Annotated in this window: 31 protein-coding genes and 1 pseudogene; 18 read left to right on the plus strand and 14 right to left on the minus strand. The window is 70.0% G+C overall.

Features of this window, described 5'->3' with window-relative positions; all coding sequences use genetic code 11:
- The first annotated feature begins 282 nt into the window (after nt 1-282).
- Together ACZ6B8_RS34380 and ACZ6B8_RS34385 are read left to right on the plus strand one after the other, a co-directional pair.
- The gene (locus tag ACZ6B8_RS34380) at nt 283-4,812 is read left to right on the plus strand and encodes a trypsin-like peptidase domain-containing protein (protein WP_471609699.1); all 4,530 of its coding nucleotides are present in this window, start codon (nt 283-285) and stop codon (nt 4,810-4,812) included.
- Between the two features lie 91 nt (nt 4,813-4,903).
- Nucleotides 4,904-5,863, plus strand: a complete 960-nt coding sequence (locus ACZ6B8_RS34385) for a bifunctional riboflavin kinase/FAD synthetase (protein WP_471086726.1) — start codon at nt 4,904-4,906, stop codon at nt 5,861-5,863.
- A 424-nt stretch (nt 5,864-6,287) separates the two neighbouring features.
- Here the strand turns inward: ACZ6B8_RS34385 and ACZ6B8_RS34390 are convergent, their stop codons facing one another.
- From ACZ6B8_RS34390 to eccE, 9 genes and pseudogenes are all read right to left on the minus strand, one after another.
- A complete protein-coding gene (locus tag ACZ6B8_RS34390) occupies nt 6,288-7,313 on the minus strand; it encodes an ABC transporter ATP-binding protein (RefSeq protein WP_471609700.1) in 1,026 nt (341 codons plus the stop codon).
- Nucleotides 7,314-7,386: 73 nt separating this feature from the next.
- Nucleotides 7,387-8,373, minus strand: a complete 987-nt coding sequence (locus tag ACZ6B8_RS34395; protein ID WP_471086834.1) for an ABC transporter ATP-binding protein — start codon at nt 8,371-8,373, stop codon at nt 7,387-7,389.
- A 68-nt stretch (nt 8,374-8,441) separates the two neighbouring features.
- Nucleotides 8,442-9,398: an ABC transporter permease gene (locus ACZ6B8_RS34400; protein WP_471086732.1), complete on the minus strand. Its 957-nt coding sequence runs from the start codon at nt 9,396-9,398 to the stop codon at nt 8,442-8,444.
- Nucleotides 9,395-10,489 carry an ABC transporter permease gene (locus ACZ6B8_RS34405; protein ID WP_471609701.1) on the minus strand — a complete coding sequence of 365 codons (1,095 nt, stop codon included), beginning with the start codon at nt 10,487-10,489 and terminating at the stop codon, nt 9,395-9,397. The genes ACZ6B8_RS34400 and ACZ6B8_RS34405 overlap by 4 nt, the downstream gene beginning before the upstream one ends.
- 3 nt (nt 10,490-10,492) lie before the next feature.
- Complete coding sequence (locus ACZ6B8_RS34410; protein ID WP_471609702.1) at nt 10,493-12,379, minus strand: ABC transporter substrate-binding protein; 1,887 nt, start codon at nt 12,377-12,379, stop codon at nt 10,493-10,495.
- A gap of 582 nt (nt 12,380-12,961) precedes the next feature.
- Entirely contained in the window at nt 12,962-14,602 is a 1,641-nt protein-coding gene (locus tag ACZ6B8_RS34415) for a MinD/ParA family ATP-binding protein (RefSeq protein ID WP_471609721.1), read from the minus strand.
- Nucleotides 14,603-16,609: 2,007 nt separating this feature from the next.
- Nucleotides 16,610-16,690 (minus strand): annotated as a pseudogene (locus ACZ6B8_RS34420) (SCO5717 family growth-regulating ATPase); the annotation flags it as partial.
- 295 nt (nt 16,691-16,985) lie between these two features.
- Nucleotides 16,986-17,753 carry a hypothetical protein gene (locus tag ACZ6B8_RS34425; RefSeq protein WP_471609722.1) on the minus strand — a complete coding sequence of 256 codons (768 nt, stop codon included), beginning with the start codon at nt 17,751-17,753 and terminating at the stop codon, nt 16,986-16,988.
- A gap of 20 nt (nt 17,754-17,773) precedes the next feature.
- Nucleotides 17,774-19,096 (minus strand): type VII secretion protein EccE, encoded by a 1,323-nt coding sequence (eccE, locus tag ACZ6B8_RS34430; protein ID WP_471609703.1) that lies wholly within the window; start codon nt 19,094-19,096, stop codon nt 17,774-17,776.
- A gap of 208 nt (nt 19,097-19,304) precedes the next feature.
- On the opposite strand from eccE, the gene eccB reads away from it, so the two are divergent.
- On the plus strand, nt 19,305-20,837 hold the full coding sequence (gene eccB, locus ACZ6B8_RS34435) for a type VII secretion protein EccB (RefSeq protein WP_471609704.1): 1,533 nt from the start codon (nt 19,305-19,307) through the stop codon (nt 20,835-20,837).
- Nucleotides 20,838-20,855: 18 nt separating this feature from the next.
- Entirely contained in the window at nt 20,856-22,166 is a 1,311-nt protein-coding gene (gene mycP, locus ACZ6B8_RS34440) for a type VII secretion-associated serine protease mycosin (protein WP_471609705.1), read from the plus strand.
- Between the two features lie 579 nt (nt 22,167-22,745).
- Here mycP and ACZ6B8_RS34445 read toward each other — a convergent pair.
- On the minus strand, nt 22,746-24,593 hold the full coding sequence (locus ACZ6B8_RS34445; protein ID WP_471086749.1) for an alpha/beta hydrolase: 1,848 nt from the start codon (nt 24,591-24,593) through the stop codon (nt 22,746-22,748).
- 983 nt (nt 24,594-25,576) lie between these two features.
- On the opposite strand from ACZ6B8_RS34445, the gene ACZ6B8_RS34450 reads away from it, so the two are divergent.
- The 4 genes from ACZ6B8_RS34450 (at nt 25,577) to ACZ6B8_RS34465 (ending at nt 29,632) form a co-directional block, all read left to right on the plus strand.
- Complete coding sequence (locus ACZ6B8_RS34450) at nt 25,577-25,978, plus strand: hypothetical protein (RefSeq protein ID WP_471086752.1); 402 nt, start codon at nt 25,577-25,579, stop codon at nt 25,976-25,978.
- 1,648 nt (nt 25,979-27,626) lie between these two features.
- A complete protein-coding gene (locus ACZ6B8_RS34455; protein ID WP_471609706.1) occupies nt 27,627-28,835 on the plus strand; it encodes a S8 family serine peptidase in 1,209 nt (402 codons plus the stop codon).
- Between the two features lie 77 nt (nt 28,836-28,912).
- Nucleotides 28,913-29,251: a WXG100 family type VII secretion target gene (locus ACZ6B8_RS34460; RefSeq protein ID WP_471086755.1), complete on the plus strand. Its 339-nt coding sequence runs from the start codon at nt 28,913-28,915 to the stop codon at nt 29,249-29,251.
- A gap of 78 nt (nt 29,252-29,329) precedes the next feature.
- Nucleotides 29,330-29,632 (plus strand): WXG100 family type VII secretion target, encoded by a 303-nt coding sequence (locus ACZ6B8_RS34465; RefSeq protein ID WP_471086758.1) that lies wholly within the window; start codon nt 29,330-29,332, stop codon nt 29,630-29,632.
- 96 nt (nt 29,633-29,728) lie between these two features.
- Here the strand turns inward: ACZ6B8_RS34465 and ACZ6B8_RS34470 are convergent, their stop codons facing one another.
- Together ACZ6B8_RS34470 and eccCa are read right to left on the minus strand one after the other, a co-directional pair.
- Nucleotides 29,729-30,034, minus strand: coding sequence for a DUF397 domain-containing protein (locus ACZ6B8_RS34470; RefSeq protein ID WP_471086761.1), 306 nt, complete (start codon nt 30,032-30,034; stop codon nt 29,729-29,731).
- Between the two features lie 155 nt (nt 30,035-30,189).
- The gene (gene eccCa / locus ACZ6B8_RS34475) at nt 30,190-34,176 is read right to left on the minus strand and encodes a type VII secretion protein EccCa (RefSeq protein WP_471609707.1); all 3,987 of its coding nucleotides are present in this window, start codon (nt 34,174-34,176) and stop codon (nt 30,190-30,192) included.
- 345 nt (nt 34,177-34,521) lie between these two features.
- Here eccCa and eccD point away from each other — a divergent pair, with 345 nt between their 5' ends.
- The 7 genes from eccD to ACZ6B8_RS34510 all read left to right on the plus strand — a co-directional run bounded on the left by eccD (nt 34,522) and on the right by ACZ6B8_RS34510 (nt 43,442).
- A complete protein-coding gene (gene eccD / locus ACZ6B8_RS34480) occupies nt 34,522-36,057 on the plus strand; it encodes a type VII secretion integral membrane protein EccD (protein ID WP_471609708.1) in 1,536 nt (511 codons plus the stop codon).
- Nucleotides 36,058-36,105: 48 nt separating this feature from the next.
- On the plus strand, nt 36,106-37,614 hold the full coding sequence (locus ACZ6B8_RS34485; RefSeq protein WP_471609709.1) for an outer membrane protein assembly factor BamB family protein: 1,509 nt from the start codon (nt 36,106-36,108) through the stop codon (nt 37,612-37,614).
- A 218-nt stretch (nt 37,615-37,832) separates the two neighbouring features.
- On the plus strand, nt 37,833-38,120 hold the full coding sequence (gene rpsO / locus ACZ6B8_RS34490; protein ID WP_030363216.1) for a 30S ribosomal protein S15: 288 nt from the start codon (nt 37,833-37,835) through the stop codon (nt 38,118-38,120).
- 434 nt (nt 38,121-38,554) lie between these two features.
- Nucleotides 38,555-40,771 carry a polyribonucleotide nucleotidyltransferase gene (locus tag ACZ6B8_RS34495; protein WP_471086773.1) on the plus strand — a complete coding sequence of 739 codons (2,217 nt, stop codon included), beginning with the start codon at nt 38,555-38,557 and terminating at the stop codon, nt 40,769-40,771.
- Nucleotides 40,768-42,147, plus strand: a complete 1,380-nt coding sequence (locus tag ACZ6B8_RS34500) for a M16 family metallopeptidase (protein WP_471086776.1) — start codon at nt 40,768-40,770, stop codon at nt 42,145-42,147. Before ACZ6B8_RS34495 ends, ACZ6B8_RS34500 begins: the two co-directional genes overlap by 4 nt.
- A 53-nt stretch (nt 42,148-42,200) precedes the next feature.
- Nucleotides 42,201-42,953, plus strand: a complete 753-nt coding sequence (gene dapB / locus ACZ6B8_RS34505) for a 4-hydroxy-tetrahydrodipicolinate reductase (RefSeq protein ID WP_471609710.1) — start codon at nt 42,201-42,203, stop codon at nt 42,951-42,953.
- Between the two features lie 36 nt (nt 42,954-42,989).
- Nucleotides 42,990-43,442, plus strand: a complete 453-nt coding sequence (locus ACZ6B8_RS34510; protein WP_358709559.1) for a tetratricopeptide repeat protein — start codon at nt 42,990-42,992, stop codon at nt 43,440-43,442.
- Nucleotides 43,443-43,455: 13 nt separating this feature from the next.
- Here ACZ6B8_RS34510 and ACZ6B8_RS34515 read toward each other — a convergent pair whose 3' ends face one another.
- The gene (locus ACZ6B8_RS34515; RefSeq protein ID WP_471609711.1) at nt 43,456-44,022 is read right to left on the minus strand and encodes a hypothetical protein; all 567 of its coding nucleotides are present in this window, start codon (nt 44,020-44,022) and stop codon (nt 43,456-43,458) included.
- A gap of 123 nt (nt 44,023-44,145) precedes the next feature.
- Nucleotides 44,146-44,385, minus strand: a complete 240-nt coding sequence (locus tag ACZ6B8_RS34520; protein ID WP_471086785.1) for a hypothetical protein — start codon at nt 44,383-44,385, stop codon at nt 44,146-44,148.
- 210 nt (nt 44,386-44,595) lie between these two features.
- Here ACZ6B8_RS34520 and thyX point away from each other — a divergent pair, with 210 nt between their 5' ends.
- The 3 genes from thyX (at nt 44,596) to ACZ6B8_RS34535 (ending at nt 48,259) form a co-directional block, all read left to right on the plus strand.
- Entirely contained in the window at nt 44,596-45,336 is a 741-nt protein-coding gene (thyX, locus tag ACZ6B8_RS34525; protein WP_471086788.1) for an FAD-dependent thymidylate synthase, read from the plus strand.
- 190 nt (nt 45,337-45,526) lie between these two features.
- Nucleotides 45,527-46,426, plus strand: a complete 900-nt coding sequence (dapA, locus tag ACZ6B8_RS34530; protein WP_471609712.1) for a 4-hydroxy-tetrahydrodipicolinate synthase — start codon at nt 45,527-45,529, stop codon at nt 46,424-46,426.
- A 147-nt stretch (nt 46,427-46,573) separates the two neighbouring features.
- A complete protein-coding gene (locus ACZ6B8_RS34535; RefSeq protein WP_471086794.1) occupies nt 46,574-48,259 on the plus strand; it encodes a ribonuclease J in 1,686 nt (561 codons plus the stop codon).
- The last annotated feature ends 294 nt before the right edge of the window (nt 48,260-48,553 follow it).

Below are 48,553 nucleotides of genomic sequence, written 5' to 3' on the forward strand. Positions count from 1 at the left end.
AAAGGAAAAGGATTTGGTCTTTTTGGGGGGACCGGGGGGGGGGGTCCGGGGGGGGTTTTTTTTGGGGGGGGGTGTTTGGGGGGGGGGGGAGACCCGGTCCCCCCCCCCCCACGATCCCCCCACTGAGAGATGTATCCACCGGCACACGCCGATTCACCCCTTCAGGCAGGCGCTCGGAGTGAACCGAGGGGTCGCAAGGGGGCGCGTTCACGCCTCGATCTTTCCCACTGATCACCCCCGACCTACGGTCGGAAGCACGGGGCATGGTGGGGAGGTTCGAGCATGGCGGGACGCGGCCCGCGGTCCGGGGGCGCGGGGGACACAGGGGGCCCGGGCGGCCCCTCGGTCCCGGCTCCCGTCCGGTCCGTGGTGCGGATGCACGATCTCGCCGGGCGCCCGCGGGGCGCGGGATTCGCCGCCGACGAGCACGGCACGATCATCACCAGCCACGAGACGGTCGACGGACTGGCCCGCGTCGTCCTGCACGCGCCGGGCGAGCGCACCTGTGTGGTGCACGCCGCCGACGTGGTGGCACTGCCCGGCGCCGGGCTCGCGCTGATCCGCACCGAGGGGCTGGGTCTGCGGCCGCTCCCCGTCACCGTGCGGGACTCCGTGCCGAGGGGTTCGTACGTGCGGATCGACGCGTGCGGCTGGCGGGAGGCGCGGGTCCTCGGCTCCGCGGCGGTGACGTACACGGCGACGGACCGCTTCCATCTCGTCGGCGCCGCCCTGGAGCTGGCCATCGGCACGGACGGCGCGGACGCGCTGCGGCTCGGGGGCGGGGCCGCGGGCGGGCCGGTGGTGGACGCCGCCTCCGGCGCCGTCGTGGCGGTCCTAGGGACGGCGCTGCTGCCCCAGAGCCCCGAGCCCGCACCCCCCGGCCAGGAGCCGTGCACCCACCGCCCCGCGGGCTACGCGACGACGCTGCGGGACGCGGCCGCCGCCGACCCGACGGGCCCGCTCGCCGACCTCCTCGCGCGCAACGCGGCGACCGTCCCCGCGTACGGCAGGGACCTCAACCTCGCGGGCGCGCTGCACCTGACGGCCACGTCGTCGGGGTGCGACGGTCCGCCGGCGCCGCTCCACGAACCGGTCGAACGGCCCGACAGCGCGGGCGAGTTCGCCGCCTTCACGCAGGGGCCCGCGCGGGTCCTCGGCCTGGTCGGCGACCCCGGAACCGGGCGCACCACGGAGCTGTCCGCGCTCGCCGGGCGGCGGGCCAGAGGTGCCGCGCCCGCGCCCACGCTGTGGCTGCGCGGCGCCGACCTGTGCGGCACGGACGGGTCCGTGGCCGACGCGGTGGAGCGGGCCCTGGACCGCGCCGGGCGGATCCTCGAAGCGGCCGGTGAGGCGCCCGGGGACGGCCTCGGGGACGTGTCGGCGGACCGGGTGGCACGGCTCGTACGGGACGCGGGGCGGCCACTGCTCCTGCTGCTCGACGGCCCCGAGGAGATGCCGCCCGCGCTCGCGCACCGCCTCGCGCGGTGGAGCGAGGGCACGGAGGGCTGGCTGCGGGAGACGGGGGCGCGGCTCGTGGTGGCGTGCCGGGCGGAGTACTGGGAGCAGGCCGGGGCGCACTTCACCGCGGGGTCGCTGCACGCCGCGGGGAACGGGGCCGGGCTGCCCGGGTGTGTACGTCTCGGCGGGCTGCCCGAGCCGCAGGCGCGCCGGGCCCGGGCGCGGTACGGCATCCCGGAGGGTGCGCCGGCCGACGCCGACGCCCGGCACCCGCTGGCGCTGCGGCTGCTCGGCGAGGTGCGGGCGGCGCTGCCGGACGCGCCGCCGCCGGGCACACCGGACCGGGAGGAGATCTTCGGGGCCCATCTGGACCTGCTCTGCCTGCGGATCGCGGTACGGCTCGCGGCGGCGAACGGGCTGCGCGGGAACGCGGTGCGCCGGCTCGCCGCCGTGGTGTCGGGGCAGGTCCACGAGGCGGCGCGGCGGTGTCTGGGACCCGGGCAGGGGGGACTGGACACGGCCGCGTTCGAAGAGGTCTTCCCATGGGGCGCACCGGCGGGCGAGCGGAGCGGCAGGGAGTTCCACGGGTGTACGGGGTGGGCGTCGGCGGTGCTCACGGAGGGCCTGCTCGTGCCGGCCGGGACGGGGTACCGCTTCGCGCACGAGGAGTCCGCTGACTGGCTGCAGGGGATGCATCTGGACGTGGACGGGGCGCTGACGTCCCTGGTCCACCGGCACCGTGCCGTGGCGCGGCCCGCGGAGGCGCCGGGCCGGAGCGACCCCGCGCCGACGGCGCCGCGCCCGCTTCCGGTGCCCCGGCACCGCATCGGCCCGGTGATCCAGGCCCTGCTGCTCCTGGGACGCCAGCGGGGCGCCGCGGAGCTGGCCTCGCGCCTGCTGGAGCTGACGGACGCGTTGGGGGAGTTCGCGGAGGACGGGGGCTCGGGGGCTGGGGCTGGTGAGGCGGGGGACGCCGCGTGGTGGGCCGCGCGGCTGCTGGGGGAGGTGCTGTTGCGGGTGCCCGACGCCTCGCCCTACCTCGCGGTGCTCGAACCCCTCGCCGAGCGGGGGGAGTTCGAGGTCTCGTTCTGGTTGCGGCTGCCGCTGGGGGAGGCCGACCGGTTCGGGCTGTTGCGGCGGCTCGTGGTGCGGGACGGGCCGCCGGGGGCGGAGGGCCGGTGCCTGGACGCGGTGGCGGAGTTGCTGGTCGCCGACCCCACTGCCGTACAACCGCACCTCGTGCGCTGGTTCGACGACGAGCGCCCGCTGGCGGCCGCGCCGCACGCCACGGTGGCCTCCGCGGCCCAGGCACTGCTCCACACGCATCGGCACCGCGCCATCGACCACCTCATCGAGGCGCTGATCGCGTGCGGGGACGCCGACGGCGGTGCCGACGAGGGCGCCTGCGGCGCGGTGTCGGGTGAGGGTGCCGGTGTCGTGGGGGACCGGAGGGGTGGTGGTGCCGAGGCGTCGGGGGCTGGTTCGGGCGCATCGGCAGTCGGCGCTGACGGCCGTGCCGGCGTCCCGGCGGAGCGAGCGGAGGCGGAGGCGGGGGCCGGTGCCCGTGCCTCGGCCGAGGGTGTGGGAGGTGGCGTCCGGGTGGGCCGTGTGGACGCCGGTGCCGGTGCCGGTGTGTTGAACGGCGGTGGGGAGGGTGGCTTCTCGGCGGGTCGCGTCGACGCCGGTGCCGGGGCCGGTGCCGGTGTCTTGGCCGAGGGTGGGGAAGGCGGCTTCCGGGCGGAGCGTGTGGACGCCGGTGCTGCTGTCTCGGCTGACGGTACGCAGGCCGTCCGTGCCGACACCCCGCCCGGTTCGTGCGGGGCGCGGGCGGAGGTCCTCGCGGATGCCCTGGCCGATCACGCCGAGCGCCGGCCGGGCCGCGGCAACCCGCTGCGCGACAGCGCCGGCGGCCGTGCCGAGGCCGTGGACGGCCCGGGCGCCCCCGCCGAAGCCGTGGCCGACCGTGCCGACGCGAGGACGGGCACCCCGGCCGACGCCCCATCAGACGCCCCGGGCGACCGCGCAGCTCTCCGTACCGGCTCCCCTGCCGCCGCCGCCCACACCGACGCCGTGAGCGGCCCAGGCGGCGTCCGCACCGACCGCTCGGGCGAAGCGGGCGAAGCCGCCGAAGCGGGCGACGCACGCGACTCCACCTGCGCGGACGCCCCGGTCGACCGCGCCGCCCCCCGTGCCGGGCGCGCCGATCCCCGTACCGGCCCCCTGACCGATCCCCCTACCCCCTCGCGCACCCGCATCGCCGTCCGCGCCGATGAACTGCTGGCCGCGCTCGTCGAGGAGGAGCCCTCCGCCGTCTGCCGGGCCGTTGCCCGGTGGGCCCGTGACGAGCGGGCCGCGCTGCGACGCGCGGCGGCCGTGCACGGGCCGCGGGTCGCCCTGTACGCCGCCGACGGGCCCGCCCGCGACCTCCTGCGCCACGCCGCCTTCGCGTTGCTCGCCGGGGCCGACGACGCCCTGCACGGCGCCGCCCTCGCGCTCCTCGTACACGATCCGCGGACCCGCTCCCGGCACCTGCCCCACGCCCTGTCGCGCTTCGCCGCCGGCGACCCCCTGCTGCCCGCGACCGCCCCGGCCGCCGCGCTGCCCACCCACCCCGAGCCCGTCCTCGACGCCTTCCGTGCCCGGCTGGTCGACGCGCCGGGGCCGGTGGCCGACGACGTCCTGTGTGCCCTCGCCGACGTGACCACGCCCGCCCTCGCCCACCGCGTGGCCACCCTCGTCCATGACCTCCTGGCGAGCCGTCCCGAGGCGGCCGGCCCGGCCGCCTCGTACATCGACCGGCGGCTCGACCACGGTCCCGCCGCACGTCCCGTCCTCTTCCCGCTGGTCACCGGGCTGCTGCACAGCCGTCCCGCGCGGGTGCGGGCCGCGCTCGCGCCCGTGCTCGCCGCGGCCGGCGCCCCCGCCTCGCGCGCCCTGCGGGGCGAACTGTTCGACGTACTGCTCGGCCAGGAGCGGGACCCGGCCGTCCTGGAGAGCGCCCTGCGGGCGGTGGCGCGCGCCGCGGGGGAGTACGGCGAGGACTGCACCCGCGCGCGGGTGCACCGCATCGGGCAGTCGCTCGTCCGCACCCCGGAGGGGGCCACCCGCTTCGACCGGTGCCTGGTCGAGGCGGCCCGCGACCGTCCCGGCTTCGCCGCGCGGGTCACCGGCTGGCTCGACACCGCCCCGGATGCCTGGGCCGCGTTGGTCGGCCCGAGCGCCGGCCGCACCATCGAGGGACTCGCGCAAGGGCTCGCGGGCGGCGTCCGCGTCCCCGCTCAGGCCCCGTGCGGCGGATCGGCCGGTGGATCCGCGGGGAGTGACCCCCGCCACTTGCTCCGGTGCGAGCCGTGACCCCTCGGCATGGCAGTCTTAGTCCTGCGCAATCGGCAAGGGGAACGTACAGACGTACGTGACGTATACGGGTTCGGCGAGGAGCAAAGAAGTGCAGCGCTGGCGTGGCTTGGAGGACATCCCCCAGGACTGGGGGCGCAGCGTCGTCACCATCGGTTCCTACGACGGCGTGCACCGCGGTCACCAGCTCATCATCGGCCGTGCGGTGGAGCGTGCCCGCGAGCTCGGCGTGCCCGCGGTCGTCGTCACGTTCGACCCGCACCCCAGCGAGGTCGTCCGCCCCGGCAGCCACCCGCCGCTGCTCGCCCCGCACCACCGGCGCGCCGAGCTGATGGCCGAGCTGGGTGTGGACGCGCTGCTGATCCTGCCCTTCACCACCGAGTTCTCCAAGCTGTCGCCCGCCGACTTCGTGGTCAAGGTCCTCGTCGACAAGCTGCACGCGCGCGTGGTCGTCGAGGGCCCCAACTTCCGCTTCGGCCACAAGGCCGCGGGCGACGTCGCCTTCCTGGCCGAGCAGGGGCGGACGTACGACTACGAGGTCGACGTCGTGGACCTGTACGTCCGCGGCGAGGCCGGCGGCGGTGAGCCCTTCTCGTCCACCCTGACGCGGCGTCTGATCGCCGAGGGCGACATGACGGGGGCGGCGGAGATCCTCGGGCGCCCGCACCGTGTCGAGGGCGTCGTCGTGCGGGGCGCGCAGCGGGGGCGTGAGCTGGGCTTTCCCACGGCCAACGTGGAGACGTTGCCGCACACCGCGATCCCCGCGGACGGCGTCTACGCGGGGTGGCTGCACGCCGACGGCGAGGCGATGCCGGCGGCGATCTCCGTGGGCACGAATCCGCAGTTCGACGGGACGGAGCGGACGGTCGAGGCGTACGCGATCGACCGCGTCGGGCTCGACCTGTACGGGCTGCATGTCGCCGTCGACTTCCTCGCCTTCGTGCGGGGGCAGGCGAAGTTCGACTCCGTCGACGCGCTGTTGGTCGCCATCGCGGATGACGTGAAGCGGTGTCGGGCGCTGGTCGACGGGGTGCGGCCCCCCGTCGGTTGAACGGTTCGGCCCACGCGCCGCGGGCTCTTCTCGCCGTTGGCGGCGGTGGGCCGGTGGGGGTTTGTCGCGCAGTTCCCCGCGCCCCTCAATCCACTGGGCCGCTCGCCGTTGGTGGCTGCGGGCCGGTGGGGCCTGGTCGCGCAGTTCCCCGCGCCCCTGAACCCGCTGGGCCGCTCGCCGCTGGCCGCTGCGGGGCCGGGACCTGGGGAGCGGGGCGCAGCCCCGGCTTCAGGGGCGCGGGGGAACTGCGCGAGCGGCCACGGCGTGCCCGCAGTCGCCGACGGACAGACGCCCCCACCCCTTTCGCGTCGTCGGGAAGCGGGCGCAGCCCCGGCTTCAGGGGCACGGGGAACTGCGCGAGCAACCACGGCGCGCCCGCAGTCGCCGACGGACCGATCCCCCTACTCCTAAGGCGCCCCGCCCGTCATGGCGCCCCGCCAGAGCCCGCCCAATGGCACGCCACCTGCGTCGCGTCGCCCCCCGCCAGGACCGGCAGGTCCTCCCCGCGGCAGCGGTCCGCCACGCCCGACCGTTCCGCCTCGCCTGAGGCCAGCACCTGGCAGCGCACATGGAAGCGGCAGCCGCCCGGGATGCGGGACGGGTCCGGGGGCTCGCCGGTGAGGACGACCGGGTCGCCGGGCGCCTCCGGCAGGACGGACAGCAGCGCCTGCGTGTAGGGGTGCTGAGGCGCCGTCAGGACCTCCTCCACCGTTCCCGTCTCCACGATCCGGCCCAGGTACATCACCGCCACCCGGTCCGCGATGTTCCACGCCAGGCCCAGGTCGTGCGTCACCACCAGCGCGGAGAGGCCCAGTTCGTCACGGAGCCGAAGGATCAGGGCCAGGATCTCGCCCCGTACCGACGCGTCCAGGGACGCCACCGGCTCGTCGGCGACGATGAGTTCGGGCTCCAGGACCAGCGCGCCCGCGATGACGACGCGCTGGCGCTGGCCGCCGGACAGCTCGTGCGGGTAGCGCAGGAAGAACCGCTCCGGCGGCCGCAGCCCGGCCCGCGAGAGCGCCCCCGCGACCGCCGCCCGCTCGTCACCCGCGTACCCGTGGATGCGCAGCCCCTCCGCCACCGCGTCGTACACCGTGTGCCGGGGATTGAGTGAGCCGCTCGGGTCCTGAAGGACCAGCTGCACCCGCTTGCGGTACGCCTTCAGGGCGCGCCCCGAGTAGTTCAGGGGCTCGCCGCCGAACGTGACCTTGCCCGATGTCGGCGGCACCAGTCCCAGCAGCGAACGGGCCAGCGTCGTCTTGCCGCACCCCGACTCGCCGACGAGGGCGACGATCTCGCCGCCCTTGATGTCGAGGTCGACGCCGTCCACCGCCCGTGCGGTCGGCGCGCCGCGACGGCCGGGGAAGGCGATGTGCAGGTCCGCGGCGGACAGCAGGGGCAGCGGCCCGCCGTCGGCCTCCGTACGGGTCGTGTCCGGTCGTGCGGTCATGCGCGGTTCCTCTTCACAGGGGGCCGGGGGCTCCGGAGGCGGCGGGGGCTCCGGGGGACCGGAGGGCTCGCGGTCACGGTGTGCGCTCCGCCGTCGGGGGCGCCGACGTGGGCTGTGCGGGCAGCGGCGCGCCCGCGTGGACGCATGCCGCACGGTGGTGCGGGCCCGCGTCCCGCAGGACCTGGTCCTCCGTGGCGCAGGAGTCCAGGGCCACCGGGCACCGCAGGTGGAACGTGCACCCCGACGGCAGGTCGGACGGGTCGGGCGGGTCGCCGGGCAGCCCGCGCGGGGCGAACCGCGACGCCGCGTCGCCGATGCGCGGGAAGGCGGCCGACAGCGCCCTGCCGTACGGGTGGCGGGCGTTCTCGTACACCTCGGTGGCCGGACCCTCCTCGACGACGCGGCCCGCGTACATCACCGCGAGCCGGTCGCAGGTGTCGGAGAGCACCGCGAGGTCATGGCTGATCATCATCAGGCCGAGATCCTGCTCGCCGACCAACTGCTCGATCAGCCGCAGGATCTGGGCCTGGATCATCACGTCGAGCGCGGTGGTCGGCTCGTCGGCGATGATCAGGCGGGGGTCGCAGGCCAGCGCCATCGCGATCATCACGCGCTGCCGCTGCCCGCCGGACAGTTCGTGCGGATACGCCTGCGCGCGGGCGGCGGGCAGCCCCACCTGTTCGAGGAGCTCGCCAGCCTTCTGCCGGGCGCCCGCCTGCGTCGCCTTCTTGTGCAGCAGGATCGGCTCGGCGATCTGGTCGCCGATGCGGTGCACGGCGTTCAGCGAGTGCATCGCGCCCTGGAAGACGATCGAGGCGCCCGCCCAGCGCACCGCGCGGACCTGGCCCCACTTCATGGTGAGGACGTCCTCGCCGTCGAGCAGGATCTCACCGGACACCTTGGTGCCGGCCGGCAGGAGCCGCAGCAGGGCCAGTGCCAGCGTGGACTTGCCGCAGCCTGACTCGCCGGCGACACCGAGCTTGTGGCCCGCGTCGACGTGCAGGTTCACGCCGCGCACGGCGGCGGCGCCGTTCGCGTACGTCACTTCGAGGTCCCGCACGTCGAGGAGGCGGTGCCGCTCGACGGCCGGCGCCCCGTCCTCGCGTACGTCGGTCTTCCGGGCGTCTTTCAACGGGTGGCCCCCAGCCTGGGGTTGAGCACGGATTCCACGGCGCGACCGCACAGCGTGAACGCCAGCGCCACGATGGCGATGGCCAGACCGGGCGGCGCGAGGTACCACCAGTGCCCGGCGCTGACCGCGCCCGCCTCGCGCGCGTCCTGCAGCAGGCCGCCCCACGAGACGCTGGTCGGGTCGCCGAGGCCCAGGAAGGCGAGCGTGGCCTCGGTGAGGATGGCGCCGGAGATGACCAGTGTGGTCTGCGCGAGGACCAGCGGCATGACGTTGGGCAGCACGTGCCGCGTCATGATGTGGCCGTGGCCGCCGCCGAGGGCCTGGGCCCGCTCGATGTACGGGCGGGACTCCACCGCGAGCGTCTGCGCGCGGACCAGCCGCGCCGTGGTCGGCCAGGTCGTCACGCCGATCGCCAGAATGATCGTCCAGATCGTGCCGGACATCACCGCGGCGAGCGCGATGGCGAGCACCAGCGTCGGCATCACCAGGAACCAGTCGGTGATCCGCATGATCACGGTGGCGTACCAGCCCTTGAAGTGCCCGGCGGTGATCCCGACGAGCGTGCCGATGGCCACCGAGAGCACGGCGGCGAGCAGCCCGACGGTCAGCGACATGCGCGCGCCCCACACCAGCAGGCCCAGCAGGTCGCGCCCGAACTGATCGGTGCCGAGCGGGAATCGCGCGCTCGGCGACTCCATCGGATCCCCCGGCGCGTCGGTCACGCTCTGCGCGTCGGAGCCGACGAGCAGCGGGGCGAGGACCGCGGCGAGGGCGATCACGACGAGCACGGCGAGGCCGACGAGTCCGGCGCGGTGCGTGCGGTACGCGCGCCAGAAGCGGACGGCGGAGTGCCGGCGCCGGGTCCAGGCCAGCGAGCGGGCGCTCTTGGCCTCCGGTGCGGCCGGCGGGGTGGCCGGGGTCGTCGGTGTGGTCGGTGCGGATTCGGTCGTCATCGGCCCACCCGGGGATCGAGCAGCGGATAGATCACGTCGGCCAGGGTGTTCATCAGGATCACCGCGACGGAGAAGACGAAGAACAGCCCCTGCACCAGCGGCAGATCGGGCACGCTCAGTGCCTGGTAGAACAGCCCGCCGAGGCCCGGCCAGGAGAAGACGGTCTCGACGAGGATCGCACCGGCGACCACCGTGCCGAGGTTGACGAACATCAGCGTCACGGTCGGCAGCAGGGCGTTGGGGACGGCGTGCCGCCGCCGTACCAGATCGTCCCGCAGCCCCTTGGCGCGCGCGGTCGTCAGATAGTCGCTGCCCATCTCGTCCAGGAGCGAGGAGCGCATGACGAGCAGGGTCTGCGCGTACCCGACGGCGACCAGGGTGATGACCGGGAGCACCATGTGGTGCGCGACGTCGAGGACGTACGCGAAGCCGGTCTCGCCCCCGGACTCCAGGCCACCGGTCGGGAACATCCCGGGAATCGGCCCGATGCCCACCGAGAAGGTGATGATCAGGAGCAGGCCGAGCCAGAACGACGGCACCGAGTACAGCGTCAGGGCGAGCCCGGTGTTGAAGCGGTCGCCGAGCTTGCCGTTGCGCCAGGCGGTACACGTGCCCAGCCAGATGCCGATGAGCGTGTAGAGGACGTACGCCGTTCCGGTGAGCAGCAGCGTCGCGGGCAGTGCGTCGGTGATCTTGTCCAGCACGGGGGCGTGGAACTGGTACGACGTGCCGAAGTCGCCGCTCAGGACCTTGCCGGTGTAGTCCCAGAACTGGGCCATGACCGGCTTGTCCAGGCCGAACTCCTTGCGCATCGCGGCCAGTTGCTCGGCCGAGACACGCTTGCCGCCCGTCATCTGCTTGACGGGGTCGCCGGGGATGAGCCGGAAGAGGAAGAAGCTGGTGACGAGCACGGCGAACAGCGACACGATCGCGCCGCCGAGCTTGCCCGCCACATAGAGGAGGTAGGCGCGGGTGTTGCGGGCGCGCGGCCCGCGGGCCGACGCCGGCCCGGCCTTCGCCGGGTCGCCGTCGGCCCCGGGGCCCAGCGGGCCCTCGGTGTCGAGCAGAGCGGGATTGCTGTCAGCGGTCATGCGTTACTCGCGGTCCTCTGCGGTCGAACGGCGGCGCAGGGCGAACAGGACTCCGCCGCCCACGAGCACCACCGCGGCAGCGGCGATACCGATGATGACACCGGTCGAGCTGCCGTCCTTGGAGGAACTCTTCCCATCCGCGGGGACGGCCGACCACCAGCTCCAGTATCCGTCCTGGCCGTAGATGTTCCCGGCGGCCGTCGGCATGGTGGTGATGGACTTGATCTGGTCGGTGCGGTAGGCCTCGACGGCGTTCGGATACGCCAGGACGTTCATGTAGCCCGAGTCGTACAGCCACGACTGCATCTGCTTGACGAGATCCGCCCGTTTGGCGGGGTCGTACTCGGCCAGCTGCTTGCCGTACAGCTCGTCGTACTTCTTGTCGCAGATGAAGTTGTCGGTGGCGGCGCTCTCCTTGGCCTTCACCGGCAGCGCGGCGCAGGTGTGGATGCCGAGCACGAAGTCGGGGTCGGGGTTGACGGACCAGCCGTCGAAGGCGAGGTCGTACTCACCGGCGTACCAGGGCACGGACACGTCGTCGAGGCAGTTGACCTTGAGCCCGATACCGAGGTCGGCCCACCACTCCTTCAGGTACTTGCCGACAGCCTTGTCGTTGGGGTCCGTGGCGTGGCAGAGGATGCGGAGGTTCAGCGGCTTGCCGTCCTTGCCGACGCGCTCGCCGTCCCCGTTCTTCTTGTAGCCGGCCTCGTCGAGGAGCCGCGCGGCCCGCTTCGGGTCGTACGTCATCGTCTGGTCGGCGGAGGGCTTCCAGGCATACGTGGAGAAGCGCGGCGGAATGTAGCCGGCGCCCTCGACGGCGTGTCCCTGGAACACCTTGTCGACCAGCGCCTCGCGGTCGACGGAGAGGAAGAGCGCCTGCCGGACCCGCTTGTCGAGCAGGGCCGGATTCCCGTCACCGAACTTCTTGCCGTCCCTGGTCCTGGCGCCCGGGTTGGTGGCGAGGGCGAAGAAGCGGCGCCCCGGCCCCTCGTTGACCTTGATGTCGTCCTCGTTCTTCAAGGACGCGGCCTGCGCGGGCGTGAGCGCGGGCTGCCCGGCGACGAACGACACCTCGCCCTTCCTCAGGGCGGAGACGGCGGCGTCCTGGTCCTTGTACGTCTTGAAGACGAGCTCGTCGAACTTGGCCGAACCGCGCCAGAAGCTCTTGTTCGCCTTCAACTTCACGAACTGGTCGACCTTGTAGTCCGTCAGGATGAACGGCCCGTTGCCGACGACGGGCATCTTGTCGTTGTTGAACTTCGAGATGTCGTCGACCTTCTCCCAGACGTGCTTGGGGACGATCGGCACGTCGAGCGCGGCCATCGTGGCCTGCGGCTCCTTCAGCTCGATGACCAGCTTGGTCGGGCTGGGCGCGGTCACCTTCTTGAAGTTGGTGACGAAGTTGGAGTTCGCGGTGGCGGTGCCCTCCTTGGACATCACCTTGTTGAACGTCCACGCCGCGTCCTCGGCGGTGGCGGGCTTCCCGTCCGACCACTTGGAGTTCTCCCGGATGGTGTACGTCCAGGTCAGCTTGTCGGCGGAGGGCTTCCAGGAGGTGGCGAAGCCGGGGATCGCCTTGTTGTCCTTGGCGTCGTAGTTCGTCAGGTACTCGTACGTCAGCCGGTGCAGGCTGGTGCTGAGCAGCCGCTGGGCGAGGAACGGGCTGAGCGAGTCGACGCTCTGCGCCACGGCGACGGTGAGGACCCTCTTGCCCCCGCCCTCCCTGGCGGACGCCTGGTCCGGCGCCGGATTGAGCGGCGTGGCGAGACCGGCGGTGAGGGTGAGGGCGGCGATACCACCGGCGAGAGCGAGCCTCAGGCGGCCGCGGGGACGGGACGGTACCGCTCTCTTCGGAACTGCTGCTCTGCCGTGCTGATCTTGTGTGTCCATGGGTCGGTGACCTCGCGTCATCGCTCGCACAGGGATGGCCGGTTGCACGCTGGTGGATCAAGGAACGTCAGCTGGTGGATGTGTGTTTACCAGCGCCAGTCTGCACGCGTCAACGGCGGGTGAACCCCATGTGGCCTGCGGAAATAACGAGTTGACCGTGATTTCATCCGCATTGGTCAAGACCAGTGAAGCGTGGCTGGTGAGGGGGTGACGGAGGAGGGAGGGGGGACTTGACCTGGTGGGACCGGGGCCGGGTGTGGGCGGGTGCCACCAGGTCCCGCCCTGCTGTGGGCGGGTGCTGCCTGGGAGGGTGCGGTGGCTTGTCACGCCCCGTTCCGCTGTGGGCGGGTGCTACCCAGGGGGGCGGTGCATGGTCGGTCCGGTTCCGTTCCGCTGTGGACGGGTGCTCCCTGGGAGGGGGCGGTGTTATGTCGGTCCGGATCCGTCCCGCTGTGGGCGGGCGTTCCGCGCGGCGGAACGGGTGGGCACAGCCCCCGGTGCCGGGAGCGTGGGCGGGGCGGACACGCCGGTGGGCCCACACCGGGAATCGGTGCGGGCCCACTGATGAGCTGACGGGAACTGTTACTGCTGCGGCGGCGGGGCCTGCTGGGGCCCACCCGGCTGGAACGGCGCCCCCGGCTGGAAGGGGGCCCCGGGCTGCACGGCCTGGTGCGCCTGCTCGGACTGCGGCTGAGCCGGAGGCTGAGGCTGAGCCTGAGGAGGCTGACCCTGAGCCTGCGGAGGCGCCTGCCACCCCTGCTGCGGGTAGGGCTGCTGCCCGTGCTGCGGCGGCTGTCCGGGCTGCCCCGGCTGTCCGGGCTGCGGAGCGTACGGCTGCGGCTGCGGCTGCGGCTGCGGCTGCCCGGGATAGGGCGCCTGCCCCGCCCCTTGAGCCGGCGGCACCTGCCCCCCGTACGGCTGACCCGGCTGCACCGGCTGTCCCTGCTGCCCCGGCATGGGCGGAGCCATGTGCGGCGGCGGATTCCCGTCCGACGTCCACAACCCCTGCTGCTGCTGAGCCCGCACAAAGTCCTCGGCGACCATCGCCGAGAGATTGAAGTACGCCTCCCGCACCTTCGGCCGCATCATGTCGAGATCGACCTCCGCACCGGCGGCGAGGTGCTCGTCGAACGGAACGACGACGACGCCCCGGCACCGCGTCTCGAAGTGCGACACGATGTCGTCGACCTTGATCATCTTCCCGGTCTCCCGCACACCGGAGATGACGGTGATGGACCGCGAGACGAGATCCGCGTACCCATGGGCCGACAGCCAGTCCAGCGTCGTCGACGCACTGCTCGCCCCGTCCACGGACGGCGTCGAAATGATGATCAGCTGGTCGGCGAGATCGAGCACACCCCGCATGGCGCTGTAGAGCAGCCCCGTACCGGAGTCGGTCAGGATGATCGGGTACTGCTTCCCGAGCACGTCGATCGCGCGCCGGTAGTCCTCGTCGTTGAACGTGGTCGACACCGCGGGGTCGACGTCGTTGGCGATGATCTCGAGCCCGGACGGCGCCTGCGACGTGAAGCGCCGGATGTCCATGTACGAGTGGATGTACGGGATCGCCTGGACGAGGTCACGAATGGTGGCCCCGGTCTCGCGCCGGACACGACGGCCGAGCGTACCGGCGTCGGGGTTGGCGTCGATGGCGAGGATCTTGTCCTGCCGCTCGGTGGCCAGCGTCGACCCCAGCGCGGTGGTGGTGGTCGTCTTGCCCACACCGCCCTTGAGGCTGATGACCGCGATGCGGTAGCAGGAGAGCACCGGAGTCCGGATCAGCTCCAACTTCCGCTGCCGCTCGGCCTCTTCCTTCTTGCCGCCGAGCTTGAACCGCGACCCGCCGCCCGCGGGCCGGCTGCTCTTGGCCTTGGGCTTGTTGTTGCGGAGCAGCCGGTCGGAGGAGAGCTCGACGGCGGCGGTGTAACCGAGCGGGGCGCCCGGGTTGGTCCGCTCCCGCTGATCGTGCCGGACGGCCTGCGGCCAGGCGGCACCGGTACGCGGGTCGACGGGCCCCGGCTGCGGGGCCTGCGGCTGGGGCTCGGGCGCGGGTTGGGGCTGGGACTGCGGCTGTGGCTGGGCGGGCTGCTGGGGGAACCCGTAGCCACCGGCCTGGACGGGCGGCTGACCCTGCACGGGCGGCTGGCCCTGCACGGGCGGCTGGCCCTGCACGGGCGTCTGCGGCTGGGGCGCCTGCGGCTGAGGCGCGGAAGGCTGAGGCATCGGAGCCGGTGCCTGGGGTGCCTGGGGCGCCTGGGGTGCCGGGGGCTGTGGAGCGGGGGCCTGGGCGGCAGGGTAGGGCGCGGCGGTCTGCGCCTGCTGCCCGTGAGCCTGCTGATCCGGCTGTTGCACCGGCTGAGCGGGGTGAACCGGCTGACCCGGCTGCGGCATCGGAGCCGACGGCTGCCCCTGAGGAGCGGGCGGCTGCTGCGGGAACCCGTACCCGGTGCCCTGGGCAGGCGGGTTGGGGACGACGGGAGCGGCCGGGGCCGGGGGCACGGGATGGGCGGCAGGAGCGGGCGCATGGGGAGCGAACGGCGCACCGGGCCCGGCGACAGGCGCGGGCGCGGCCCCGGCCTGCGGGAACCCGTACCCGCTCTGCGGACCCTCCGCAGCAGGAGCAACCGGCGCGGAAGGCGCAGGCCAAGTCCCCGGAGCCGGCTGCGGAGCCTGCGGCTGAACCGGCGCGGGGGAGGCGGGCGCGGGGCCGTCCGAGGGCTGAGCGGTCGGCGGAGCCTGTGTGGGCGCGGGCCACTGCGGCGCCGCGGCAGGCGCCGCGGGCTGGAAGGCGGGCGGCAACGGCGGCAGCGCACCCTGCGGCGCGGGCGGAGCCCACGAAGCCGGCACCGCGTCCTGCACGTCGTCATCGGCGGCGGGCGCGGAGTCCCGAGGAGCAGGAACGTCGGCCGAGGGCTCGGAGTCACCCACGCCCGTGCCCCGACCGGCGGCGGCCACGTCACCCTCGGCACGAGCACCACCGTCTGCAACGGCGTCTACGTCTACGTCTACGTCTGCATCCGCACCTGCGTCTGCGTCAGGTGCATCAGGGCGGCTCTCGGCATCCGAGGAGGCGGCGGCCCGCTCCTCGATCTCCCGCTTGAGAGCGCGAGCGGAGAACCGCATGGTGGCGCCACTCTCCAGATCACCCCCACCAAGGCTCTCGCCAACAGGCGAGATGGGCGATACGGACGAGGCAGAGGAGGCGGACGAGATGGGCGATACGGAGGAGACGGGAGCGTCAGAAGAGAGGGACGAGCCAGAGGAGCCACTCGCATCCTCAGCCCCGGCCTCGGCCCCAGCACCTTCATCCCCGCCACCGGCAGCGTCACGACCACGACCGTCATCGCTGCTGCCGTCATCACCGCCGTCGTCGATGCCGATGTCAGAACCAGCGCCACCGCCGTCCCGGCTCTCGACCAGGTCGTCGACCTCGTTCTTGGGAACGACACCGGTCACGTGAACGGACGCCGCAGGCCCGGCAAGAGCCCCACTCCAGTCGGCGGCCCCGCCACCGGCGGCAGCCGGAGGAACGGCGGACGGCAGAAGGGGAGAGCCCGGCCCCTGAGAACCGTCGGAGCTCTCATCGGCCGCCTCCTCCGGATCCGGAGCGGCAGGCTGGAACCCACTCCCGACCGGCAGCTTCGGCACCCCGCCGGGAACACCGGTGGAAGGCGTGGAGGGAGCCGGGGCGGTCGGAGGAGCAACCGGCATGGGCGGAGGCGGAGGAGCCGAGAAGGACGGCATGGCGGGCGGCTGAGAAGGGGAGGCCCCGGACGCGGGACCCACCGGCTCCCCATCGACGGGACCCGCGACAGCCGGACCTGAGACAGCCGGTCCCGGGACAGCCGGATCCGAGACAGGCGGAACGGAAAGGGACGGAACCGAAAGAGGCGGAACGGAAACGGGCGAGGTGGCCCCGGCGGGCGCAGAGCCGTCCGAAGCGTCCGTACCGTCCGAAGCATCCGTACCGGACGACGCATCCGTACCAGCCGAAGCACCCGTACCGGACGACGCATCCGTATCAGCCGAAGCATCCGCATCAACCGATGCACCCGAAACGGCCGAAGCATCCGAGGAGTCCGACGCACTCGGCGTGCTGGAAGTGCTGGAAGTGCTGGACGTACCCGACGTGCTGGAGCTACCGGAGGTGCTGGGCGCACCGGAGACATTCGACGCGTTCTGCGTATACCAGGCGGGCGGCGCGTAGTCGATGGTGAACTCGCCCGTCGTCTCGGCGGCGGACTCCGCGTCGGACTGATCATCGACGGGTGAGTCCCAGCCCCCGCGGATCTCGTCCCGATCGCTGTTCACAATGCCTCCTGATGTGGTCGAGCACCCTCGTGCCGTGGTGGGGGGCGACCGTTCCTGTCGTCCGATCCGCCTGGCTCTCCCCGTTGAGGGACGCGCACGAACCGCTCAAGGGTTCTGGCGTCGCGCCCTGTCCCAGCCTAATCACCAAAACCACCGGCACGGCAGGGCAGGCCACCCCACCGATGCTGTCCATTGCGTCACTCCCCGCCCCGGAGCGATCCACATACATCAAACCGTGACGGACAAATACCCCAACACCCGACAGGCTGCCCCGAATTGCCCACGCCCCGCGCGGTCAGTCCATCCGCCGAGCGGTACCCAACAATCCGGTCTCGGCATCGGTGGCCTGCGTCATCACGTACTGCCGGTCACGATCGGCGCACCACAACGTCACCCCGTCGGCGAGCGTCGGCAACGACCCGACGTCCCCACCGGGCAACCCGAGCGACCGCCCGATCTGAGCCGCCTCGTCCGGCGACACCCGCTGCACCCCCACGAGCCGCGCCTGCCGAATGAGCCTCGGCGCGACGGGACTCAGATAGGGCAGGACCGTGAGCACCGACTGCCAGGGCCCGGACGCGACCCGCCCCCGAGGCGGCCGCATCCCGCAGTCCCGCACCACGAGCACCGGACTCCCCGCCGAAGCTCCCAACGGCGGCACCCGCCCCACGTCATACACGGCCATCCCACTCGGCCCCACCCCGAGCGCCCGCACCAACTGCCCCCACGCCTCGGCCCGCCCGGTCTCCACAGCAACCCGCGCCCCGGTCGCGGCGGCGCGGAATGCGATGATTTGCGCTGTCCAGAGCCCGCCGATGAAGAGGATGTCGTACGGCGTGGGGCGGTTGAGCCCGAGCGTCGCGAGCCGTCCCTCGGCGTCCGCGCCGATCACGACCCCGTCGTCCCCTATCGGCAACGTGAGCGCGTCCACCTGGTCGACGGAGAGCGCGTGTCTGCCGTGGCGAGGCCCCCTCAGCCCGAACCCGCCGCGTACGGCGGAGGCGAACGAATCCCTGCCCTGATCGCCCGGGGTCCCCGCGACTGAGGGGATGGAGACGGACATTGAGGGGGTGGGGACGGACATCAGCGAGCACCTCCGAGCGGCAGTGTGGCCAGCATGCCCGGCAACTGTTCGCGATCCAGCCGCACCAACCCCGTACCGGCCTGCCGGGCGGACTGCTCCAAAGCCCTTCTCGCGGAGTCGAGTTCGGCGTCACCGCGCCCCGTCACCCGCACATGGCCGCGCAAGGCGATCTCCTGCCGCGCGCCGCGTGCCAGGGTAAGGCTGAACGTCGTGGTCAGGGCCGGAACCGCGGTGAGCAGCGCCACGAGCTGCGGCAGCGCGGGCCCGCCGGATCCCCCCAACTGCGGCCAGCGTTTGACCCAGTAGGTGGTGTGGCGCCGGTTGTCGCATCGCCACGCGCGCGGGGACTCCTCCGTCCTGCGCTCCGGGACCTCGGTTCGGTTGGCCTGAGCCGTCACCAGGGGGTTGGCGCAGGCCGAGGTCGCGACGGCGGAGGCCACTTCCTCCTCATTCAGTACACGCACGTGGAAACCGGCCCCCGTGAGCCGGCTCGAGAGGTGGTCGGCGGCGCGCACCACACACTTCTGAGCCCCGGCCAGGCCGCCACCGCGGGCCGTCACCGCCTCGGGGCACAGCTCCGGATCGAGCTTGAGGGCGACCCAGGTGATCCGTACCGCGGGCGCGCCGGTGGCGGCCTGGAGCGGCGCGTAATTGCCGACAGCCAGGGATTGTTGGGGGAGATGCAAGGCGGGCGCGGGCTGCGTGTGCAACACGATCTGCGCCGACTCGAGCCGGATACCGTCCACTTCGAGTGCGTCCCGGACCAGGCCCACCGGCAGCGGCTGCCTCGCGCGGTCGGCCCGCAAGGCCGTGACATCCGATTCCACCTGCAACACCGCGGTCACGAACGTCCCGTCGCCGACCATCCCCACCTCGCGACGATCCCGGCCGCTGTATGCGTACGTACGCAGGGCAGGGTCGCACTCGACCGCCGGAGCGAAGGACGGATCAGTGCCCGGCGGCATCGAGAACTCGGCGGCGTCGCGCCGACGCGCGCGCAACGCCCGTGTGATGCCCAGCCATTCATGCAAGGGACGACCACCGCGACGCGCGACGGCGAACAGCACCAACGCCGCGGAGACCGCGGCAGCCGGCCCGACGGCCAGGGGATCGACGACCCAGCCCACCACCGGCAGGGCGATGGCGACCTGCAGCAGGACCATCCGCTGAAGGCCCGGCGAGCCCAACTCGCCCGATGGGCCCCGCAGATGGAGGGTCACGGGTCCGGTCGCCCCTGACGTACCCGGAGCGCTGTTCACGGCCGTCCGCGCCGGCGTACGAGAACTGGACGTCGGCCTTCTGCCTGCCCGTGTACGGGTCATGGAACCCACCAGTCAAACCCCCGTAATCTCGTCCGAACCACCGTGACAGGCAGGTTGATGGAGACCCGATCACCTCACCCAGACCGCACGTGCGATTACTCAACAGGCATAGTAGGGGCCCGGAACGACAACGGAGAGCGCGGGCGTGGTCACACACGGCCCGCAAGAGCAGCAGCCACCAGTCGCCCACGGGGAGAACCAGACGCGCATGGCATCACGGCGGGACGAACTCAACGCGTACATCTTCGCGAAGCGCCGCACGCTGGCCGCATTCATCCAGCCCTCGCCCTCCGGCTCGGAGGAGGGGGCTCCACGCCCGCTGCGTGCGGTGGTCCCCGGCCTCATCGTCGCGGTGATCGTCCTGGCGGTCTTCGGCGCGTGGGGAATGTTCCGGCCCGCCGCCAAACCTGGGTGGGACAAGCCGAGGGAACACGTGATCATCGCGAGCGACTCGACGACCCGATACGTCGTCCTGGAGACCCGCGGCAAGCCCCAACTGCACCCGGTCCTCAACATGGCCTCGGCGAAGCTGCTCCTCGACGCGGGCAAGGGCGAGGTCATCAACGTCGACGAATCCGTGCTCGACAAGGGCACGATTCCGCACGGCGCCACCATCGGCATTCCCTACGCCCCCGACCGCCTCCCCTCGGCGTCCGAGGCGGGCTCCGCCAAGCGCTGGGCAGTCTGTGAGCGCCCCGTCGAGGGTGGCAACAGCATCCAGAAGGCGGCGTTCGTCTTCGGGGAGCGCGACCGGCACCGGGCCGAGGGCCGTGAACGTCTGCGGGGCGGCGAGCTGTTGTACGTCGTGGGCCCGGACAAGACCCGCTATGTGGTCGACGCCCACGGCGGTGCGTACCGCGTCTCGGAGAAGGAGGATCGCGAGCTCCTGCTGCGTGTCCTCGTGGGTTCCCGTCGCGAACCGCAGAAGGTGTCCAAACAGTGGCTCGACACCCTGCAGCCGCGAGGCGCGATCGCCTTCCCTGAGATCGACGGGGTCCCGGGCAGTGACGCGAAGGTGCCGGGCCTGCAGGACGAGGCCATCGGCAAGGTCGGCATGATCCTCAAGGCCACCGACGGCGAAGGCGCCCAGCAGTATGTGGTCCTCCGGGGGCGGATCGCCCCGATCTCGGACTTCATGGCCAAACTGCTTCTCAGCAGCCCCGACCTGGAGGCTCTGGAACAGGGCGGCAAGGCCCGGCAACTGAGTGCCGCGGCGTTCAGCCCCGACACGGAGGAGTTCGGAGCCGGGAACAAGTGGCCGCGGGAGAGGCCGAGGACCGCGAACGAGGCATCGTCCACGAGCGGCAGCCGCAACACCGTGTGCAACGTCCTGCGGGACGTCGATGCCGACAACGGCAGGACCACCCTCAGCACTTGGGCCGGCAACGACTTCCCGGCCCCGCTCCCCACGGGTTCGTCCAGCGCATACGTCACCCCGGGTTCGGGCCAGCTCTACCGGCAGTTCCTCGGCTCCGAGACCAAGGCCGGAAGCGTCTTCCTGGTCACCGACACGGGCCTGCGGTACGCGATGCAGTCCAACAGCGACAGCGCGACCGACGACGCGGGCATCGGCGCGTCCGCGAAACAGCGCAAACAGCAACAGCAGGAGGCACAACAGGCCCAGACGCGCCTCGGGTACGCGGACACGAAGGTGTCTCCGATTCCCGCGGCCTGGTCCCAGTTCCTGCCCACGGGGCCACGGCTCTCGACCGCGGCGGCACGCCAGCCGCAGGGCTCCTGAGGCATGGGAGGCGCCGACATGACGCATGCTCCCGGCACGCGTGCACGCCGTTCGAGTCGAGGTTCGAGTCGAGGTTCGAGTCGAGCGGCAGGCGTGGCCGCGGCCACCCTGATCCTGGCCGCCGTGGTGACGCCGACGCCTGCCCATGCCGTCCCCTCGTCGTCGGGGCAGTGCACGTTTCCGTCCAAGAAGTACGAGGGCCGCCCGTGGTCCCTGCAACGCGTGCTCCTAAACGAACTGTGGCATCAGTCCACGGGCAAGGGCGTACGCGTGGCGGTGATCGACACCGGGGTGGACACCAAGAACCCGCAGCTGAAGCCGGCGGTGGACGCGTCCCGGGGCCGCAACTTCCTCCCCGCCAAGAACGACAAGGGCGAGAAGATCGAGCGGGGCAAGGCGAACGGCACGACGGACACGGTCGGTCACGGCAGCCGCGTCGCCGGCATCATCGCGGCACGCCCCGCCAAGGGCACCGGCTTCGTGGGCCTCGCGCCGGACGCCACCATCATCCCGATCACGCAGAACGACGCGGAGGGACACGGCACGGCGGCGACACTCGCGAAGGCCATCGACCACGCGGTCGACGCCGGCGCGGACGTCATCAACATCTCCCAGGACACGGCCAACGCGGCAGAGCCCACACCGGAGTTGAGGCGGGCGGTGGACAGAGCACTCGGGCGCAACCGGGTCGTCGTCGCCTCAGCGGGGAACGATGGCATGGGAGGCAACATCAAGAAGACCTACCCCGCGTCCTACGAGGGCGTGCTCGCGGTGGCAGCCTCGGACCGCAACAACGAGCGGGCCGCCTTCTCCCAGTCCGGCGACTGGGTGGATGTGGCGGCGCCGGGCGTCGACATGATCTCCACGGTGCCTGGCGGCGGCCATTGCGCGGACAGCGGCACGAGTTTCGCGGCCCCGTACGTCGCGGGGCTGGCGGCCCTCATCAAGTCCAAGCACCGTGACTGGACGCCGAGGCAGATCACGGCACAGATCCAGCAGACGGCGGAACGCTCGGTCGATGGTCACGACCGCCTGGTCGGCTGGGGCGTGGCGGACCCGATCCGCGCGTTGACCGAGGACGACCGTCCCCTCGTATCCCCCACCCGGAGAGAAGGCGTGACCCGCGTCGAAGCCCCAACTCCCGCCGAGCTCCATATGGGCGAAACCGCCGAAGAACGAACAACCCGTATGGCCACTTACGCCGTTGTGTCGGTTGCCATCGTGGTGGCGAGTCTGGGGGGTGTGGGTATAGCCGCTAGGGACGTAAGGCGACGCCGCCGACGGACGCCGAGAGGCCAGGGTCGACGGTGGGCACGTTCGGACCCATGACGCCTCAGTGTGCGGGGCTGTTAGAAGACCAAAAATCTGACCGGACATTGGGGCGGGGGAGGGGGTAGACGCCCTTGTAACTTGGGCCGTCGGGCTTAGAGGTTGAGTCGGCGACTTCCGACTCCGTGACGCACGGCGTAGAAACCTCAAAGAATGCCTGACCTTGACCTCCGATCGTCAAACTGATTCCGAAGCCATCTGATGTTTTTGCGAAGATGGCCGGAAACTCTTTGCTCCTATTTACATCCGTGATGCGGTAGCCGTGACTTTCCCAGAAGCGCTCGACGACGCCCAAGAAGCTCCCCCGACGCTCCTCGGAAATGATCGTCATAATAGTGCGCCTACGTGACACATCACAGCTACCTGAGGTAGTCGGCCCATGGGCCCACTGGAGTTTTGGCTTTACGGCTGACAATGTGGCGTCGAGCATTGAGTCGGCATGCTCTGCAGCCTCTTGCATATTCATGGAATGTTTCTCTTTCCTGTTTGCGCTACCCTCTTGGCCATTGGAACTTCCGCATCCAGTGAAGCATAGGAAGCAAGCCGATACGGCTGCCACGGCAAGCCCGATCCGGTACTTCATCGGTAGTGCTCCACCTTGATCCCACTTGAATGACCTGATACGACTCGTGCCACATTGTCTGCGGACACGTGATCCTTCACCGGGTTGAAATAGTTTGAGTGGGCGGGGGTTGGACCGTCTCCGTCAATGAACGGGCGGGGGCCGTCATCGACGGCGAAACGCTTGGCACCGAAAGCTTCACTGGCTGGATCTTTTCCGAACCACAGGTCATCATCACCTTGATCGACCATGTCCCCAAATGCGTAAGAGCCCAGTGGTCCTCCGGCGAAAAATGCGCCTGCACCGACGGCGGCTTCTTTCTTCGATGGGAGATGTGACACCGGGTCGTTCTCCGCTGCCCCGACAAAAACATGGTTCTTTCCGACACCGAGGTCTTCGGCGTGTTCGACACCGACGCCGGGACTGCCCACGAGGACAATGTCATCAGCGCCGGGGATGCCGCCTGCTTCTTGCGTTGCAGCACCGACGGTCCGAGAACCGTACGAGTGTCCGATGGCGGTGAGGTGCGGATCATCATGGGTATTGGTTGCGTCCAGTCCGGACATGAACATGTTGTATGCGGGGGCCCCCTTCTCCGCCCGCTCTGAACTCATGACTGCGGCATTGTCTAAGAAATTGTCATTGTCGGGGAGTTGCGGAGCGTCGTACCCTAGCCAGACGATCGAAGCGCTAGAGGGGTCGTACCCCTGCGCACCAATAGCGGTATCGCGAGCGCGCCTCAGATCGTTCTTGGCGAAATCTGTGTCCAAAGCAGTGCCAAGCCCCGGGACGTAGGCGGATACGTTTCGTGCCATGTCGGGATTTCCATAACTGACGATTGCGCGTCCATTCCCTTCGTCTCCGATGCCAAGCAGGAACATCGGTGGTTGACTGCCCTCTTTGAGCTGTCGGTTGATCTCCTTTAGGCCGTCCAGCTGTGTGCGAGATTTTTCGTCGTCTTGTCCTTCTAGTTTACCGATTAGAAGTTGCAGATTCTCGCGGTTTGCCTCGTCCCGCACGTTTGACGGAATTCCATCGAGATTGCCGATTTCGTCAGGATAGACCGCCATGTACTCCTCGCGCTGCTCCTGAGTCAGCGTCTCCCACCACCTCTTGCGCTCGACGGGTGACTTGTCGTAAGGAATGTCATCGAATAGATACTTCGCTGCCCCTCTGACTGCATCAGCATCAGCGGCTGCATTAGTCCAGGTCTTACTATCAACTACCAAGCCGGGGCCAGCCTTGAGTTTTTGTATTGCCGAGCTGTATCGATCATCGATTTCCTGCGCGTCTCGGAGCGCGTGAGAAATTCGGTCGGCAATATCTTGGGCCTTCGCGGCATGAGGGTTTGGTTTGAGGAGCGCAGGTGCGCTCGGGCCAGTCCCAGGTTGAAATAGCCCTTTGCCGTTCGGGGAGTACAGCCCATTGTTGCCGGGCGTGAGCATGCCATTGTTTCCCACAGCCGTTCCACCGGGGTGCTTGTCGCCTGTCATTGGGTTCTCGCCGCCGGCAGGGTAGGTGATACTGCCGTCATCACCCACTGAATATGCTGCCGCTCCAGCATCGTCCAACGCATCCCGCAATTTTCGCTGAGGTGTACTCAATTCCTGTGAGAGGCCGTGCAGTGTTGAACGAACGAGGCCGGTTTCGGTCTGGATGTAGTGATAGTTCCTCTCAAGACGTTTGAGGCGACGGACAGCGGAAGTCGCTGATTCGCTCTCCTGCGTCTTGGAGAGGGCTCCCGACATTCTTGCTTCCACCTGTGCGCGCGCGGCATCCGCGTGTCGGGAAACGGCAGCCCAGCTATCTCCTGCACTGTCCAGCTCCGACAACTTCAGGTCTCTTAGTTTCTGCCAAGTCAACACGGGGGCTTACCTTTCCCTTCTCGGATCCGGCAGGTCAATCGCATCTCCCTTTTCGCCGACCGCGGCGTCAACCGCGCCCAACACCTTCGCGACCTTGCGAAGTTTGGGCTCCAGAGAATCGCATTCGTCCCGTACGGAGGCCAGCCGCTTCTCCCATGAGGTGAGAACGGTTTTCAAGGCGCTCGCGCTCGTCAGCCCTTCTGACGCTGCGGCGACGCCCTCGTGCCCGGAACGTAGATCCGTTTTGGCTCGGGCGGTACTGGTGCTAAGACTGTGGGCCGTTCCTGCGGCACGGCTCCAAGGGTTCTTCGTGTGCCTAAGGGTCCCGGCATCCGCATTGCTCCCACCTCCTGTAGCCGAGTCGGATGGAGCTTGGTTCAGCTCCATCGGTACTGACTGGCGCTCAGCCGCATCGGCTTTAAGCCTCTCCCACTCGTCCCACACCATGGACGGTCTCCCTCTCTCACGTGTCCCGTGCCTGGCTCTGTAACTAGTTGCCAGCCGCCCCTTCAGCTTCCAAACGCCGGTCAGGGTAACGGCAGTTGTCGGTCAGAAACTGAGTATCAGTACTCAGAGGCGTTGAGTAGCGAGCGTGTTGCGCGGGTGCCTCCGAGGGGCTGAAGCTGTGTCTGGCGTCAAGTCGCCACGAGAGGGCGAAGATGTTGCACGGTTGACGGTGGCTGCTCGCGGGGCCTCTGAGGACTAACCCATGCCCGGCTCGGGGGGGCATGGGTTGATCGGAAGTGCGGGCTCACCTCACTCTTGTCTGAATCACAACTGCTGGGACGAATGGGCCAGTTGGTGCGAGTACTCATTGTGACTAGAGTGACACATGCACGGTGAGTGTCTACTGAGTCATACCGCGATCACGAGAGGGTCGGGGCAGGCAGGTAACGGGGAGGGAAGGCCTAGTGCTTCCTACGGACGGGCACGGGGGTGCTGCGCCGTCGTCAGGCGCTGACGTCAAGCGCGGGTTGGAGGCTTTGAAGACGTTCCGGCAGCGCATCAACACGCTTCTCACAGAGTTCGAGGGATCGGCCGGCGGGTCGTCGAAGGTTGGCGCACAGAAGGTCTCACGCGCGTCCTTCAGCGGGCCGGGCGCCGCGTTTCCCGAGGCCGACGGGCTGTACTCGCAGTACGACCAGGTCCATGAGCGGCTGACCTCGCTCTCGAAGATGCTGGGTGATCAGATCGAGGCGATGGGCATCGCCGTGCACGGGGCGGACGTCGGCTTCGACAACATCGAGGACGACCTGAGGCAGCGTTTCTGGGCGATCCAGACCAGGGTTGGCCGCGAGGAGATGTCGGGCGACCGCGAACGCGGCGGCAAGCCCGGTGCGCAGGGCGGCCACGGCAGCGACAAGTCCGACGCGGGGTGGTCCTAGTGGGATTCGAAGGACATCGCCTCAACGACATGATCGACCTGGTCGATCAGGCCAGACCCGAGGACATGGAGAGCGCCGGCAAGGCACTGCAGGGGGCGCGAAACGCGATTGCCGCGGCTGCCAGGGAACTCGGCGCACACATCGACCGCGTCGACTGGGAGGGTGAAGCGGGCGAAGCGTTTCGTAAGTGGGGCAAGAATCTGGTCAAGGACACGCACAAGCTGTCGGACTTCGCTGCGGCGGCGAGCGTCCATATGGAGTCAGCCGGTGCGGGGTTGTCGTCCGTGCGTGCCTCCATGCCGCCTCGGGACAACCGTGCCGACCCGAAATCGGTGGAGGACATCCCCTCGCCGAAGCGGGTCGAGGGCAACGAGGAATACGGCGCCGCGGTCAAGGCGGAGAAGCACCGTCAAGAGGCGATCAACCAGATGAACCGGTTGGCGTCGTTCTATCTGGTGTCGCAGGAGGGGATGGCCGGCCAGGAGCCGCCCACGTTCTCGGCGATGCCTGACGTCGGGCTGCCGCCGATAGTTTGGGAAACCCCAGGAGAGGAAGGGGGCGTACCGGCGCCGTCTGCAGCGTCCGGAGGCGGCGCTCTGCCGCCCACGTCCTCGTACGAGTCGGACGGAGTAACCTCGGCCCCCGGCGACGGGAAGGGGTCGGGTGACTCAGGTTCGCCGAACCTGCCCACGCCGGCGCGCGGGGAATCGCCCACCGCCATGGCCTCGTCGGATCGACCTGTGGGTACGGAGATCGACAGCGTCGGCACCTTGCCTCAACGGGAGGTGAGTCCTCAGCCAGGACCTCACACTCCGACGTCCGGCCCAGCTTCCCATGACGTCACACCTCCGCTGGGCGCAGGACGATTCACCCCGACCACCAACGGCCCTGCTCTCCGAACACCTGGCCCCGGCGGAGACGTAAAGCGCCCGCTGCGGACGCCGGCACAGGCGCAAGGGCGTACAGGCACGGGAGGTGGGCCCAAAGGACTGCACGAAGGCCTTGGACGTGGCCCCTCCGCGGCGAACGGACGTCCGGGGCCGATGGCCCCAGGGCGAAGCGCCGGCAACCCCTCTGGGCCCGGTCAGCCGTCGCCGGGGCGCAGCGTCACCGGCGGGACTCCGCGGACGCTCGGTACCCCGGGATCGCGCCCGGGCGTCCCGCCCAACACGGGAGCGGGACAGACGCGGGGCGTCGTGGGAGGCAAACCTGCCCAGAGTCCCGTCTCTGGTGCGAACGGGCCCCGGGTGCCACGTGGTCCCGTGGTGGGCGCCGAGAGCTCGCGTGACTCCAGGGCGGCCGGTGGCGGAACTGCTCAGCGCGGAAGCTCCGGCGGAGGTGTTGTCGGAAGTCCGAAGGACCGAGGTACCAGATCGGGGGGCCGTGTCCGTGGATTTTCGACCGGTGGCGTCGGTCTCGTACGTGGTCCCATCGGTAACCGGCGAGGTCCCGGCCGAGATGAGGGCAATGAACGAGCTGAGTACGCGGTGGAGGACGAAGAGACGCATCTGCCCGCAGAACGGCGCCAAGTACCACCAGTGATCGACTGATTGTGAGCGAGGGCGTGCAGGGCATGGAGGCAGGGTTCAGCCGGCGAGACGCTTGGAGGGCGCCGCTCGTGAGTGGCCATGGGCGAAGAGCTGTCACGGTGGCCTCTGCGATCGCTGCGTTGGCCTTGGTGTCGGTGGGGCTGGCTCCGGCCGCGTCAGGCGCCGATGTCCAGTCGAAACAGTGGTACTTGGACGCGATGAGTGCTGAGCAACTGTGGAAGGTCAGCACTGGTGAAGGCGTCAAGGTTGCCGTCGTCGATTCAGGCGTAAGAGTGACTCCTTCCTTGAAGGGGCGCGTGCTGCCCGGCACGGACGTCACGGGTGTCGAGGGTGACGCCGAGGACGACTATGCGGGGCACGGCACGACCATGGCTGAGCTGATCGCGGGGTCCGGTCGGGGCGGGGGTCTCAAGGGTTTGGCACCTGGCGCCGAGATCATCCCCGTCCGCACCACGTCGGGGAAGGATCTGGGCAAGAAGACGGGTGACAGCCCCGCTGCCATCCGAGCCGCGGCCGACAGCGACGCACGGATCATCAATATGTCCTTCGGCAGCGACTTCCTGTCCCGGGCCGAGAGGGCCGCAGTGAAGTACGCCTCGTCGAAGGGTAAGTTGCTGTTCGCCGCTGTCGGCAATGACGCGACGACAAAGAACTTCGTCGGGTACCCGGCCGCATACCCCGAAGTCGTGGGCGTCTCCGCGGCAGATCGATCGGGGAAAGTCGCCAAATTCTCCGAGTTCGGCGAGTACGTCGACCTCGCCGCCCCCGGCCTCGACATCCCGCACTGGTGCGATGCCACCTTCCGCTCCTACTGCGACAAAGGAGGCGGCGGCACCAGTTCCGCCACCGCCATCGCCTCCGCCTCCGCCGCCCTCGTCTGGTCCAAGCATCCCGACTGGACCGCCAACCAGGTCCTCCGCGTCCTCATCGACACCGCGGGACGTGACTGGCCGAAGGACGAGCCCAGCGACTATCTCGGCTATGGGCTCATCCGGCCGGCCCGCAACGTGGTGAAGGGCGAGGGGAAGCCCGGGCCCCCGGACATCGACCCCATCACCCACAAGAAGACCCCCGGCGCCGGTTCGGGTGACGGAGGAGCCACCCCTACCGCCTCCGCCTCCGCCTCCCCGCGCCCCGCCGAACCCGCCAAAAGCGCGGCCACGGAAGACAAAGAGGCCCTCGCCGCCGAGCGGACCTCGGACGACGACGGCAGCAACACGCTGTGGCCGGTCCTGGGCGGCCTCGCCGCCGTCGTGGCGATCGGCGGCGGAGCGTTCGCCGCGATGCGGGCCCGACGCCGCGCCTGAACGCGGAACGGCGCGACCACTCGCCCCCATTTCACCGCTTCACGTTCCAACTGACATTTCATGAAGGGAGTTCAGCCGTGGCTGACGGCCAGAAGTTGAACAACGAGCAAGTGGCGCTGCTGAAGAAGGAGATCGTGGGCAAGTACGACTCGGTCCAGAAGCAGCTGAAGCGCCTCCAGGGCACGCTCGACATGATGGAGGGCAACTGGCGGGGCATCGGCGCGCATGCCTTCGACAAGAAGCAGACCGAGATCAACGAGCACATGAAGGCGGTCGGAAACATTCTGGTCGACTTCCTCGAGGGCATCAGCGGCAACGAGAAGCTCACGGACGGACTTGAGGACCAGGTCCGGTCGACCATGGACAGCATCGATGTCCAGTACGGCGGCAAGCACTCGGCGATCAGCAGCTACTGAAGCGCTGGAGCACTGAGGTCGTAGGGGGACGACCTCCCCACCTACAGACTCCCCACCACTACAGAGACGGGGCAGACCATGACAAACGTGCACTCGGGCGAACTCGCGGTCAAATATGCGGGCCTTGACAACATCACCACGGAACTCGGCATCCAAGCCAAGCAGTTGGAGGCGGACCTCGCGGACATCAAGCGGGCCGTCGCCAAGGTGGCCGAGGGATGGGAGGGCGAGGCCCACAAGGCGTACGTCGAAAAGCAGCGGCAGTGGGACAAGCACGTCGAGGCCATCCACCGCGCGCTCGTCGACATCGGCCACAAGGTCGGACAGGCCGGCGGTGACTACAAGGGCGGCGACCTGAAGGGTGCCAGCTACTTCCAGTAAGTTCGGGCCAAAGGTTCGGTGCGGACGGTGTGGGGTGGACACGCGCGGGAGGTGTCCACCCTCGCCTTTATGAAGAGGGCGCCGCGCAGCTTCGCGTCACTCGGCCGCCGCGACTCCGCCATTGCGCACCGACGGCTCCAGATCGAACTCCCCGTCGCGTGCCCCCAGGACGAACGCCCGCCACTCCGCCGCCGTGTACCGGAGCACCGTCCCCGGGTCCAGGGAAGACCGCATCGCCACGGCGCCCTCGGGGAGATACGCGATCTCGACCCGCTCCTCGTGCTCCTCGGTGCCCGGTGCGCTGTGCCACTCGACGTCGGAGATGTCGAGGGCGTAGAGCTCCTCCTTCTCGCGTTCCTTGCGAGCCTTTTCCTGCGCCGCGGCGTCGGGTGCTTCGGTCATGGCGGAGGGTCCCTTCACGACATACGAAAGAGCTGTGGGTCCACCCTACTTGTGGGGCTCCGTCGCTGTTCAGAGGTTGGGAAGGCTCGCGCGGGCCCTGAGCCCTCCCTCGCGTCGCAGCGATCAAAGCCTTTCCGTCCGCCGGCCGGCAGCGGTCAGAATCCTCCGTCCACCAAGCCGGTCTGCACCATCGGCTTCCCACGCTTCCGGGACACGAAGATCCCTCGCCCCGCCGGCATGGGCCGAGGCCGTACCCCGCCCAGGATGTCGCCCTCGTCCGGATCGCCGGCCAACACCACTCCCTGAGCCCCGAGCTCCTTCATGCGCTGCATGAACGGCTCGTAGGACGCCCGCCCCGCACCCGCGGTCGACCGGGCGATGATGAAGCGCACGCCCACGTCACGGGCGAACGGGAGCAGTTCGGTGAGGCTTCCCAGCGGGTTGCCGCTGGACGTGGACACCAGGTCGTAGTCGTCCACGATGACGTACACCGTCGGGCCCTGCCACCAGCTGCGCTCGCGGAGCTGGCGCGCGGTGACGTCCGCGGGCGGGGTGCGCCGCTGGACCAGGTCGGCCAAGGCCGCCATGTGGTGGTCCATGGCGTTGGACATGGGGATGTACTCGGCCAGGTGAGAGGCCGGTGTGGCGTCGAGCAGGGAGCGGCGGTTGTCGACCACGAAGAGTTTGCAGACGTCGCCGCTGTAGCGCTCGGTCAGCCGTTTGATGAGCAGCCGCAGCAGGTTGGACTTGCCGGACTCGCTCTCCCCGAAGACGAGGAAGAACGGGTCCTGTTCGAAGTCGACGAAGACGGGCCCGAGGTCGTTCTCGTCGAGGGCGAAGGAGAGGCCCCGGTCCGGGAACACGTTGCCCGGCGGCAGCTCGCCGGCCGGCAGCTCTCGCGGCAGCAACCGGACGGCGGGAGCACCCGGTGCCGTCCAGTGGCGGGCGACCTCGGTGGCCAGGGCCGACGTGGCCTCGGCGAGGTCCGTGTCGGAGGACAGCCCGTCCATGCGCGGGACGGCCGCCATGAAGTGCTGCTTCTGCGGTGTCTGACCGCGCCCTGGCACCCCGGTGGGGACGTTGGCCGCGACCTTGCGGTCGAACTCGGAGTCCATCGTGTCGCCGAGCCGCAGTTCGAGACGGTTCATGAGGTGGTCCTTGAGGTTGGCTCGAACCTCCATGGACCGTGACGCGGTGAGGATCAGGTGGATGCCGTAGCCGAGCCCTCGTGCCGCGATGTCGAGAACGGCGGGCTCCAGACCCTCGTACTCGGTACGGAAGTTGCCCCACCCGTCGATGATCAGGAAGACATCGCCCCACGGCTGGTCGGTCACCGCGATCTCGCCGCGCGCCCTGCGCGCGCGGAAGTCGGCGATGGACGCGATGCCCGCCGTGCGGAAGTACTCCTCGCGCCGGGCCAGCACGCCGTACACCTCGGCGACCGTGCGCCGCACCCGCTCGGGATCGAGTCGCGAGGCGACACCGCCCACGTGGGGGAGCCCGGCGACGGCGGCCATCCCGCCGCCGCCGAAGTCGAGTCCGTACAGCTGGACTTCGTAGGGAGTGTGGGTGAGGGCGAACGCCGACATGAGCGAACGCAACAGGGTGGACTTCCCGGACTGGGGCCCACCGACGACCTGCATGTGGCCGGCCGCCCCGGAGAAGTCGCACCACAAGGGGTCGCGGCGCTGCTCATAGGGCTTGTCGACCAGGCCCAGCGGTACGACGAGACGCCCCGCCCCCTCGTAACCGGGCTGCGTGAGGCCCCGCCCTTCCACGGCGGTGAGCCCCGTGAGCAGCGTGTCCAGGGACGGCGGGCTGTCCAGGGGCGGCAGCCACACCTGGTGGGCGGCCGGGCCCTGCGCCTCCAGGCGGCGCACGATCACGTCGAGGACGGTGTCGGCGAGCGCGTCGTCCGTGTCGTCGGTGCCCTGCCCCGCGGCGGCGCGAGGTTCGGGCACCACTGCCGCGGCCGTGTACCGCACCGGCACCTCGGCCGCGGTGAACAGCACCGGACGGCGGTCCACGGTGCGCCGGCCACCCGAAGCGGCGGGCCGCCCCGACCCCGACCGGTACACGCCGGAGACGTACGCCGCCTTGAAGCGCACCATCTCGTCCGTCCCGAACTTCAGGTAGCCGGAGCCCGGCACGTTCGGCAGGTGGTACGCGTCCGGCACCCCCAGAGCGGCGCGCGACTCGGCCGCGGAGAAGGTGCGCAGCCCGACGCGGTACGACAGGTACGTCTCCAGACCGCGCAGCCGGCCCTCCTCCAGCCGCTGCGAGGCCAGCAGCAGATGCACACCGAGCGACCGGCCGATGCGGCCGATCTGCACGAACATGTCGATGAAATCGGGCTTCGCGGTGAGCAGCTCGCTGAACTCGTCGATGACCAGCACCAAGGACGGGATCGGTTGCAGCGCGGCGCCCGCGGCCCGTGCCTTCTCGTAGTCGTGGATGTTCGCGTAGTTGCCCGCGTCCCGCAGGAGTTCCTGGCGCCGGTTGAGCTCGCCCCGGATGGAGTCGCCCATGCGGTCGACGAGGGTGAGGTCGTCCGCCAGGTTGGTGATGACCGCGGCGACGTGCGGCATCTGTGCCATGCCGGCGAAGGTGGCCCCGCCCTTGAAGTCGGCGAGGACGAAGTTCAGGCTCTCCGAGGAGTGGGTGACGGCAAGGCCGAGCACCAGGGTGCGCAGCAGCTCCGACTTGCCGGAACCGGTGGCTCCCACGCACAGGCCGTGCGGCCCCATGCCCTCCTGCGCCGCCTCTTTGAGATCCAGCATCACGGGGCGCCCGTCCTCACCGACACCGATGGGAACCCGGAGCCGTTCCGCGAGCGAACGCGGGCGCCAGGTCCGCCTCGTGTCGACCGAGTCGGCGTCGCCGAGGTTGAGCAGATCCGTGAACTCCAGCTTGGCCAGCAGCGGTTCGTCGTCATCGCCACCGGACGGCACGCGCAGCGGGGCGAGTTGCCGGGCGAGCGCCTCGGCTCCCTCGTACGGAAGGACGTCCGGGGTCCCTTCGTACACCAGGCCGTGGCTCGACTCGATGCGCAGCGCGTCCGGACGCACCGCGAGCGACACATCCCCCCGTCCGCGGACGAGTTCGCCCGGCACCACCTCCACCACCGTGACGCCCTGCAGTCCTTCGGCCGAGGCGAGCGCCGCGGTAGGAGACAGCGACAGGCCGTCGAGTACGACGACGACGTGCGGCTCGTCCGGGAGCGCCGGCCCGTCGGGGTGGAATCGCGGACGCCCCTGGAGCCGGAGGGCCAGCATGTCCTCCAGCTCGGCCGGGTCACCGGTGATGAGCCGACGACTGCCCGCGCCGTCGGCGGCCCCCGGCGCCTGGCAGTGCGGCAGCCACTTGGTCCACTCCCACGCGGGCGCGGCGGCCGAACCCGCCCCGACGGCGATCACCAGGTCCTGAGGGGAGTGCAGCGAGGCGAGGGAGGCGGTCAGCGCACGCGCGGTGCCCCGTGCCGTCTCGAGGTCCCCGCTGATCGTCACGTGGTAGAAGGCGCGCAGCGAGATGGCCATGGGCAGGTCTTCCAGCGTGCTGTGCGCGGCCAGGAAGCGCTGCATTGCACCCGCGGTGAGCGGCTCGAGCTCGTCCACCGGGGCGGTCTGCGGCGGCACCAGGGGAGTGGCGAGCGCCTGCGGTCCCAGGCCCACGCGCACCTGCCCGAAGTCCTCGTCCCCGGAGCGGCGTTCCCAGACCCGGCTGCCTTCGGCGACCAGGGCCCACAGCTGCTCGGGGGAGGGGTGGAGGTAGTACTGCGCGTCGCGTTGGGCCCGTGCCGTGGCGACGGCGGTTCGCCGGGTCTGCTTGAGATAGCCGAGGTAGTCGCGCCGCAGATCCGCCAACTGCCCCTGATTGCCCCGGCGGTAGCGGATCAGCATGGCCACGGACATGGCCACCGTCGACGCCACCATCACCATGCCCATGACCTTCATGAACGGGTGCGCGCTCGGCATGAAGAAGAACACCACGGAGCCGCCCATGCCGAGCATGGGCAGCAACTGCATCATCGCGCCTTCCTGCTGTCCCCGCGGCAGCTCGGGCGGGGGGTGCAGCACGACTTCCTCGGTGGGGACCGGCGACGGCAGCGTTCGAGGCGGACGCTTCACGACGATGTGGCTCACTGAGCAACCAATTCCCTTGTAGGGGCGGGCGTTCCGTTCGCCGCCCGGGGCACGGGCGATGCGATCGCCGTGTGATCCTACTGACACCGACAGTCACCTCCCGGGATAGGGTGCGGGAACCAGCCAGGTCGGTCGGTTTTGCTGTGCCACGCCGCACCATGCCGCACAGTCGGTGAAGAGGTACGGGCGTCACATCCGCACCACGCGCACCGGAGTTGACCGCGGTCGGCAGAGAAGGACCCGGCACCGACATCCGGGGCCGGCGCAACACCCGGGACCCGCAGCAACAACGGAGACCGGCGTCAACGCAACAGACCGGCGTCAACACACAGGACCGGCAACAACATGGGGGAGCAGCAGGTGAGCACGACGGCGTCCAGGACGGTCACCGGGCCCGGGCGGCCCGGCCACGCGAGCCCGACCGGTGGACCGGCAGCGAACGGAACCGGCGCCGGCACCGCCATCGGCTTCTGCCGGGTCACCATCGTCGCGCCGGACAGCCGCATCGATGTGGCCCTGCCCGACGACATCCCCGTTGCCGACATCTACCCCGAGATCCTGCGGCTCTCCCGGCAGACCCCCGCCGAGGGCGCACCGGTCGGCTACCACCTCGTACGCCGCGACGGCGCCGTCCTCGACAGCGCCCGGTCCTTCGCCGCCCAGCGCATCCTCGACGGCGAACTCCTCACGCTGCGCCCCTTCTCCGCGTCGTTGCCCCCCGCCGTCTTCGACGACGTGTCCGAGGTCGTCGCGTCCGCCGTGTCCCGCGACCGTCTGCTGTGGAACGGCGATCTGACGCGAGCCGCCGGGCTCACCGGCGGCACCGTACTGTCGGCCCTCCTGGCCTGCGTGGCCTGGACCGCCGACGCCCGCCACGACATGCACGGCCTGCCGGGCATCCTGGCAGCCGTCGCCGGGGTCCTGCTGCTCATCCTCGCCGGTGTGCGGGCACGCGTGTACGACGACCGCGTCTCGGCCGTCGCCCTCGGGCTCGGCGCCCTGCCCAACATGGCGGTGGCGGGCTCCGGGCTGCTGCCGGCCACCGACGGGCAAGGCGTCGGACGGCTGCAGTTCCTGCTCGCCTGCGCCGCCGTGCTGACCGCGGCGGTGATCATGACCCTGGTGTCGCCACGCAGCGACGCTCCCTTCGTGGCCTTCGCCTTCGCCTCCGCCGTCGGCCTGCTCGCCACCTTCGTGGCGGCGCTCCGGCAACTGGAGCCGGTCGAGACCGCCGCCCTGTGCGCGCCGCTGGCCGTGGGCGCCCTGGCCTTCCTGCCCGGTCTCTCCATGCGGTTCGCCCGCCTGCCCATCGGCTTCGAGGTACCGCACGGCACCCGCGGCACCTACGCGGAGGAACCCGCTCGGCCGGAGCCCGTCGACGCCGAACGCATCGAGGCACAGGCCCGCCGGGGCCACGAGCTCCTCGTCGGTCTCGTCGGTGGCTGCGCGCTCGTGGTGATCGGCTCGACAGCGGTGCTCGGCTTCTCCGGGAACGGCTGGGGCCAACTGCTGGCCCTTGTCACCGGCGTCTCGATGCTGATGCGGGCGCACCTGTTCCGGTACACCGCCCAAGTCTCCACCGTCCTGGCCGCCGGCCTGGTCGGCCTGGTCCTGCTCGGCGTCGGCCGGTGCCTCGACGTGCCCGGTGGGTCGGCCGGTGACGGCGCGGCGCTCGATCTGCGCACCATCTGGCTCGTCGCCGGCGTGGGGGCGGCGGCCGCCCTCGTCACCGGCATCGGTCTGGTCACGTCGCGCACCGGTGTGACGCCTTTCTGGGGTCGCTTCCTGGAGATCGCGGAGTCCTTCGTCCTGCTCACACTCGTGCCGCTGACCCTCGCGGTGTTCGACGTGTACGCCTCGGCGCGGGCCCTGACCAGCTGACGCCTTTCTCCGCCGACGCCCCGCCATCCTCAGGAAAGGTCTGCCAGCGTGAGCTTCGGCCCGCCGCCATCGCCGTCCCCCTCCCCGTACACCCAGTCCACGCTCGCCGTCGGTGCGCGCAAGAGGCGCCGCACCGTACTGATCCTCGGCGTGGTCCTGGCCCTGACCGCCGCGGTGTTCGCGGGCGGCTGGGCGCTGTGGAGTCTGGCCGAGGGGAAGGACTCGACGCGGGAGTCCGCCGCTCAGCAGCCGCCCGACGCGATCAGGGAGACCGTGGAGATGGTCCCGAAGACCCCTGAGGGCGAGCTTGCCGTCGGGTGGACGGAGGAGCTGAAGGAGGGGCGGAGCGCCTCGACGAAGGGGACCTGGGTCTCCGGCTCCATAGCCGCCAAGAGCTTCGCGAACGTCATCAGGGGCATGGAAATCGGTACCGCCGAGCAGCAGTGGGAGATCCGTTTCGCCGGCCCGCTCTGCGCCGTCACCCGGCACGTCAGCCTCGACGGCAGGACGGCCGTCGCCGTACCCGGCGAACGAGCGGCGAAGAAGGCCGAGGACGAGAAGGGACCGCGGCTCCGGACGCCGTGCGATCACCTCGCCGTCTTCGACGTCGACACCGGCAGGAAGCTCTGGGAGAAGCTGCTGCCCGTGGCGGGCGGCGGTTCGTCGGAGGTGAACGTGACGATGACCCGCGGCACGGTCGTCGCCAACTGGGGGAGGGGCTCGGCGGCGTACGACATGACGACCGGGAAGCGCCTCTGGTCCGACGTGAAGGTCCGCACCTGCACCGACGTCGGCTATGCCGGAGGACGTGGTCTGCTGGCGCTGCAGTCGTGCGGCGACTCCGCCGATCCCCTCTTCCGGGTCCAGAAGGTCTCTGCGCGTACGGGCCGGACCGAGTGGACGTACCGGGTCGCCGAGGGGATCGGAAGCGTCTACCTGGTCTCCTCGGCGCCCGCCGTCATCGCCGTCGCCACCGGCGAGGACGGGGCCGTCCAGTACCTGCACGCGCTGGACGACAGAGGCAGGCACCGCGCGACCATCAATCTGACCGACCGGCGGTACGTCCACAACTGCGAGGAAACCTTCAGCGCCGAGGTCGAACGGTGCAGCGGGGTCGTGGTCGGCCGACGGCAGCTCTACGTGGCGACCCAACCTCGTGACATGTTCGAAGCGGGCCTCTCCAAGAAGAAGCCCAACGAGATCGTCTCCTTCGACCTGGCCACAGGGAAGGCGGTACGCACGTACGACGCCAAGCCCGACCGTCCGATGTACCCCGTCAGGATGAGCGGCGACAAGGTGATCGCCTACCGGGAGAGCGCAGGAGCCGCCCTTTCCTCCATGGTCCGCCTGGACCCCGGGACGGGGAAGGAGCGGCTGCTCCTCATCCTTCCCCACAGCTCGGACCGGCCGAGCATGGACATGTTCGCCGACGACTTCGACATCGTGTACGAGCACGGAATCGTGGTCTTCGGCACGAAGGAGGTCGAGCGCAACAGCGGTGAGCAGGACGAAGGCCCGAAGGTCTCCCTGATGGACGGCTACCGCAGCAGTGGCTGAGCCCGCCTCGCGCGGGGTGACGGCGACCCCCGCCGAGGCATCGACCTCAGACTGGTAACCTGTGTAACGGCCGCATGTCTACGCTCCCTCGGACCTCCGCTCGGAGAGCCTGAAGGAAGCGCCCAGCGGCCCATCCCCGCCTCCCGAGTCACGGAAGCCCCCCTGAGACGTAGACCAGGGGCACTCGGAGGCACTCGAAGACATCACGAGGAGTACGCGTGTCGCTCGACGCCGCTACGAAGAAGCAGATCATGACCGAGTTCGGCCAGAAGGAGGGCGACACCGGCTCCCCCGAGGTCCAGGTGGCGCTGCTCTCCCGCCGGATCTCGGACCTGACCGAGCACCTCAAGACCCACAAGCACGACCACCACAGCCGTCGTGGTCTGCTGATCCTGGTCGGTCAGCGCCGCCGTCTGCTGCAGTACCTGGCCAAGAAGGACATCCAGCGCTTCCGTGCCCTGGTTGACCGTCTGGGCATCCGCCGCGGTGCGGCGGGCGCGAAGTAAGACGTCGTGAAGGGAGCGGTTCCCACTCGAGGCACTCGAAGTGGACCGCTCCCTTTGCTGTACATGCAAAGTGGACCGCTCCCTTTGCTGTACATGCGCGCTGTCGCCGACGCTTTGTAGTCTGGTGACACACGCACGTTCTCGTGGGTAGGGATATGGACGCCCACGGGGACAGCGAGCACCACCCCGACGAGGGAGAGGCGCACCAGCCGCCGCCGGTCCTCGGTAGTGGCCCCCGGGACATCCCGGGTGCTTCGATCGAAGACCGGCCCGCACACACGGCGCGCTTCTCCACCCAGTCCCGGTCCACGCCGGACCGGCCCGGCAAGGGCCGCTCCGCGCGGGACGAGGTCCGCCAAGGGCCGACGGGACGCCGCCCCCGGGCCACACGGGCCCGGAGGCGCGAAGACGAAACGTAGACACGTAGGAGAACAGTGGAGAACGAGACCCACTACGCCGAGGCCGTCATCGACAACGGCACGTTCGGCACCCGCACCATCCGCTTCGAGACGGGCCGCCTGGCCAAGCAGGCCGCCGGCTCCGCCGTGGCGTACCTGGACGACGACACCATGGTGCTGTCGGCCACCTCCGCTTCCAAGCGGCCCAAGGACCAGCTCGACTTCTTCCCGCTGACGGTGGACGTCGAGGAGCGGCAGTACGCCGCCGGCAAGATCCCCGGATCGTTCTTCCGTCGTGAGGGCCGTCCCTCCGAGGACGCGGTCCTGACCTGCCGCCTGATCGACCGCCCGCTGCGTCCTTCCTTCAAGAAGGGCCTGCGCAACGAGATCCAGATCGTCGAGACGATCATGGCGCTCAACCCCGACCACCTGTACGACGTGGTCGCGATCAACGCCGCCTCCTGCTCCACGCAGCTGGCCGGCCTGCCCTTCTCGGGCCCGATCGGCGGCACGCGTGTGGCGCTCATCAAGGGCCAGTGGGTCGCCTTCCCGACGCACACCGAGCTCGAGGACGCCGTCTTCGACATGGTCGTCGCCGGTCGCGTCCTGGAGGACGGCGACGTCGCGATCATGATGGTCGAGGCCGAGGCCACCGAGAAGACCATCCAGCTGGTGAAGGACGGCGCCGAGGCCCCGACCGAAGAGGTCGTCGCCGCCGGTCTCGAGGCCGCGAAGCCCTTCATCAAGGCGCTCTGCAAGGCCCAGTCCGACCTCGCCGCCAAGGCCGCCAAGCCCACCGGCGAGTTCCCGGTCTTCCTGGACTACGAGGACGACGTCCTCGAGGCCCTGACCGGCGCGGTCAAGACCGAGCTGGCCCAGGCGCTGACCATCGCCGGCAAGCAGGAGCGCGAGGCCGAGCTCGACCGCGTCAAGGAGATCGCCTCCGAGAAGCTGCTCCCGAAGTTCGAGGGCCGCGAGAAGGAGATCTCCGGTGCCTACCGCGCGCTGACCAAGAAGCTGGTCCGCGAGCGCGTCATCAAGGACAAGGTCCGCATCGACGGCCGTGGCGTCACGGACATCCGTACGCTCGCCGCCGAGGTCGAGGCCATCCCGCGCGTGCACGGCTCGGCGCTGTTCGAGCGTGGCGAGACCCAGATCCTGGGCGTCACCACCCTGAACATGCTCCGCATGGAGCAGCAGCTCGACACCCTCTCCCCGGTGACGCGCAAGCGCTACATGCACAACTACAACTTCCCGCCGTACTCGGTCGGCGAGACCGGCCGCGTGGGTTCGCCCAAGCGCCGTGAGATCGGCCACGGCGCGCTCGCCGAGCGCGCCATCGTGCCGGTGCTCCCCTCGCGCGAGGAGTTCCCCTACGCGATCCGCCAGGTCTCCGAGGCCCTCGGCTCCAACGGCTCGACGTCCATGGGCTCGGTCTGCGCCTCCACGATGTCGCTGCTGAACGCCGGTGTGCCGCTGAAGGCCGCCGTCGCCGGTATCGCCATGGGTCTGATCTCCGAGGAGATCGACGGCGACACGCACTACGTCGCCCTCACCGACATCCTCGGTGCGGAGGACGCGTTCGGTGACATGGACTTCAAGGTCGCCGGTACGAAGCAGTTCGTGACCGCGCTCCAGCTCGACACCAAGCTCGACGGCATCCCCGCCTCGGTCCTGGCCGCCGCGCTGAAGCAGGCCCGCGACGCGCGTCTGCACATCCTCGACGTGATGAACGAGGCGATCGACGTTCCGGACGAGATGTCCCCGAACGCGCCGCGCATCATCACCGTCAAGATCCCGGTGGACAAGATCGGTGAGGTCATCGGCCCCAAGGGCAAGATGATCAACCAGATCCAGGAGGACACCGGCGCCGACATCACGATCGAGGACGACGGCACCATCTACATCGGTGCCGCCCAGGGCTCGCAGGCCGAGGCCGCCCGCGCCACGATCAACGGCATCGCCAACCCGACCATGCCGGAGGTCGGCGAGCGCTACCTGGGCACCGTCGTGAAGACGACGACCTTCGGTGCGTTCGTCTCGCTCATGCCGGGCAAGGACGGTCTGCTGCACATCTCGCAGATCCGCAAGCTCGCCGGCGGCAAGCGCGTGGAGAACGTCGAGGACGTCGTCGGCGTGGGCCAGAAGGTCCAGGTCGAGATCGCCGAGATCGACTCCCGCGGCAAGCTGTCCCTCATCCCCGTCATCGAGGGTGAAGAGGACGACGACAAGAAGGACGACACCGACAAGTGACGTCGCGTAGCACCACGACGACGGCCCGCACCTCCTCGGAGGCGCGGGCCGTCGCCCGTACCCAAACCCTCATCAAGGGCGAGAACGGCATCGGCACCGTCCGCAGGACGACCCTCCCCGGCGGCCTGCGCGTGGTCACGGAGACGCTGCCGTCCGTGCGCTCGGCGACCTTCGGCATCTGGGCCAACGTCGGTTCCCGTGACGAGACCCCGTCCCTGAACGGCGCCACGCACTACCTGGAGCACCTCCTCTTCAAGGGCACCAAGAAGCGCAGCGCCCTGGACATCTCGGCCGCGCTCGACGCGGTCGGCGGCGAGATGAACGCCTTCACGGCGAAGGAGTACACGTGCTACTACGCGCGCGTGCTCGACACCGACCTGCCGCTCGCCATCGACGTCGTCTGCGACATGCTCACGGGCTCCCTCATCCTCCAGGAGGACGTCGACGCCGAGCGCGGCGTCATCCTCGAAGAGATCGCGATGACCGAGGACGACCCGGGTGACTGCGTGCACGACCTGTTCGCGCACACCATGCTCGGCGACACCCCCCTCGGCCGCCCGGTGCTCGGCACCGAGGAGACGATCAACGCCCTCACCGCGGACCGCATCCGCCGCTTCTACAAGAAGCACTACGACCCGACCCACCTCGTCGTCGCCGCCGCGGGCAACGTGGACCACAACAAGGTCGTACGCCAGGTCCGCGCCGCCTTCGAGAAGGCCGGCGCCCTGCGGCGCACCGACGCCACCCCGATGGTCCCGCGCCAGGGCTCCCGCGCGCTGCGCACCGCCGGCCGCGTCGAGGTCATCAACCGCAAGACCGAGCAGGCCCACGTCATCCTCGGCATGCCGGGCCTCGCCCGCACCGACGAGCGCCGCTGGGCCCTCGGCGTGCTGAACACGGCGCTCGGCGGCGGCATGTCGTCCCGCCTCTTCCAGGAGGTGCGGGAGAAGCGCGGTCTGGCCTACAGCGTGTACTCGTACACGTCGGGCTTCGCCGACACCGGCCTCTTCGGCGTGTACGCGGGCTGCCGCCCGAGCCAGGTGCACGACGTCCTGAAGATCTGCCGCGACGAGCTCGACCACGTCGCGGAGCACGGACTGACGGACGACGAGATCGGCCGCGCCATCGGCCAGCTCGCGGGCTCCACCGTCCTCGGCCTGGAGGACACCGGCGCCCTGATGAACCGCATCGGCAAGAGCGAGCTCTGCTGGGGCGAGCACATGTCGGTCGACGACATGCTGGCCAGGATCTCCGCCGTCACCCCCGACGAGGTGCGCGACGTGGCCCGTGACGTGCTCGGCCACCGCCCGTCCCTCTCGGCCATCGGCCCGCTGAAGGACAAGCAGGCGGCCCGCCTCCACGAAGCGGTCGCCTAGGCCGGCCGAGGATCCGGCACCACAGGGCCCAACTCCCTTAAGGAATGAAGGACATGAGCAAGCTGCGCGTGGCGGTCATCGGCGCCAAGGGCCGGATCGGCTCCGAGGCCGCGAAGGCCGTCGAGGCCGCCGACGACATGGAACTGGTCGCCGCACTCGGCCGGGGCGACGAGCTCGGGACGCTGACCGAGTCCGGCGCCCAGGTCGCCGTCGAGCTGACCAACCCGGACGCGGTCGAGGAGAACCTCGACTTCTGCGTACGCAACGGCATCCACGCCGTCGTCGGTACGACGGGCTGGACCGACGAGCGCCTCGCGCGGCTGCGCACGTCCCTGGACGCGTCCCCGGAGACGGGCGTCCTGATCGCCCCGAACTTCTCCATCGGCGCCGTCCTCACGATGAAGTTCGCGCAGATCGCGGCCCCGTACTTCGAGTCCGTCGAGGTCGTCGAGCTGCACCACCCGAACAAGGCGGACGCCCCCAGCGGCACTGCCACGCGCACCGCCCAGCTCATCGCCGAGGCACGCCGGGAGGCGGGCAGCGCCCCGCAGCCCGACGCGACGGTGACGGCCCTGGACGGCGCCCGCGGCGCGGACGTCGACGGGGTGCCGGTGCACTCCGTGCGCCTGCGCGGTCTCCTGGCCCACCAGGAGGTCCTGCTCGGCGGTGAGGGCGAGACCCTGACCGTGCGCCACGACTCGCTGCACCACAGCAGCTTCATGCCGGGCATCCTGCTCGGCGTGCGCCGCGTGGTGAGCACCCCGGGGCTCACGTTCGGCCTGGAACACTTCCTGGACCTCGGCTGATCCGAGAGCCCCGGGCCGACCCCAGAGCTGAGAGACATGCGCGCAAAGATCACCTACGCCGTCACGGCTGCCGTCCTGGTCGTCTACTTCGTCCTGGTCGGCAGCCGCGGCGTGCTCCTCATCCAGCACGGCACGGTCCTCACCGTCACCTTCGGTGTCGCGGTGCTGATCCTGCCGGTCATCGGCGTCTGGTTCCTCTGGAAGAACACCCAGTTCGTCCAGCGCGCCAACCGCCTCGCCGCCGAGCTGGAGGCCGAAGGCGGCCTGCCCGTCGACGAGTTGAAGCGGACGCCCGGCGGCCGCATCGACCGCGACTCGGCCGACGAGGTCTTCGCCCGCCGCAAGGCGGAGACGGAGGACGCGCCGGACGACTGGCGCTGCTGGTTCCGGCTGGCCGTGGCCTACCACGACGCACGGGACACCCCGCGCGCGCGGAAGGCTATGCAGCGGGCCATCGCCCTGCACGCGGGCAGGCCGGTGAACGTATAGGCGAGGGGCCGGCTCAGGCCGTGGGCCGGTACTCGTCGGCCCACACCTCGATGGAGTCGGCCGCGCGGTTGAACGCCTCGTGCCGCGCCAGGAAGTCCGCGTTCCGGTCCGTGAGCAGCAGCTGCGCCCCGGCGGCCTGCGGCTCCTGACCACGGCGTACGAGAAGGAGCGCCTGCCCCTGCACCGTCCGGGGCAGCCCGAGCCAGCGCACCGGCTGCTGGGCGGTCCGCACGGCGGAGACCTGGGTCCAGGCCACCGTCTGCGTCGTCAGGAAGCCGACCCTGCGCAGCCCGTGGGCGCTCACCCAGGTACCCATGCGCAGCAGGCGCAGGGCGGTGGCGATGACGAGCACGGCGAGCGCCGCGCAGCCGGCGGCCCCTGCCAGGGAGCCGGTGAACACGATGATCACCGAGGCGAAGAGGACGAACGAGGCGAGCAGCAGCAGGAGCGCGGAGGCGCCGACCCGCCAGGGACCCGGGCGGTAGGGCCGACGCCAGTGATCGCGGTCGTCGAAAGGCAGCGCGGCGTCGTCCGCCACGTCGTCGAATGCGCGGTCCGCGGTCAGGAAGGGCAGGGGCACGGGCTGATCCTCACTCGATCCACACAGGGGCTGTGCCCGGTGAGGCTATCGAGCCGTCTCTCCCGCTACCACCCTTGGGGGGCCGGACGAGTCACGGCCGGCCGACGACGGCCCACGCCCCGGTCAGCGACCGTCCGAGGCCTCGGACTGCTGGTGGTGCACGGACGACTGATCGGCCGACATGGCGGGCATCCCGAAGAGCAGGGATCCGACGAGGCCGGCCACCACGGTGAGGCCGATGAGCGTGCGGCCCATGATCTGACTGGCCGACGCGCGTTCTCGGGGCGGGGGAGTGACGTTACTGCGGAACTTCTCGGCTTCGGCGATGAAGGCGAACGGGACGGGCTCTCGCCGGCGGAACATGGTGCGCGCTTCTCCTCACGGGTCTCGAACGGAGCTCCGTGGAGCTCTGTGGACTCTCTCGTCTAGACAGACGCTCGAAACGCCCAAAAGGTGCCCTGTTTCGGCAAATTAGTCGAACAATGTCGTGGCGGGTCACCGAACGGCCGATTGTCGGTGCCGGGCCATAGAGTGGGCGCCGCCCGAGAGATGCACATGGAAGGACCCCCGCCTGTGAGCGAGACCCCCACCGAAGACCTCAAGCCCAGCTTCCGCAGCGAGGTCACCGTCGAGCTGGTGAAGCACGCCGCCACCGACTCCGACGTCCTGTGGGCCGCCCGAGTCTCCACGGCGGGCGAGCAGTCCCTCGACGAGCTCCAGAAGGACCCGGAGCGCTCCAAGGGCCTGATCAACTACCTGATGCGGGACCGCCACGGCAGCCCCTTCGAGCACAACTCGATGACGTTCTTCATCAGCGCCCCGATCTTCGTGTTCCGCGAGTTCATGCGCCACCGCGTCGGCTGGTCGTACAACGAGGAATCCGGCCGCTACAGGGAGCTCCAGCCCGTTTTCTACGTCCCGGACGAGTCCCGCAAGCTGGTCCAGGAGGGCCGCCCCGGCAAGTACGTCTTCGTCGAGGGCAGCCAGGCCCAGCAGGAGCTCACCGGCCGCGTCATGGAGGACTCCTACCGCCGGGCGTACGAGGCGTACCAGGAGATGCTCGCGGCCGGCGTGGCCCGCGAGGTCGCCCGCGCGGTGCTCCCCGTCGGCCTCTACTCCTCGATGTACGCGACGTGCAACGCCCGTTCGCTGATGCACTTCCTCGGCCTGCGCACGCAGCACGAGCTCGCCAAGGTCCCCTCGTTCCCGCAGCGGGAGATCGAGATGGTCGGCGAGAAGATGGAGCAGCACTGGGCCGAACTGATGCCGCTCACCCATGCGGCCTTCAACAAGAACGGACGTGTGGCGCCGTAAGGCACTGATGTGCGGATGGGCCGAGTGAAGTGTCCGTATTGCGGCACTTCGTGAAGTTCATCTAGCCTGATCAAACGGACCCGGCACTGCTTGAACCCCCGAGCAGGCAGTGCCGGGCTCCACACTTGTCAGGTCCGCACACATCCCCCGAGGGGCGACCCCGCGCTGAGCAGCGAGTAGCGTGTTACCCATGGCTCCGACCTCCACTCCGCAGACCCCCTTCGGGAGGGTCCTCACCGCCATGGTCACGCCCTTTACGGCGGACGGCGCACTTGACCTCGACGGCGCGCAGCAGCTCGCCGCCCACCTGGTGGACGCAGGCAATGACGGCCTGGTCATCAACGGCACCACCGGTGAGTCCCCGACCGTCGGTGACGCGGAGAAAAACGATCTCGTACGAGCCGTAGTGGACGCCGTAGGGGACCGTGCCCACGTCGTCGCGGGCGTCGGCACCAACGACACCCGCCACAGCCTCAAGCTCGCCCGCGCCGCCGAGCAGGCCGGCGCCCACGGCCTCCTGACCGTCACGCCGTACTACAACAAGCCCCCGCAAGAGGGCCTGTTCCGGCACTTCACCGCGATCGCCGACAGCACCGGGCTGCCGGTCATGCTCTACGACATCCCCGGCCGCAGCGGCGTACCGATCAACACCGAGACGATCGTCCGCCTCGCCGAGCACCCCCGGATCGTCGCCAACAAGGACGCCAAGGGCGACCTCGGCCGCGCCAGCTGGGCCATCGCCCGCTCGGACCTGGCCTGGTACTCCGGCGACGACATGCTGAACCTGCCGCTGCTGTCCGTCGGCGCGTGCGGCTTCGTCTCCGTCGTCGGCCACGTGGTCACCCCGGAGCTGCGCGCCATGCTGGAGGCACACCTCACGGGCGACGTGCAGAAGGCCACGGAGATCCACCAGAAGCTGCTCCCCGTCTTCACCGGCATGTTCCGCACCCAGGGCGTGATCACGACCAAGGCGGCGCTGGCCCTCCAGGGGCGCCCCGCGGGTCCGCTGCGCCTGCCGATGGTGGAGCTGTCGCCCGAGGAGACGCACCAGCTCAAGATCGATCTCGCCGCCGGCGGGGTACAGCTGTAACCACAGACTTCACAACTGAATAAGCGAGACACGCGGGCGCGGCACCAGCTGCCGGCCGCCCGCACCCCACACACAACTGCTCATGCACGAACGTCATGCGCGCCACGTGCCCAGGAGGTACGTGGCGCGCGTGGTGAGGAGAGTCTTTTGAGTCATCCGCATCCTGAACTCGGCGCCCCACCGAAGCTCCCGAAGGGCGGCCTCCGGGTCACCCCGCTCGGCGGCCTCGGCGAGATCGGCCGCAACATGACCGTCTTCGAGTACAACGGTCGTCTGCTGATCGTCGACTGCGGAGTGCTCTTCCCCGAGGAGGAGCAGCCCGGAATCGACCTGATCCTGCCGGACTTCACGTCCATCAGGGACCGCCTCGACGACATCGAGGGCATCGTGCTCACGCACGGCCACGAGGACCACATCGGCGGTGTCCCCTACCTCCTGCGCGAGAAGCCGGACATCCCGCTGATCGGCTCCAAGCTGACCCTCGCGCTGATCGAGGCGAAGCTGCAGGAGCACCGCATCCGGCCGTACACGCTGGAGGTCGTCGAGGGCGACCGCGAGGCGCTCGGCCCGTTCGACTGCGAGTTCGTCGCGGTCAACCACTCCATCCCGGACGCCCTGGCCGTCGCCATCCGAACCCCCGCGGGCATGGTCGTCGCCACCGGCGACTTCAAGATGGACCAGCTGCCGATGGACGGCCGCCTCACCGACCTGCACGCGTTCGCACGGCTGAGCGAGGAGGGCATCGACCTCCTCCTCTCCGACTCCACGAACGCCGAGGTCCCGGGGTTTGTGCCGCCCGAGCGCGACATCTCGAACGTGATCCGCGGCGTCTTCGCCGGCGCCCAGAAGCGGATCATCGTGGCGAGCTTCGCCAGTCATGTGCACCGCATCCAGCAGATCCTGGACGCCGCGCACGAGTACGGCAGAAGAGTCGCCTTCGTCGGCCGTTCGATGGTCCGCAACATGGGCATCGCCCGCGACCTCGGCTACCTCCGCGTTCCCCCGGGCCTCGTCGTCGACGTCAAGACGCTCGACGACCTGCCGGACAGCGAGGTCGTCCTGGTCTGCACGGGTTCGCAGGGCGAGCCCATGGCCGCGCTCTCCCGCATGGCCAACCGCGACCACCAGATCCGCATCGTCCAGGGCGACACGGTGATCCTGGCGTCGTCCCTCATCCCCGGCAACGAGAACGCGGTCTACCGCGTGATCAACGGCCTGACCCGCTGGGGTGCGAACGTCGTCCACAAGGGCAACGCCAAGGTGCACGTCTCCGGCCACGCCTCGGCCGGTGAGCTGCTGTACTTCTACAACATCTGCAAGCCCAAGAACCTGATGCCGGTCCACGGCGAATGGCGCCACCTGCGCGCCAACGCCGAGCTCGGCGCCCTCACCGGCGTCCCGCACGATCGCATCGTGATCGCCGAGGACGGCGTCGTCGTCGACCTCGTCGAGGGCAAGGCGAAGATCGTCGGCAAGGTCCAGGCGGGTTACGTGTACGTCGACGGCCTCTCCGTGGGCGATGTCGGCGAGCCCGCCCTGAAGGACCGCAAGATCCTCGGGGACGAGGGCATCATCTCGGTCTTCGTCGTCGTGGACTCCAGCACCGGCAAGATCACCGGAGGCCCGCACGTCCAGGCGCGCGGCTCCGGCATCGACGACGCGGTGTTCACCACCGTCATCCCGAAGATCCAGGAGGTCCTGGAGAAGTCGGCGCAGGACGGGGTCGTCGAGCCCCACCAGCTGCAGCAACTCATCCGCCGCACGCTGGGCAAATGGGTCTCGGACAACTACCGCCGACGCCCGATGATCCTGCCGGTGGTCGTCGAGGTCTGACCCTCCCGACCGCACCAGCTCCGGAGCGGGGCGCCTCGATTTGCATCGAGGCGCCCCGCTCCGTTAGGTTTACGGCTCCGCCTGCGAGGGAACCCGAGTCACTTGAACGTGATCCGGACCAGCCCGAAGGGGGGCGGGAATTCCGACTCAGAATCTCTGATAAAGTCGGAACCGCCGGAAAGGGAAACGCGAAAGCCGCAAGGCCGGAGCGGGAACCGGAAAGGCGCCGAGGAAATCGGACACGAAAGAGTCTGATAGAGTCGGAAACGCAAGAACGAAGAACAAAAAGAAACA

It is taken from the genome of Streptomyces sp. NPDC041122 (assembly GCF_055592445.1).

Bases quoted from the DNA above. Each gene is read 5' to 3' on its own strand.
- ACZ6B8_RS34510 (WP_358709559.1), top strand. From the start codon at position 42,990: ATGCGCGCAAAGATCACCTACGCCGTCACGGCTGCCGTCCTGGTCGTC.
- ACZ6B8_RS34465 (WP_471086758.1), top strand. From the start codon at position 29,330: ATGACAAACGTGCACTCGGGCGAACTCGCGGTCAAATATGCGGGCCTT.
- ACZ6B8_RS34520 (WP_471086785.1), bottom strand. From the start codon at position 44,385: ATGTTCCGCCGGCGAGAGCCCGTCCCGTTCGCCTTCATCGCCGAAGCC.
- ACZ6B8_RS34405 (WP_471609701.1), bottom strand. From the start codon at position 10,489: ATGACCGCTGACAGCAATCCCGCTCTGCTCGACACCGAGGGCCCGCTG.
- ACZ6B8_RS34390 (WP_471609700.1), bottom strand. From the start codon at position 7,313: ATGACCGCACGACCGGACACGACCCGTACGGAGGCCGACGGCGGGCCG.
- mycP (WP_471609705.1), top strand. From the start codon at position 20,856: ATGACGCATGCTCCCGGCACGCGTGCACGCCGTTCGAGTCGAGGTTCG.
- ACZ6B8_RS34410 (WP_471609702.1), bottom strand. From the start codon at position 12,379: ATGGACACACAAGATCAGCACGGCAGAGCAGCAGTTCCGAAGAGAGCG.
- ACZ6B8_RS34380 (WP_471609699.1), top strand. From the start codon at position 283: ATGGCGGGACGCGGCCCGCGGTCCGGGGGCGCGGGGGACACAGGGGGC.
- dapA (WP_471609712.1), top strand. From the start codon at position 45,527: ATGGCTCCGACCTCCACTCCGCAGACCCCCTTCGGGAGGGTCCTCACC.
- ACZ6B8_RS34425 (WP_471609722.1), bottom strand. From the start codon at position 17,753: ATGTCCGTCTCCATCCCCTCAGTCGCGGGGACCCCGGGCGATCAGGGC.
- ACZ6B8_RS34415 (WP_471609721.1), bottom strand. From the start codon at position 14,602: ATGCCTCAGCCTTCCGCGCCTCAGCCGCAGGCGCCCCAGCCGCAGACG.
- eccE (WP_471609703.1), bottom strand. From the start codon at position 19,096: ATGACCCGTACACGGGCAGGCAGAAGGCCGACGTCCAGTTCTCGTACG.
- dapB (WP_471609710.1), top strand. From the start codon at position 42,201: ATGAGCAAGCTGCGCGTGGCGGTCATCGGCGCCAAGGGCCGGATCGGC.
- eccD (WP_471609708.1), top strand. From the start codon at position 34,522: ATGGGGGAGCAGCAGGTGAGCACGACGGCGTCCAGGACGGTCACCGGG.
- eccB (WP_471609704.1), top strand. From the start codon at position 19,305: ATGGCATCACGGCGGGACGAACTCAACGCGTACATCTTCGCGAAGCGC.
- ACZ6B8_RS34470 (WP_471086761.1), bottom strand. From the start codon at position 30,034: ATGACCGAAGCACCCGACGCCGCGGCGCAGGAAAAGGCTCGCAAGGAA.
- ACZ6B8_RS34400 (WP_471086732.1), bottom strand. From the start codon at position 9,398: ATGACGACCGAATCCGCACCGACCACACCGACGACCCCGGCCACCCCG.